This window comes from Chitinophaga parva (genome assembly GCF_003071345.1).
In the GTDB taxonomy this organism is placed as follows: Bacteria; Bacteroidota; Bacteroidia; order Chitinophagales; family Chitinophagaceae; genus Chitinophaga; species Chitinophaga parva.
Genome location: NZ_QCYK01000003.1, coordinates 576,716 through 634,386 on the forward strand (window position 1 = coordinate 576,716; position 57,671 = coordinate 634,386).

Consider the following 57,671-nt stretch of genomic DNA (forward strand, 5'->3'; position numbering starts at 1 on the left):
CCGACTGGAAAGAGCACTGGGCTAACGAAGTGGAATTTGGTGTAGAAAAATAACCTAGAAACATGGCCAGATATTTTGCATTGCTTTTAGCCATTCCCTTCATGATGGGATGTGGCGCAACAGACAGTAGTGAGCATGGGCACGTGGAGGTGCTGGGTTTTGTAAACCCCTTCATTGGCACAGGCGGCCATGGGCATACGTTCCCGGGCGCCGCTTATCCATCGGGCATGGTGCAGGTAAGCCCGGACACCGGCCTGGATGGGTGGGACTGGTGCGCCGGTTATCATTACTCCGATAGCTCCATCATCGGTTTCTCCCACACCCACTTGTCGGGTACCGGCCGCTCGGACCTGCTGGATGTGATGATCATGCCCACGGTAGGTAAGATCAAACTGGATGAAGGCACCAAAACAAGGCCTGCAGAGGGTTACCGCTCCCGGTTCTCCCACGATGAAGAGGTGGCTTCACCCGGTTATTACAAGGTGAAGTTGCAGGACTATGATATTATGGCGGAGCTCACGGCATCGCCCCGTTGCGGCTTTCACCGTTATACTTTTCCTGCCAGCAGGGAGTCACATATTGTGCTGGATCTTTCGCACCACTACGCAACAGACTCCGTGTTGCTTACGTCCCTGAAGGTGGCAGACAGTTGCACCATCACCGGTGAGCGCCACACCAGGGGCTGGGGGGAGCCAGGTGAAAAGTACTGGGTAGACCAGCATGTGTTTTATGCTATTAAAGTCTCAAAGCCTTTCAGCGCTTCGGTTTCCGTGGATGATCACGCAGTGGGGGAGCAGCAGGCCAGCGGCAGGAATGTGAAAGCCGTACTGAATTTTGCCACCGCAAAAAGTGAAATGGTGCTGGTAAAGGTGGGCATCTCACCGGTGAGCGTGGAGAATGCATTGGAAAACCTTTCTACTGAAATACCAGCCTGGGATTTCAATGAAACCCTTACGCAGGCCCAGTTGAAATGGGAACACGAGTTGAAGAAGATCAACATCACCGCGCCTGATAAAACAAAGACCATCTTTTACACCGCGCTTTATCACAGCCTCATTACACCGTATCTATTCAACGACGTGAATAAGCAATACCCCGGATTTGACGGGCACATCCACAAGGCGGAAGGGTTCAGCAACTACACCGCCCTTTCACTGTGGGATACTTTCCGCGCCATGAACCCGCTGCTTACCATCCTGGAGCCCGGGAAGGTGAATGACATCATCCAGTCCATGCTGGCCCAGTACGATCAAACCGGCCTGCTACCCGTATGGCCGCTGTGGTCCAGTGAAACCAATTGCATGATCGGCTATCATTCCGTGCCGGTCATCGTGGATGCGTACTTTAAGGGCATCCGGAATTATGACGTGAACAAGGCTTATGAAGCCATGAAACATTCCGCCATGCAGGATGGATCTGGCGTGAAAGAGCTGAAGCAGTTTGGTTATATTCCTTTTGACCGGTATAACAAATCCGTATCCACCGCGCTGGAATACTGCTATGACGACTGGTGCATTGCCCGGATGGCAAAGGATTTGGGGAGGAATGATGATTACGATTATTTCATGAAAAGGGCCATGTCTTACAAAACCTATTTTGACAGGGACTATAAATTAATGAACGGGTTTTCCAGCACCGGTAAGTTCCGCCGCCCTTTTGATCCCTTGTTTGCTTCCTATGGGCAAAGTGATTGGGTGGAAGGTAATGCATGGCAGTATTCATTCTTTGTACCGCATGATATACCCGGATTGATTAATTTACACGGCGGAAATCAAAACTTTGAACAGGCGCTGGATACCTTGTTTGGAATGGTTGCAAAGCCGCAGGGAAATGATATGCCGGTAGATATCAGCGGGTTGATAGGCCAGTATGCACATGGCAATGAACCCAGTCATCACATTGCTTACCTGTATAACTACATTGGTAAACCCTGGAAAACGCAGGAGAAGCTGCACCAGATCATGAGTACCCTTTACACCGACCAGCCGGACGGCCTTTCCGGTAATGATGATTGCGGCCAGATGTCCGCCTGGTATGTGTTTAGCGCCATGGGTATTTACCCGGTAAACCCTGCATCCGGCGTCTATGTTTTTGGAGAGCCTATGGTGACGGAAGCCGCCATCAAAATAAAAGACAAAGTATTTACGATGAAGGCCACGGGCTTAAGTGATAAGAATATTTATATCCAGTCGGTGAAGCTGAATGGGAACGACTATCATAAATTGTACATTACCCACCAGGAGGTGCTGGATGGCGCCAGCCTGGAATTTACGATGGGACCGAAGCCTGGCAATTTTGACGGTGCGGCGTTGCCCCCTTCCATGCAAAAAGAATAACAGCGATATGAACTTATTGAAAACCGCTGCGTTGCTTGTGATAGCTACAGGCGCCAGTTTCACTGCCGGGGCACAAAAGGCCCCGGCTTATAACATTGTATTTATTGGCAACAGCATTACGTATGGTGCTACGTTGCCCACACCGGCATTGCAATGTCCTCCCTTCCATGTGGTGAAGCTCCTGCGGGAGAAGGGCTGCACGATCCGCTATGCCAACTGTGGCCACAGTGGCAGTACCACGGTGGATTTCCTGCCTTCCATGCAAAAGCTTTTCCCAAAAGTATTGCAGGCAGCAGATACGCTTTACAACAAAACCACTGGCCTGGTCTTTTCCATCACGCTGGGCACTAATGATAGCGCCATAGAAGGGCCCACCGGTGCGCCCGTATCGCCAGCACAATACCGGGAAAACCTGCAGCAGATAATAGACAGCTTGCACCGGCGCTATCCCGGCAGCATCTTTGTACTGCACCGGCCTACCTGGTACAGTCCTAATACTTACAACGGGGCCAGGTACCTGGCGGAAGGCCTGCAACGCCTGCAATCCTACACACCGGAACTGGATAGCCTGGTAAGGACCCATTCACGCTATATTTTCAAAGGAGACCGCAACGCGTATGCATTTTTCGAGCAGCATGCTACCCGGTATCTTACACCGGAGCAGGGCCATGCAGGCGTATTTTACCTGCATCCCAATCCGGAGGGCGCGGAAAAATTAGCGAAGTTCTGGGCGGATAATTTGCAGGCCGTTATGGCAGTTTGGTATCGAAATTCTGCTCGTAGATCACCTGGCCGTTTAGCTGATTGACCTTTACATAATCCACCGCGCCGCATCCCTTAAAACGCAGGATGAGCTCATTGGCGGTGCCAATGGGTTTGGTGTAGGCGATCTGGAAGATCTTTTCTCCATCGAGATAAAAGGAGGAATGTTTGTTCTCCACCCGGATGCCCATTACATGCCATTGGGAGGCGTCAAAATTAAACTTGCTCAGGTTGTACTCGTCTCCCTTAATGCTTTTTTCCCCGCTGATAAATTTGATATAGGCATACCCCGCTTCGTTCAATGCAAAACCGTGCATGCCGGTATCAGATAGCATGTACATCATTACATCGGAGCGGGGAATGGCAAAGTCCTGCGGGGCGTTGCGCACCCTGGCTTCAAACATAAAATTATCTCCGTCCACCAGTTTTTCCTTGTAATAGATGTAGCTCACAAACAGGTGCCCCGGTCTTGCCTCCGGCACTACACTGTCCAGCGGGAGGCTGAGATACCCTTCTTTATGAAAAGCCTGGCCAATGGGCACGGTCCTGAAGATGCCTTTCCGTTCATTGCGGGTGTGGATAGACCAGCCCAGGCGACGGTTTTCCACCGTGATGGTCTTGATGGTACGGTCCTTATACCGCAGGTAGCAGAAGCCATCGCCTTCGTAAATGTAGGTGGCATTTACTTTTCCTTCATTGTGGGTGAGCAGCTTTTCAGCCGTGTCGCCATTTGCTTCTTCGTACACCAGCTTCATGTCTTTGAGCAGGGGAGAAGGGATGCTGTAAGAAAAAGTAACCGTGAGCGGGTTAGCACCCTTGGGATCTGAAACGGAAAATTCAATTTTAGATAGCAGGTAGTCCGTATAAAGATCCTTGATCTTCAGGATGTACAAGAGATAGCCGCACACGATAAGCAGCGCGGCGCTGAGCAGGTAAATGTAGGCCCGGCCGGAACGCTGTGTTCTTGCGGGAGCTGCAACAGGTGCCGGTGTGTGTGCAGGCGTAGTATGAACGGGAGGCGGCGCGGAAAGAGCGGATGCCGTTTCATGCACGTCTTCCTCTAAACGCTGCACGGAGGCGGCATTGGCGGCATCTTCTATCCTTGTTTTTTTGCGTACAAAGTCTGTATAACCGGCATAACCCAGGAAACGGCACAGTGCGTCCCGGGTGGCCAGTTGCGGGTTGCCGGTGCGTTGCTGGAAAAATCTTTTGAGTGTGTTGGCATTCACCATGACATTGGTGGATTCCAGGATCATGTTCTCCAAGGTCTTGAACTGGTCCAGGTCCCAAGTCTCCGGCGGGCCCCAGGATATAAAGCGGGTTGCATATTCGCTGGTTATTTCCCTGGTATATCGTCTGTCCTTTATTTCATCCATGGTTGCCTGAAAGTGTTAGCGCGATTGCAAATGGTTGATAAGTGGTCTAAGTGGAATTTTACGGGATATTACAACAATTTCTCCCGTTCCGGAAATTTTAGCGCGTTAAATTTACTGCGTTTTTGGCGGTACTGAATATTGATATTCAGGCCCCGTCCGGTATTTGGGACCGCACCTGGCAATGTTTTGGATAAATGCTATAAATTTCGGGAATGGTGATCGACTATAAAAAAATTGATTTGTTCGGAAAATCATTCATTCAAAAAATCGTATTAAAACCGCCTTTTGAATATGCTTTTCCTGTGGCAGCACAAGCCTGCTTTCTGTACATGCGGGAAGGAGAAATGGAGTACCAGTCTGAGGATACGCGTATGGATATTCCGGTCAACTATTCATTATTCCTGAATTGCATCAACTCCGGTAAACAAATAAACAGTGCAAAGGCGGGCGGTAATGGTGAAATTGTGATCGTTACGTTTTACCCGGATATATTAAAAAAAGTATACGAACGGGAGCTGCCGCAGCTCCTTCAGCAGCCCAGGAACGCGATGCCTGGCGTGTCGGCAGGGAAAATAAACAACGACTTTTTAATACAAAAGTATATTGAAGGCCTCCTGTTTTATTTTGAGAACCCGTCTCTGGTAAATGATGACATCCTGATCTTAAAATTGAAAGAGATCATCCTCCTGCTGTCACAAAACGCGCAATGCGGAAGCCGTGCAGGCAATCCTGTCCCAGCTTTTTTCACCAGTCACCTATACCTTTAAGCAAATAATCGAAGCGCATTTATTTTTACAGGTCAGTATAGAAGAACTGGCACGTAAAACCAATTTGAGTGTGTCCTCTTTTAAAAGGGAGTTTACGAAATTGTACAATGATTCCCCGGCCAACTATATTAAGGCCAAAAGGCTCGAAAAAGCTGCGGAGCTGCTCCAGGCTTCTGATAACCGCATTACAGACATAGCCCTTGATTGCGGGTTTAACGACCTGGCAAATTTTACAAAGAGTTTCCGCGACAAATACAATGTTACTCCCTCCAATTACCGTTTAAAGTCGAGATAACCTTACAACGCCGGTAGCGCCCGGAAAATGGCGGTTGAACCAAATTGCCAAAAAGCTGGGCCAATTTACAAAGTCCCTAACGACCACTCCCAATAATTTTGTGCTGTCAATTGTGACGGGATAATTTAAACTAAAAGTTATGGGACTATCAAATTTGGGGATCTTTCATACAGCTGTTGGTATTGCTGCCGTTATTGCTGCATTGGTAGCATTTGTACGGTATGGTAAAATTAATTTAAGCCAGCTTTACGGCAAGATCTACTTCTACTGCACGCTTGTTACTTCATTCACCGCGCTGGGGATCTCTAAGCACGGCGGTTTTAACCCGGGGCATGTGCTGTCGCTACTTATCATCATTTTAATAACAGCCGCTTATTTTCTTCATTCCCGTAAGCAGGGAAATATCCGGGCCCGTTATTTTGAGAACTTTTTTTTGTCGTTCAGTTTTTTCCTGTCCATGCTGCCCACGGTGAATGAAACATTTACCCGTATTCCGGTTGGGCATCCGCTGGCAAAGGATATCAGTGATCCTGTAATAGGGCGTACGTTGCTTGCTATCCTGGTGCTGTTCGTGATAGGGTCTGTTTATCAGTTCAGGAAACAAAGGGGTGTTAATAGGGGGCTGCCGGGAAATAATGGAGGGTAAATGGCTGTCCCGTGGGTGAGGAGCACTCTTATTTTAAACGGTTGAACGTTAGTTCCAGATCGTTTTCCCACTCCTTGTTGTCCTTGGATAATTCTCCCTTGCTGGTGATCGTGTTCCCGTCATCAGCAATTATCCAGGTGAACCGTTGTGAGAAGGTAGGCGTATTTCTCCACCATTTCAATGTATTGCCGCTGAATGAAACATCAATTTTTCTTGAAACTTTCCGTTCGTCAAAGTAAAGCATAAAATATTCCCCGGTGGCATCGTCACTACCGAAAATTGCGATGCCGCTGGGAATGCCTTCTTCATCAATTTCGGAATGCATTATTACAAAAGCACCTCCCTCCATCCACTGGAATGACGTGCGTCCGTGAAACGTAATCCCAGGAAGATATGGATGTGTGCCCACGGTTGCCCATTCTCCAATTAAGGCCTCAAAAGGCTGGAGTGCCGGATTGGGTATTGCTGCTTCGTGTTTTGAACTTTCCATCCTATTTTTTTGCTTGTATTGTTTTGAATTTTGCCCGTTCCAAAGTTCGCACTATTAATTGATGAAGATTGCCGGTCAATAGGCTGGTTGCCGGAAATAGTCTTTAAGTGTCACTGGCGGTAGCTGGAATGCCGTGCCCGCGGCAGCCTGGTCGGTGATAGGATTTGTTTACAAACACAGTAGAAGCCCAATACGCGCGGGTCTTTATTATTTACTCGCACTACCGCCCTTCCCCCAAAATTAACCGCCACCCGAACATTTTTTTTCAAAAAAAAACGGAAAATGTTTTGTTTGTTAAACGTTTAACATGATCTTTGAAGGCATGGAGAGAAAAGTGTCAATGAAAGACATCGCGGAAAGGGTAGGCGTATCAATCGCCCTGGTGTCCTATGTGCTGAATGAGAAAGAAGGCCGCGTAGGCCCTGAAATGGCGCAGCAGATCCGCAAGGTAGCCCAGGAACTGAACTACCGTCCCAACCTGATTGCCCGCAGCCTGCAAAGTGGCCGCACCAATACGCTGGGCCTCATCGTGGCGGATATTTCAAATCCTTTTTTCTCCAATATTGCCCGCATCATTGAAGACGAGGCTAAACAGTACGGCTATACGGTGCTCTTTGGCAGCAGCGATGAAAGTGTGGAAAAATCACAGGGTCTCATTGATACTTTCCTGAACCGGCAGGCAGACGCCCTGATCCTGGCACCCGCCGCAGGTACGGAGCCCCAGCTGATGGCGCTCAAAAAAAAGAAGATCCCTTTTGTGCTGGTGGACCGGTATTTTCCAAGCGTGCCTGCCAATTCCGTGCGTATTGATAACTACCAGGCAGCCTATAAGGCGGTGACACACCTGCTGAGGACCGGTAAGAAAAGGATCGGCATGCTTACCTACGATGGCGGGATGGAGCACATGCAGGAAAGGGAGCGGGGCTACCGCCAGGCATTGGAAGACCACGGGCTGTACCAGGCTGCTTTGTCGCAGCGCGCGTCTTACCTGCACCTGCAGGAAGGGGTGGCCACAGGGCTTTCCCACTTATTGCAGCCGGACCGTAAAGTGGATGCGGTGTTCTTTGCCACGAACTCCCTCGCGATAGAAGGGCTTAAACAACTGAACGCCCTCCGGTTAAAAGTGCCGGATGATGTAGCAGTGATCAGCTTCGATGAAAGCGACGCGTTCGACCTGTTTTATGCACCGGTTAGTTATGTGCGCCAGTCGCTCCGGGATATGGGTCGCGAGGCCGTAAGACTGGCTATCCAGGGGGTGGAACAAAAGAGCCGCCCGCAGGTGGATGTTATCGTGGGGGCAGACCTGGTCATTCGTAAGAGTTGTGGTTTTAAGGCAGGGTGAAACCTTTTTTTTGCATTAGCTTGTTAAACGATTAACCATAAAAATTCCACATGAGATCTTTTTTTGTTTCCACGTTATTGTTGTTGTCATCCTGCGCTTTTGCCCAGCAAGGGTTTAATGGGATAGAAAGCAATATGCAAAACCTCTTCCGTGTGTCCGATGCCAGGAGCCGTTCCATCAGCCCGGAGAACTTCAATGGGGCGAAAGGCGGTGGCGCCATGGCTACCACAGGCACCGGCGCCAATGCATCCCGGGAACTGGGTAAAGGCTGGAAAGTAAGCCCCAGCGTAGTGATCAAGGCACATACCACCTTCACTGTTGCCGAAATAGACGGCCCCGGTTCTATACAGCATATCTGGATGACACCTACCGGTAACTGGCGCTTTTCTATTTTCCGCTTTTACTGGGATGATGAAACTACGCCCTCTGTAGAAGTGCCGGTAGGCGACTTCTTTGGCATGGGGTGGAATAAATATGCGTCCCTGCAATCTGCGGCAGTGTGCGTAAACCCCGGCAGCGCGTTTAACTGCTACTGGCCAATGCCATTCCGTAAGAAGTGCCGCATTACCATGGAAAATATAGACGATCATGACATGGTGCTGTATTACCAGGTAGACTACCTGCTTACCAAAGTGCCGGATGATGCGGCTTATTTCCACGCACAGTTCCGCCGCGTAAATCCATTGCCCTACAAACAGAACTATGTGCTGGTGGACAGTATACAGGGCAAAGGCCAATACGTAGGCACTTACATGGCTTATGGCTCACATAAGAACGGCTGGTGGGGAGAAGGAGAGATCAAATTCTATATGGATGGCGATACGGAATATCCCACCATTTGCGGTACCGGCACGGAAGATTATTTCTGCGGCTCGTACGATTTTGATACACATACCACCAATGACGCTGGCGTTACAACATCAAATTACACAACTTACTCCAACGCCTATACGGGATTGCCGCAGGTGATCAAGGGCGATGGACATTACAACGTAGCACAGCGTTTTGGTTTGTACCGCTGGCATATCACCGATCCGATACGTTTTGAAAAGAGCCTGAAGGTAACCATCCAGGACCTGGGATGGCGCTCCGAAGGCCGTTACCTGCCCTTGCAGGATGATATTGCCACCACCGTATTCTGGTACCAGCAGGGGCCACACGGGCCGTTTCCAAAGCTGCCTTCCAAAGATGAACTGGAGATCAACTAGCCACGTTTTCAGCATACCGCCCCGGCATTGTACGATAGCAATATAAGTAGCATATAAGACAGGACTTATCAGCAGGTCCGCCGCGTCCACGGGCGGCGGGCACCCGGCAAACAGGATAATGCCATGGGCAACGTATGCCCGGCCTCCACGCAGTACTGTTCAATCCACGCCATAAGCATTCATCATGAAACCAATTGCGCTTGTTTTTTTAATTGCCACTTTTATGGAAACTACTTCCTGCCATGAGCAGCCACATGCCGCACAACAAGCCGGTGCGGCCACCGATACCAGTTATACAAAAGGCACTTTTGGATACGACCTGCTTTTCCTGCAAAAGAAAGATCCCGGCCTGGTGGTCCTGCAACAGGGCGACGCGCAATTGCTCGTATCGCCCAGGTACCAGGCGAAAGTTTTTACCTCTACTGCTGCGGGCAGCCAGGGACAAAGCTTTGGCTGGATCCACTATCAGGCGTTTGATGGACCGGAAGACGCACATATGAATGGCTATGGCGGCGAAAACCGCATCTGGCTTGGGCCGGAAGGCGGCCGCTTTTCCCTGTTCTTTGCCAAAGGCGCCAAAATGGAATTTGACAACTGGCATACACCCAAAGCATTTGATACCGAGGCGTGGCAGTTGGTTGCACAAAAAGCAGACAGTGTGGTGATGGAGAAGAGCATGCAGCTGACCAATTATGCCGGTCATGCATTTTCACTGTCTGTGCGCCGCCTGGTAAAACTGCTGGATAACAGCGGCATTGACAATGCCCTTCACCTGGTACGCGATAGCTCCGTGAAAGCCGTAGGTTATTACACGGAAAACAGCATGACCAACACTGGCACAGAAACCTGGACGGCCACTACCGGCATGCCCTGCATCTGGATGCTGGACATGTTCAATCCTTCACCCGCTACCACCATCGTGATACCTTATAAGGCCGGCAAGCCAAAACCAGCTACTACAGACTATTTCGGGGAAATACCTGCGGACCGTATCCGCTACCACGATGACAAGGTTCTGTTCTTCAAGGCAGACGGTAAGTCGCGGGGTAAGCTGGGCATACATCCCAGCCGCGTACAACCGGTGGCCGGCAGTTATGATGCCTCCCACCAGGTGCTGACCATCATCCTTTTTGATACGGACCCGCTGGGCCGCTACCTGAACCAGGAATGGAGCACCGGTAAGGAGCCTTTCAGCGGTGATGCCATGAATGCCTATAACGATGGCCCGCTGGCCGATGGCAGCCAGATGGGACCCTTTTATGAATTGGAAAGCGTATCGCCCGCGGCCTTCCTGCCGCCCGGCCACACGCATACCCATCGCCACAGCGTATTTCATTTCACCGGTAATGTAGCGGGATTAGACAGGATCAGCCAACAGGTACTGGGCGTAAAACTGGAAACGGTACAACAAGCATTTTAAAAAAAAATCAACTGATTGATATGAGCAATACACAGTATCCCCGGATCGGGATCAGACCGGTTATTGATGGCAGATTGGGCGGCGTCCGCGAATCCCTGGAAGCCGTAACCATGCAGATGGCAAAGAATGTAGCTGCTTTATACACCACACACTTACGCTACCCGGATGGCAGCCCCGTACAATGCGTGATTGGTGATACCTGCATTGGTGGCGTGAAAGAAGCCGCAGACTGTGCACGGCAATTTGAAAACAACGGCGTGGGGGTGTCCCTGTCTGTAACACCCTGCTGGTGTTACGGGATGGAGACAATGGACATGCACCCGTACTGGCCAAAGGCTATCTGGGGCTTCAACGGAACGGAAAGACCGGGTGCTGTATACCTCGCGGCTACGCTGGCCGCGCATGCGCAAATGGGGCTGCCTGCATTTGGCATCTACGGCCGTGATGTACAGGACCTGGGAGATGAGGCGATCCCTGAGGATGTGACGGATAAGCTGCTGCGCTTTGCCCGTGCGGGAATGGCCGTGGCATTGATGCGTGGCAAGTCTTACCTCGCCATCGGCACCGTGTCCATGGGCATTGCCGGCTCCATGGTGAACAGTGATTTCTTCCAGCGCTACCTGGGTATGCGCAATGAATGGGTGGATACTTCCGAGATCTTACGGCGCATTGAAAAAAAGATCTACGATGAAAACGAGTTTGAAAAAGCACTCGCCTGGACGCGCAGTAACTGTAAGGAAGGCAGCGATTTCAATCCTGTTGAAAAACAGTTCAGCCGCGCGGAGAAGGATGATCACTGGGAAACTGTAGTGAAGATGACGCTCATTTTCCGCGACCTGATGACCGGCAATGCGGCCCTGAAAGCCAAAGGCTTCGGGGAAGAAGCGATGGGCCACAATGCCCTGCTGGCGGGATTCCAGGGGCAACGGCAGTGGACGGATTTCCTGCCCAACGGGGACTTTCCGGAAGCGATCCTCAATTCTTCTTTTGACTGGAACGGTATCCGCGCACCTTACATGATGGCCACGGAAAATGATGCGATGAATGGGGTGTCCATGTTGTTCGGCTACCTGCTCACGCATACCGCGCAGATCTTTGCAGACGTGCGCACTTATTGGAGCCCTGATGCCGTGCAGCGGGTTACGGGCTGGCAGCCGGATGGCACGGCCGCGGGCGGCTTCATTCACCTCATTAATTCCGGCTCGGCCACACTGGATGGTACCGGCCGTCTGCAACAGGATGGCCAGCCTGTCATGAAACCGTTCTGGGAAATACAGGAAGCGGAAGTGAAAGACTGCCTGGCGCATACCACCTGGTACCCTGCAAACAATGGTTACTTCCGGGGCGGCGGTTACTCTTCGCAATTCGTGACCCGCGGTGGTATGCCTGTGACCATGTGCCGGCTGAACCTCGTAAAGGGCCTGGGCCCTGTGCTGCAGATTGCGGAAGGCCACACGGTAGACCTGCCGGATCATGTGCACCGCACGCTGGATGAGCGTACGGACCGTACCTGGCCCACCACCTGGTTTGTGCCCCGCCTTACGGGACAGGGCGCTTTCCGTGACGTATACACGGTGATGGCTAACTGGGGCGCTAACCATGGAGCGATCAGCTATGGCCATGTAGGACATGAATTAATTACCCTGGCTGCGCTGCTGCGTATCCCGGTGAACATGCATAACGTGGAAGAACAGCGCATCTTCCGGCCGGCGGCATGGGCCTCTTTTGGTACCACCGCCGCAGAAGGCGCTGACTACAGGGCCTGCGATACATATGGCCCCTTGTACAAATAAACTTCTTCATCCATTTCATTATATCAATCATTCATGCCATGAAAAGATCGATACAACCATCGCTTTTCCGCGGTGAAGACGGCACCAGCTACCTGCGGCCTTTCGCCCTGGTGGCCAGCTTGTTCCTGTTGTGGGGGTTTGCACACGGGCTGCTGGACGTGCTGGACAAACATTTCCAGAATACCCTGCATGTATCCAAAATGCAATCAGGTTTCGTGCAGTTTTCGCTTTACATCGGGTACCTGGTAATGGCTGCCCCGGCGGGCCTGTTCATGAAAAAATATGGATATAAAAAAGGTATCCTTTTAGGGCTGGGACTTTTTGCACTGGGTGCTTTCCTGTTTTATCCCGCCGCTAAACTGGCCGCCTTCCTGCCTTTCCTTACGGCCTTGTTCGTGATCGCCTGCGGGCTTTCTTGCCTGGAAACCGCCGCTAATCCTTATGCCACCGTGCTGGGTGCACCCGGTGGTGCGGCACGGCGCATCAACATTGCGCAGTCGTTCAATGGCCTGGGATGGATACTGGGCCCGCTCATTGGTGGATTGGTCATTTTTGGCGCGGAGCAAAAAGGCGGCGCTAACAAGTTCAGTTCACTCATCCCGCCTTACATGTGTGTGGGCGTTATCGTGATCTGTGTGGCGCTGGTCTTTGTTTTTACAAAGCTGCCGGTGATCCGGGAAGACAATGAAGAAGGCATTGCGGCCAATGCACCTGCGAAGGAATTGCTGAAGCATCCTGCTTTTGTACTGGCGGTGGTAGCCCAGTTCCTGTATGTAGCGGCACAGACAGGCTTCAATTCATTTTTTATCAATTACGTAACGGAAACCATGACCGGCGTGCAGGAAGTGGTAGCCCGCCAGATGGCGCACCTGGGCTATTTCGGGGAGGTGTTCATGCCGCACAATGCAGAGCAGGCAGCCTCCCTCATCCTGGCCCTGGGTGGAATGGGCGCGTTCTGGATAGGCCGCCTTACCGGCGCCTGGATCATGAAGTTCATGGCGCCTGAAAAACTGCTGGGGCTATATGCGCTGATCAATACCGTGCTTACCGGTATGGTGGTAGCAGAACTGGGATGGACCAGCGTAATTGCACTATTCTCCACTTACTTCTTCATGTCGGTGATGTTCCCTACCATTTTTGCACTGGGCATCCGTGGTATGGGGCCACTTACCAAACGTGCGGCATCTTTCCTGGTAATGGCCGTAGCCGGAGGTGCATTCTGCCCGCCGTTGATGGGCGCCCTGGCAGATGCACACGGTATGCGCATCGCTTTCCTGGTGCCGCTTTGCTGCTTTGCCTTCATTTGCTTTTATGCAAAAGTAGGATCGCGCATCCGGTCTAAACACCAACCCATGGCCATCGACAAACTGCCGGTGGTCCTTTAACCCAATAAAAGAACGTGTTATCCATCCCGCATGACCACGAATGAAACATATTTGATAGGACTGGATTTTGGTACTGATTCTGTGCGCGCCCTGCTGGTGCGCGGCAGTGACGGCGCTGAAGCAGCAACAGCGGTATTTGCTTACCCGCGCTGGCGCGATGGGCTGTATTGCCATGCGGCGGCCCAGCAATTCCGGCAACATCCGCTGGACCACCTGGAGGGCCTGGAATACGTGATACGTGCCTGCCTGCAACAGGCCGGGCCCGCCGTGGCGGCACAGGTAAAAGCCATTGGCCTGGGCGCCACCGGCTCATCACCACTGCCGGTAAACCGCGAAGGCACCCCACTGGCCCTGCTGCCAGCCTTTGCGGACAATCCCAATGCCATGGTAGTGTTATGGAAAGACCATACAGCTATCCGGGAAGCTGCAGAGATCAATGCCCATGCTGCACGTACCGGCACGCCTTACCTGCAATATGCGGGTGGCATTTACTCCAGCGAATGGTTCTGGGCCAAATTGCTGCACGTGCTGCGCGATGATGCCGCGGTGCGGGAGCAAACCTGGAGCTGGGTGGAGCATTGCGACTGGCTGCCATTTGTGCTCACTGGTGGCAATGATGTTTCTCAAATGAAAAGGAGTGTATGCGCTGCCGGTCATAAAGCCCTGTGGGCGGCCGATTGGGGCGGTTTGCCACCGGCTGCCTTTTGGGAAAGCCTGGATCCTTTACTGGAAGGATTTTCCAGCCGCCTTTATACGAACACCTGTACAGCCGACCAGCCGGCGGGGACTTTAAGCCCGGCCTGGGCCGCAAAGCTGGGGCTTCCTGAAAGTGTGATCGTGACCACAGGTGCGCTGGATGCGCATGTGGGCGCTGTGGGCGGGCAAATTGAACCTTATTTCCTGAGCAAAGTAATGGGCACTTCCACCTGTGATATGCTGGTGGCGCCTGCCGCTGCATTAGGCCAGAAAAAGATCAGTGGTATTTGCGGCCAGGTACCTGGCTCGGTGATACCTGGCCTTGTTGGGATGGAAGCTGGCCAGTCGGCCTTTGGCGATACCTATGCCTGGCTCCGTAACCTGCTGGCCTGGCCGCTGCAATGGCTTGGGGAAGATGGTGATGCCGCCGGGCAACAATTACGCGCGGAGCTCGCCGCGCGCATTTTACCGGAATTGAACCGGCAGGCGGCATTGCTGCCGGTACACGATGATGCGCCGCTGGCCCTGGACTGGCTGAACGGCCGCCGCACACCGGATGCAGATCCTTTACTGAAGGCCGCCATCACCGGCCTTACATTGGGTACAGATGCGGTAACCGTTTTCCGCACCCTGGCGGAAAGCACCTGCTTTGGTGCACGCAAGATCGTGGAGCGTTTTGCCACAGAAGGCGTGCCGGTAAAGGGTTTGATAGGCGTGGGAGGGATCGTGAAAAAATCGCCCTTTATCATGCAGCTGCTGGCCGATGTGCTGGAGATGCCCATCCGCGCGCATGCCGGGGAGCAGACCTGCGCGGCCGGTGCGGCCATGTTTGCCGCAACCGCCGCAGGACTTTATCCCAATGTAGAAGCGGCCATGCACGCCATGGGACAGGGTTTTGAGCGGACCTACCTACCAAACGGGGAGCGTGCGGCTGTATACCGCCGGCGCTATGCACAATATGAACGCCTTGGCTACCTGGCCACAGCTCTTTATTCACCACGTTAAAAGCTTTGCTGATGCAATCAAAAAAAGACCGTCGTTCCTTTTTAAAACTGACCGCGCTGAGTGGCCTGGGTACGCTCGCAGCACCCTGGGCATTGGGCGCCCAGACCGCGCAGCCTGCCGTGGCACCGGCTGGTGCGACACCGGCATCGCCGGGTATTGCCCCTGCAGCGGCACGTGCTTTTAATGCCGCTTATACCGGCGCTTACCTGGATCGTATAGCCTTTCCCGTAGGAGGCATTGGTGCAGGGATGTTCTGCCTGGAGGGCACGGGCGCTATTTCACATTTGTCTGTGCGCAATAACCCCGAGATATTTAATGAACCGGCCATGTTTGCCGCCATTGCGCTGAAGCAGGCGCCCCACAACGCCCGCGTGCTGGAAGGCCCGGTGCCGAAGTGGAAGAAATTTGGCCAGCGCGATGCCGGCCTGGGAGGCACTGGCGGCGCTACCTGGGGATTGCCGCGTTTTGAACAGGCGGATTTCCTGGCGCGTTTTCCTTTTGCAGAGATCAACCTGTCTGATCCCGCATTGCCATTGGCCGTACAGCTCACCGGCTGGAGCCCTTTTGTACCCACAGATGCCGACAGTTCCAGCCTGCCATTTGGAGCATTGGAATACCGGTTTAAAAACACGGGTGGAAGTACCGCTGAATTTATCTTCTCTTATAACAGCCGCAATTTTATGTGGCAGCCCGAAACGGTGAACAGCATACGTGCCATCAAAAACGGGTTCATCTTATCCGCAGCCGGTACGGATGCTGCGCCGGAAAAGCAGGGCGACTTTGCCATTTTTACCAACGAAGATGCGGTCGTGGACCATTGCTGGTTCCGCGGTGAATGGTTTGATCCGTTGACCATGGCCTGGAACACCATCAGCAATGGGGAAACATCCTCGGGTGGTCCCGTGGAGAAAGATGCACCGGGTGCCTCCCTCTTTGTGCCCTTTACATTGCAGCCTGGCGAAACAAAGACCATCCGCCTCATGATGGCCTGGTATGTACCCGATACCAAACTGACCATGGGCACGGAAAACCCTGCCAATAAAGCATTGGTGGCTGCCAACCCGCTGCTTAAATACCATAAGCCCTGGTACAGCAGCCAGTTCAAAAACGTGGAGGAGGCGGCAGATCATTGGCGCAGCCAGTACGATGCCCTGCGCAAACGATCACGCTTGTTCACCGATACTTTTTACAAAACCACCCTGCCGCCCGAAGTAGTGGAAGCCGTGGCTGCCAATCTTACCATCCTCAAATCCACCACGGTGCTGCGCCAGTACGATGGCCGCTTCTGGTGCTGGGAGGGCAGTGGCGATAGCTGGGGGAGCTGCCATGGTTCCTGCACGCACGTGTGGAACTATGCCCAGGCAGTGTCTCATCTTTTTCCCGCATTGGAAAGAAGCCTGCGCGAAACGGAGTTCAATGAGAACCAGGATGAACGGGGCCACCAGATGTTCCGCGCCAACCTGCCCATCACCCCCGTGCTGCATAATTTCCACGCCGCCTCCGACGGGCAGTTGGGCGGCATCATGAAAGTATACCGGGAGTGGCGGATCAGCGGCGATACCGGCTGGCTGAAAGGCCTGTACCCAAAAGTGCAACGCAGCCTGGACTACTGCATCCAAACGTGGGATCCCGATGGTAAAGGCGTAGTGGCGGAGCCCCACCACAATACGTATGATATAGAATTCTGGGGGCCTACCGGCTTTGCCACCAGTTTCTACCTGGGCGCGCTTCACGCCATCATCGTGATGGGCGATGCATTACAGGAGCCCACGGACCGTTATAAAAAGCTGTATGAAAGCGGCAGGAAAATACTGGAAACAGACCTGTATAACGGTGAATACTTTTTCCAGGAGATCAAATGGACAGGCCTGCACGCCGCGGACCCGGTAAAGGCGCAGTCTTTTGCCACGCACTACACGCCGGAAGCCCTGGCATTGCTGCAAAAGGAAGGACCGAAGTATCAATATGGCAAAGGTTGTTTATCCGATGGCATCATCGGCGCCTGGATGTCGCGCATGTGTGGGCTGGGCGACCCGGTGGATGCCGTGAAAATAAAGAACCACCTGAATGCGGTGCACCGGTATAATTTCCGCCACACATTGCAGGGGCATGCGAACCCCCAGCGGCCTACCTATGCGATTGGCGAAGAAGGAGGCCTGTTGCTGTGCTCCTGGCCGGAGGGCGGCAAACTGTCGCTACCGTTTGTGTACAGCAACGAGGTATGGACCGGCATTGAATACCAGGTGGCCAGCCACCTGATGCTGATGGGAGAGGTGGACAAGGGGCTCGATATTGTGCGGGCCTGTCGCAACCGTTATGACGGAAAAGTGAGGAATCCTTTTAATGAATACGAGTGTGGGCACTGGTATGCGCGGGCGCTATCGAGCTACGGCATGCTGGAAGGCCTCACCGGTGTACGCTATGACGCCGTGGACCGCACGTTGTACGTGGATTCGCGCGTGGGCGATTTTACGGGTTTTCTTTCCACCGCCACCGGCTTTGGCACCGTAAGCCTGCGTGGTGGTAAACCCTCGCTGGACGTGGCATTTGGTACCATTCCCGCCCGCAGGGTCGTTGTAGCCGGTAAAGAAGCCCGGCTTGCATAAGCCGGCATTTTTCCGGCGCCAGGCACAAAACATATTATCAATCATCTCTCAAAAAACGCGTTTATGTAGATCCTGATCGCTACAAGAGTCGTGCTGCCCCGTATTTAGTCCTACCGCTTTACTTCCGCTTCCGTTTCCGGCAGTCAGACCGTGGTCAATTCACTAAGCCACTTATTCCAACGTTATGAAAAATTATACTCACACACCCGCAAGGCGCCGTGATGGCTACTGCCTTGCCCTGATGGCGGCACGCACGCTGCTTTCACTTTCTTTCCTGTTGTGCATCTGCGCCCCGCCATTGCTGGCACGCAGCCCTTTCCAGGCCGTGCAGCCCACGCCGCGTAAGATCACCGGTGTAGTGCGCGATGAAACCGGTACCGCCCTGCCAGGGGTAACGGTAGGCATCAAAGGCTATCCGGGCGTGGCCACTACGGATGTTGCCGGTCATTACCAGCTGGTGGTGCCGGATGGCGCTACGGTGCTGGTGTTTTCCTACGTGGGCCGCGAAACCCGCGAGATCACACTGGGGCGCGTGAACGCGCATGATGTAACACTGAGCAGTACCACCAAGTCTCTGAATGAAGTAGTGGTGTCCACCGGTTACATGAACCAGCGCAAAGCAGATCTTACCGGTGCGGTAACCGTGGTGACGCAAAATGATTTCGTGAAAACACCGGCGGCAAACGTGATGCGCTCCCTGCAGGGAAAAGTGCCCGGTGTGTTTATTACCACGGATGGTAACCCCGCTGAGAATGTGAACATCCAGGTGCGTGGTATTACATCCATCAATTCCTCCCCCGCGCTGATAGTGCTGGATGGGCAGCCGGTGAACCTGAACCTGCGCGACATCAATCCAAATGACATTGAGTCCATGCAGATCCTCAAGGACGCTGCCTCCGCATCTATTTACGGATCGCGCGCGGCGGGTGGTGTGATCCTCATCACCACTAAAAAAGGTAAGAAAGGAGAGACCCGCATCACCTATGATGCATATGTGGGCCTGGCTAAGATCACCGGTGTGCCCAAGATGCTGGATGCAGAAGGTTATGGCCGTGGCTTGTGGCAGGCCACGGTGAATGACGGGGATGATCCCGCTGCGGCGATCCGCATTTACAACTACGATTGGCACGATGACAAAGGCGTGCCGGTGCTTACCGCTGTAAAGCCGGTGGAATGGCTTAACGATGCAAAGACAATGCCTTCTGCCAATACCAACTGGTTCAATGCCGGTACCCGCACCGGTGTGCAACAGAGCCACCAGCTCACTATTTCCGGCGGCGGTGAACGGCTGTCCAGTTTGTTTTCGGTGAACTATTACCAGAACCAGGGTACGCAGATCACTTCTTTCTTCCGCCGCCTGTCTGCCCGTTTCAATAATGATTATGAGCTGATCAAAGGCCGCCTCACCATTGGTGAAAACCTCACCCTGTCCAGCATAAAACTGCGCGATGTGAACAGCACTTACGGATTCCTGGTAATGCCTCCCAATATCCCCGTGCACGACAACAACGGCGGCTGGGGCGGCGTGGCCATGGCCCTGGGGATGGACGATTTCAATAACCCCGTGCGCGACCTGGAGATCAATAAAGACAATACCGGGAATTTCCAGAAGATCCTCGGATCAGCCTATGCCAGCCTGAAGATCCTGGATAACCTTACCCTGCGCAGCCAGTTCGGCATTGACTACAACCAATGGTACGACCGCACGATCCAGCATAAGTGGAAAGAAGCAGGCGGTAAGAGCAACGATATTAATGGTGTTACGCAGAACAATTGGTTCAATATTGGCCGCACATGGACCAATACACTCACCTATAACCTGCAGCTGCGCCGGCACAAGGTAGACGTACTGGGAGGGATAGAAACCTACCAGTATGATTATGAGAACATGAGTGGTTACCGGGATAATATTCTCCTGGAAAACCGCGACTATGCTTTTCTTTCCGCAGCTACCGGCGACAGTAAATCGCTCATTGGCGGCGGGGATGCCAGGACCCTGCTATCCTATTTCGGTAAAGTGAACTACGCCTATTCATCACGGTATTTATTATCTGCTACCGTGCGCCGGGATGGTTCGTCCGTGTTTGGCGCCAATAACCGTTTCAGCACGTTTCCCGCATTTACTGCCGGCTGGCGCATCAGTGAGGAAAAGTTCATGAAAGGTGTTACCGCGATCAATGACCTGAAGCTGCGCGCCAGCTGGGGGCAGAACGGTAACTCCGCACCGCTTACCGCCGGTAGCCTGGTGAATATTTACGTGGGCGATTTTGATGGTACCTCCTATGCGATCGGGGGCAATCAATCCGGCAGCATTCCTTCTGGATACCGCCGCAACAGCCTGGGCAACCCTGACCTGAAATGGGAGACCACCACACAAACCAATATTGGGCTGGACTTTGCACTGCTCGATAACCGCCTGAGCGGCTCTTTTGACTGGTTTAATAAAGTGACCACAGACATGCTGTTCCAGCCACCTTACATCGGCGCGCTGGGAGAAGGCGGCTACCGCTGGGTGAATGCTGCAGATATGAGCAACAAAGGTTTTGAACTGGTGCTGAGCTGGAGCGAGACCAAAGGCGATTTCTTTTACCGCATCACGGGCAACGCATCGGCTTATAAGAACAGGATCAACTCCATTCCCGAGAACGTGAAATACACTTATGGGGGGAATGGCCTGCTGGACAACATTGTAGGCCGCCCGCTCAATTCATTCTATGGCCTGGTGGCAGACGGTATCTTTAAAACACAGAAGGAAGTGGATAATTCTGCGCAGCAGCAGGGAAAAGGATTAGGGCGCATCCGCTACAAAGACCTGGACCACGATGGGGTGATCAATGAAACCTACGACCGTACCTGGATAGGCGTCCGTGATCCCAAGCTCATGACAGGCCTTAACCTGGAAGGGGGTTACAAGGGTTTTGATGTGACCGTGTTTTTCCAGGGCTTGTTTGGTAACAGCGTGTACAATAACTGGAAAGAGCTGAGCGACTTCTGGAACATTGGGGTACAGAACGACCGCAACCACCCGTTGCGTATACTGGATGCATGGTCGCCTTCCAATCCCAACTCAGATATTCCCGCTTTATCGCGCCGCGATGCCAATGGCGAAAAACGGCTTTCCACTTACTTTATTGAAAATGGTTCTTTCGTGAAGCTGCGCACCGTGGACCTAGGCTACACCTTCGCTGCCAAATTGCTGGAAAGGGCCAGTATCAAGCGTTTGCGCATCTACCTGTCTGGCCAGAACCTGCTGACGCTGAAGAAGACCTGGGGAGCAGACAAATTCACCGGCCAGGACCCTGAGAACCCGGGCGAGGCTTATCCCTTCACCAAGACCTTCCTGTTTGGCGTGAATGTCACTTTTTAACCAACCGTAAAAACAAGCACGATGAAAAAGATATATCAAAAGTTGCTTTTGTGCATGGCGCTCCTGCTGCTCTGCCAGTGTAAGAATTTTCTCGACGTGCAGCCCAAAGGCGTGCTGTCTGAAGAACAGGTGGAAGGCCCCGATCAATTAGAAAACTTTGTGACAGCGGCTTACTCCTACATGCCCTCGCTGGGCTTTGGCGATACGCACAACTGGTGGGTGCAGAGCGTACGCTCTGACGATGCTTACAAAGGTGGGGGAGGACTGAGCGACCAGACGCCCTGGTACGAGATGGAGATCTTCAGTGCAGTTACCTCGAATGTAGGTAATAACGATGGCCCATGGTATCGCGGCTATTGCGGTATCAGCCGCGCCAACACGGCTTTGCGGCTGCTCAAGAAAACAGACGAATCTCAGTTCCAGGCCAAAAACCAGCGCATTGCGGAAATGCAGTTCCTGCGGGGCTGGATCTACCTGGGCATGAAACTGCGCTGGAAATATGTGCCCTGGATAGATGATGAAGTGCCCAACGATGCGGTGGTGGTGGAAGGTATTTCCAACCGCCCCAAAGACATGGCCAATGACCTGGTGCTTTGGGACAAGATCATCAAGGATTTTGAGGATGCTGCGGATGTATTGCCGGAAACACAGGCAGAAAAAGGCCGGCCTACAAAGTACGCAGCGCACGCCCTGGCCGCCAAAGCCCTGCTGTTTCGCGCTTATGAGCAAAACGATAAGCACCAGGTAGTGAACATCAACCCCGCAACATTGAACAAGGCCCTGGCCCATATTGATATGATCACGGCCAAAGACGGCAGCATGTTCGACCTGGCGCCGGACTTCGCGGAGAACTTCATGATCGAATACGACAACAATACCAAGGAATCATTGTGGGAAATACAGTACTCGATCGATGACGGCACCACCAATGGCCGTGTGGACTGGGGCGATCAACTGAACGCCCCCTGGTGGGCGCCGTATTTCAGTTGCTGTGACTTCCACAAGGTGTCTGAAAACCTGGTGAATGCCTTTAAAACAGATGTTACCGGCCTCCCGGACTTCGACAATTATAACAACACGGAGATGAATGGGCAGCTTTACAAACAGTACTTCCACACGCATGCTTTTGATCCGCGCCTGGGACATACCGCGGCCATTCCCGGTTATCCATGGAAGTACGACAACGACCTGCTATTTGATGAAAGCGGCTCGCGGGCGCCTTTCCAGTATGGCTACTTCAATTCCATGAAAGAACAGGTAAGGCCTGATTGTAACTGTATGTATAAACCATTTTATGTACAGAACAGTTTAAACAAGAAAGAGATCCGCTACGCCGAAGTATTGTTGTGGAAAGCGGAAATACTGATCCAACTGGGCCGCATAGACGAGGCGCTGCCAATCATCAACCGCATCCGGACGCGGGCTGCCAACAGTACCGGGCGATTGAAAAAAGATGACGGCACACTCTGGATGGATTACAAGATCCAAACCTACCAGCCTGGCCTGAACTGCACCTGGACGCGTGATTTTGCCTGGAAGGCTCTCATGTGGGAAGACCGGCTGGAGCTGGCCTGCGAAGGCCGCCGCTTTTTTGACCTCATGCGCTGGGGACAACTGGAGCCGGTGATGAATGCCTACATCAATAAAGAGAAGACCCGGTTTGATTGGTTTAAACTGGCGCACTTTACCGCCGGCCGCGACGAATTTCTGCCAATTCCACAACCGCAGATGAACTGGTCTAAAGGCACCTACGTGCAGAACCCGGGTTATTGATCACATTTTTAAAACAGAACTTGTATGAAAAAGATATGGATCGTTTTTGCAGTGCTGCTGTGTTGCGGCGCCTGCCGGAAAGCGGATATTGCTGATAAGCCGGGCGTAAGTTTGCCGCCGGTGACCAACCTGGCCCTGACCGCGAAAGATGCCGGGCATGTAACATTGAGCTGGCAGATACCCACCGCTATTCCCACGGAGATCCAGCAACCGCTCAGCGTTTCAGTGGAGGTGACGCAGATTGTGAGTGCGATGAAGACAATATCGTTGTCCACCGAACTATTGCCGGGGGCACCGGTGACGTATGAATATACCCTGCCGGATGCAGCGGCCACTTATCACTTTACGGTGAAGCTGGTGGGGAACACCAAGAAGGTGGACGTGAATTATTCAGGAACGGTTTATTCGCCGGGGGAGACGGTAGCGAATAAATAGCGGTTTTTTGATCTTGTAAATCAATCCGTTTTGTAACGCTCTTTGTGTTAAATTCGTTAGTCTTTCAAGCGGAGGAGCGGCGTTTACGGCGCACCTTGCAGTGTTTGGCACTTATCAGAACACCTGTCTTTCATATTATACTCATGGCAAATTCATTTGCCATGAGTATAATTGCTATACATCAACAGTTTTTACCAAATGCAAAAGAATTTTTTCAGGTACCTGAATTTTGGTCCTGCGGAAGAGCGCTGGGGATTGTTTGCCACCACGATAGGTTATTCGAGGACAGGGCCTCATGACGATTATCCCAATCAGCAGCACCCCCCAAGCCATGAATTAACCTGGAACCGCGGGCGCATATTAAGCGACTATTATATTGTTTTTATACCTAAGGGGAAAGGTGTTTTCGACTCAGCATTATCACCTGCCTGCGAGATCAGTGCGGGGACCGTCTTCTTTTTATACCCCGGTGTTTGGCACCGCTACAGGCCGGAACAAAAGGTGGGCTGGGAAGAATATTGGATAGGGTTTAATGGCTTTTATGCACAGCAATTGATGGACAGCGGTATTTTTAATAAGCAGCAGTCAATTTACCACACCGGGTTGGATAAGGATATCCTGGTGCTGTTCCAGCAGCTGGCAGACACCGTGCAGGCTTCCCTGCCGGGTTACCCGCAGCAGATCGCAGGCCTGACCATGCAGTTGCTGGGGCATATTAATAACATAGCCAGCTATGGTGATGACAATGGAAACAGGATTGGCAAACTGATCTCCAAGGCGCGCTTCATGATACAAGCGTCGCATGAGAGCCGGCTGAATATGGAAAAATTAGCACAGGAGCTACCCATGGGTTACGCTTCTTTCAGGAAGGCGTTCAAACAATTTACAGGTGAATCCCCTAACCAGTATCATCTTAATCTCCGGCTTGAAAGAGCCAGGAGCCTGCTTGCCACAACGGTATTGAACATCAACGAAATTGCCGATCAAACCGGTTTCCAGTCAGTTTTTTATTTTTCAAAGTTATTCAAGAAGAAACACGGGCTGTCGCCGAAACAATTCAGGGACCGGGAAGAATGCCTGTTGTAAAAAGCGGGCAGCATATGCTGACTTTCACGGTTGGTCAGCAGGGTCTTTTTTAACCGTAAAATCCAATTGTCCCGGGTTGGTCCATGAAACCGAAAGACTGCCTTCGTTTGTGGCTTTTACCCGTTTTGACAAATGGCCGGCATGGATTGTATAAAAGCTATCCGGCACCAGGCCTTTTATGTCCATCTTTAGCGGTCCTTTGCTGTGTAGATTGAATAACAGTTGTGCTTCATCCCATCGCTGCACTGACAGGCCGATGGACTGCTTGCCGGTGGTTGTTTTTATATTCAGTGTGCAGCTGTCTTTATTGAGATGGTAATAATGAAGGCCATCTTTCCTGTTTGCTACGCCAAAACCGGTTGTAGCAGCTACTGAAAAGTTATCCCCGCTTAATCGATATGTTCCCAGGCGGAGGCTCACCTGGTAAGCCGTGTCACGCAACATATACCTGAACGAAGTGCCATCCAGCGTACTATCCAGGTGTGGCTCCAGGCCCATCCGGTTCCATTTGGGCCGGATGCCATATATGTCCCGGTATAAGGCCGTTATCGTGGTGGATATCCCGGCCAGTACATCATCGCCCTGTCCTTGTTGTGTTATCCGGCTATACCGTTGTGACGACAAGCCATCCAATTGATATTGGTGAAGGATGTTCCGGATATATTTTAATGCGATGTCTTTGTTATACGGCGCGTATGCACGGACCCCAAGGTATCCCCATGTGGGAAAGATATCTCCATTCTCATACTTCGGGAACGGCCAGTTCCCCGCGGAAACCTCTTCTTCCCTGAACGAATCAAAGCACAAAGGCCAGTGAAAGAGGTGTTCACGCGTCATGCGTTGTTCTATGCTGTCAAGGATAGTTTTGATACGTGCAGGCTGGTCGCACAGACCGAATGCAATGGCAGCAAAATTAACAGGCGTTACCAGATTATTACCATGTATGCTCCCATCATTGTCCCGCCAGTAAACATACTGCCCATCTTTTTCCGACCAGAAACCGCCGTCCTCGATGGGCTTGTTGAATGCAGTCTTTAGCTTTAGTGCTACTGATGCATAATATTCAGACTCAGGCATGTTGCCCAGCACCCGTTCGCAACCAGACCAGTGCTGAAGCGCCCCGTACATCTGGGCGTTCACAAAAGCATTCTCATAGCTGGCCCATACAATGTCCAGCCAGTCACTGGCTGTCTTTTCGGTAATGTTATGATTAACCATTTCAAAGATGCCATTGTGATCGCTGTCTCTTTTAATGAGCCAGTCGAGCGCTTTTTCGCAGCTTTGCTGGTGAGATCTCAACCAGCTGAGCTTTCCGGTAAGATCAAATTGTTCGCACACGTTGATGACATAGCCGGTTTGTGAGTCGACCGTATAGCCCCACATTGCTTCGTAGTAGCCCGTTTCCTTGTTGTAAGTGCCGGGGATCTCATCACCGGGCACATCATGCCAGCGGGAAAGTACCCTGCCATCCGGCTTCATGGCCAGGTCGCGCTCCTGGTCCAGGGTGGCAGACAGGTTACGGTCATAATTTGAATCGTCCAAAGCCAGGCCTATCTGCGCAAAGAATGGTTCATGGAGGCATTTCCAATTGCTCAGCCACCCGTTGCCACCGGTGATGCGGTTGTCCACTACGCCGTAGCGACCGGTGGTGTTCATCAGTTCCCGTACGGCGATGGCGTCTATGCCGGGTAGGTTACCCCTTGTGTATGCCTCAGGGTAGTTCACGTAGGCGATATCATACCTGGCCCTGATCTTACTTTTAAGTACCACGTGGGGCGCAAAGACCAGGGACCTGCCCCGCACAAAGCGGCTCAGGTGATAGCGTTGTTTTAAACCGGCGTCACTGACCACGTGATCAACGACAAATTCGTCCTTATCGCTATGGCTGTACCGGGTAGCCGTTTCGTGACCTGGTACGGGACTGGCGGAGATCCTTAACCCGTTGCCGGACGCCGTGTTCCATAACGTGACGCCACCGGTATGCACACCATAGGTGTCATTAATGCCGGTGAGATACTTGCACCAGACAACACCACCGTTGTCAAGGATACCGCCGGTCCAGGTATTCATGTGCTGAAAAGCCCATTCGGGGAACGCGTCGTTATCGAGTACTGCGCTGTTGCTGTATGTACGCGTAATTTCCCAGCTGATGTTCTCCCGGGTCAAAAGGAAATCCCATGTTTCAATGATGCGCAGGCTGTCATCTCCATAACTGATACCCGATACGGTCAGCCTGTTCCCTGATCGCCGTATACTGGCCGGGTGGCCCGAGGCACTGCTATACGCTTTGCCCGTCGGAAGTAAGATGCCGGTAGTTACACCGGATGCTGACAGCAGGTTAGCGCCGCCTTTGATGCGAAGCGCTTTTATCATAGCACCGTTACTATAGTCGATCAGCAGTGTAACCGGGTTACCGGGGTAGGAGAGCTGCACCTGGTGCGCTCCCGTATCCTGTGCCAATACTGCCGTTTGGGTTGTACAGAAGGCTTGCGTTTGCGCCAGCAGCAGGAAGAGGGAAAGGAGCAGGGCTCTATTTAATGTAACAATTTGCATCAGGCTTTTTTATAGATCAGCAGGTTTTGCCCCGGGTTGTCAAGTAGCTGCCCGATGAACTGGTTGCTGGTATCATACTTGTTTCTGCTCCAAAAGTATTGCGAAACCGTTTGCAGGTGTTAATAGAAAAGCCTGAATTTTTTATACTTTTTGGGAAAACCGGGGTTAGTCGTCTCAGGCCACAAATCCCGTTTGTGGGCAGGTTGCCGGTTCAGGAGATCAAGGATAGCATGAGAAAAAGAGTGTTGTTTGTCAGCTAAGCCATAGCAGCATTGCCAGGTACAGCCATAAGCCCAGCCTGGTCCGCAGTAGTTTCAGTGCACCTTTTATATGACTTCTTACAGACTGCTCACTTAAATTCAGGAGCATCCCAATTTCTTTATAGGGCATGTGTTGCTTGCGGCTTAGTTCAAACACCTGCCGCATGCGTGGCGGGAGCGATTGTATTTCCTGCTCCACTACGCGGGCCAGCTGGTGCTCCCTGGCCAGGTGGTCGGTGACCGCCTCCGTGCCATTACCGGTATACTGCAGGTTCACCAGGAACTTTGCTTCTACCGCCTTATGAGCCAGGAGGTTCAATACGCGGTTGCGGATGGCTTTATAAAGATAGGACGAGAAATGTTCTGTGGTGGACAGGGCGTGCCGCTGGCTCCAGAGATGGGAGAATAATTCCTGCACCAGGTCTTTGGCTTCGGCTTTATCCCGTAGCCGCTGACAGGCATGCAGGTAGAGGGCGTCAAAATAACGCGCATACAGCTCGGCAAAAGCCTGCTGATCGTCGCACCCGGTCAGGGCAATCAATTCCAGATCGTTCATGCTTCCATATCCGGCCATAAAAATCAGTAAATACCAGGTAAAAGGTTTTAGCTAAACTACAAAAATTGAAGTATTTCCAATAAAAATCGCAGCGTGCTATTTGCTGTTCAAAAAAAAATCTTTCACGCTACCCCCATGCCGCTATCCTTCCTTGTCTTAATAACATTCCCTCGCGTATAACCAAGTTATGGAAAGATCACCAATTCCAACGTTACTGGAAAAATATAAAAATGGAACAATTACACCGGAGGAACTGGCTATGCTGGAAGACTGGTACCTGCATTGGCAACCCGAACCTATGGAAGTGCCAGCCGAAGAACTGGCCCAATTGAAGGTGGAAGTGTGGCAGTCCCTGCAACTGGGAGCAGTGCATCAGCGGGTGATCCCGTGGCGCTCCTGGGCTGCTGCAGCGGCTATGCTTGTATTGCTGGCAGGCGCAGGTTTTTATATGATGCACCGGTCGTCTTCCAGACCACCGGTGGCCGTATTGCCACAGCCTGTTGGACTTCCGCAGCCCGGGGGTAACCGCGCCATTCTTACCTTGTCCAACGGACGGCAGATCTTACTGGAGAAGAACGGCAAAGGGGTAGTGGCCCAGGATGCCGATGCAACGATCCGGCAGGCGGGCGACGGACAGATCGCATACGACCGGAATACCAGCGGTAAACAGGTTGCCGGCGCGCCGGGGCTGAACACCCTGTCCACACCGCGGGGAGGACAATACCACCTGTTGCTGGCTGATGGTACAGGCGTATGGCTTAATGCAGGATCATCGATCACTTACCCGGTAAACTTTGATCCCAAAGAACGTAAAGTGATCGTTACCGGCGAAGTGTATTTTGAAGTAGCGCAGCATACCGGCCAGCCTTTCCGCGTACTGGCAGGCAAAGCAGAAATTGACGTACTCGGCACCCGGTTCAATGTGAAGGCTTACCCCGACGATCCCGATATCCGTACCACGCTGCTGAGTGGCAGTGTAAAGATGGCCAACCAGGCCCGGGGCAATGCTGCTGTGCTGCGCCCGGGCCAGCAGGGAGTGCTGGCCAATAACGGCAACGAGATCAGCGTAAGCACCGTGCGCGCAGAAGACGCGATCTCCTGGAAGAACGGCTACTTCTTGTTCGACAGCATGGATCTGCCCAATATTATGAAACTGATAGGACGCTGGTACGATGTGGATGTAGCGTACAGGTCTCAACTCAACCATGAAACCTTTGGGGGAACGTTTTCACGTAATGCGCAGTTGTCCGAGATCCTCGGCAACCTGGAGCGCCTGGGCAAAGTACATTTTGAAGTGCTGCCCGGAAAAGTGGTGGTCACAGACCGTATCCGTTAGCAGCTTACCGGGAGCTTTTTCCTTTTACACAATAATCAAGAACAATAAAAAAAATCCACGTGAAAAGAAACAACCACTAAACCGCCAACGACCTGCCTTTAAAAAAGCCAGGGACGCTTCCGACACGTCCCTGGCTGACACCGAAGTGCTGTGTCAGGAGCATTAACTAACGATTGCTGATACATTAATTAAAAACCTAACAGCCAAATGTATAAAAAAATTACTGAATTCCGGTTCAGACGGTATTTGCATGTCCATACCAACTACTACCTCAAGATGAAGCTCCTCGTTATGCTATTATTATCGGCCATCGTACAGCTAAAGGCCGAAACGTTCGCGCAACGGGTGACCGTAAAGGCGAAAAACGCTTCCCTTATCGAGATCATCGCACAGCTTAAAAAGCAAACAGACTACGACTTCCTGTACAACAACGAAGCCGTCCGGAATATAGGCGCTATTACGGTTGATGTGAAAGACGTAGACCTGCGCAAGGCGCTGGACGATTGTTTGAAGGGCCAGCCGGTACGTTATTCCATTAACAACCGCACCGTGCTGATCATGGGCCGGCAGGAAACACCAGTCCCGGAAAGCAACCGTGTGCAACCTATACAGGTGACCGGTGTAGTAAGGGATTCTACCAATGGGGAGGCGCTTATTGGCGCCACCATAGGGGTGGAGGGCACTTCCAACGGGGCGCGCACGAATGAAAAGGGCGCCTTTTCGATCGCCGTGCCAGGGCCTGATGCCGTGCTGGTGGTATCGTATGTAGGGTACCAGACCAAAAGGGTGACAGTAGGCGCCGAAACGGCGCTGAACATTTTCCTACGCCGTTCCGATGCCAAGCTGGATGAGGTGGTGGTAGTGGGGTATGGCACCCGCGTAAAGGGCGCCGTTACCGGTGCAATTTCCACGGTGAAGTCCGACGTATTTGAAAGCCGCCCGCTCAATAACAGCTACGATGCGCTGCAAGGCACGATACCCGGCTTAACGATCACCCGCGCCAGTGGACAGCCAGGCAGCACTAATTATGGCTTCCAGGTGAGGGGGTATTCTTCGGCAAACGGGAATGATCCCCTGGTGCTGGTAGATGGTATTCCCGGCGATATCAATACCATCAATACCAACGACATTGCTGAAGTAACAGTGCTTAAAGACGCAGCCGCTTCTATCTATGGTGCCCGTGCAGCCAGCGGCGTGATCCTGGTGACCACCAAACGGGGAAAGAAAGGCCCGCCCACGGTGTCTTACACAGGGAACGTGGGTTACAAGCAGCCTACTTACCTGCGCAAAATGCAGAATACAACGCAGTTTGCCCACTTCATGGACGAAGGCCTGCGGAATGTAGGCATAGATGGTTTCTCGCCGGAAGTGTTCCAGAAGATCGCGGAAAATGCCCCGCCTGATCCACAGGGCTGGAATTACGGGGTGACCAATTATCCCGGGTTCTACGGTTATACCGACTGGAATAAGGTGATCTATAAGAACACCACGCAGCAGATCCATAATATCAACGTCTCCGGTGGCAGTGATAACAATGATTATCTCCTGTCCGTAGGCTACAACCGCGATAACGGGATCGTGCGTTATGGTGATAACCGGTCGGATGGTTACAATATGCGCCTGAACTATGATTTCCGCCTGGGTAAAAAAGTAACGGTAGAAACCCGTTCCTACTTTGATAACCGGAGCGTGGTAACACCCACCCAACTTGGCAGCGCGTTAACCAACGTGACCCGCCAGTTCCCATACCAGCCGGTGTACAATCCCCTGGGAGAGTTCTATGGCTACCAGGGCTATGAAGGCCCGGCACAGTACCTGGCTGAAGGCGGCAACAGCCTGAGCAACCTTTCTCGGTTTGGCGCCAATATCAAAGTGGATTACAACATTATCCCTGATCTGAAACTGACCGGCCAGGCGGCCGCAAAACTGGACTACCAGAACGGTAGTACCATTACCCGTACCATCACCCGCTACAACTGGGCGGGTGGTATACAGGATGTCCGGAACACGCCCAATTCCGCGAATTACAGCAATGATAAAACGCTCAATAAATTATACCAGGCCTACCTGGATTATAATAAGCATTTTGGAATGCTGCATACGATTAACTTCACCGGTGGTGCATCACTGGAACAGAACCGTGCAGAAGGACAGTCCACTTACGGGTATAACTTCCTGGGCAACGATATCTTCACCCTTAACCTGGCGGACCGTACGAAAGCGGCCTATGCCAACTTTACCGGTTATCTTAATAACCAGGCGCTGGCCTCTTATTTTGGCCGGTTGAGTTACACGTACAATGACCGCCTGGTGGTAGATTTCACCGCCCGCGCGGACGGAAGTTCCAAATTTGCACCGGAAAAGCGCTGGAGCGCTGTGTTCCCTGCAGTAGCCGCAGCTTATAATTTTTCAGAAGAAAGATTTGTAAAGAACTGGGACGTATTCGACCTGCTGAAACTACGGGCTTCCTGGGGCAAAATGGGTAACCAGAACCTGGGTATCCTGGGCCTCTATGATTACATTCCGCTTATCTCCATTGCAGGTAACTACCCGATCGGGTCGCCCAACGCAGGGCTTACCGGGGCCAATGCCAACCCGGCTTCTCCTGACCGTACATGGGAAACCATTGAGACCCGTAACATAGGCATAGACATGTCTGTATTCCGTTCCCGCTTATCATTCTCGTTCGATTATTACAACAAGATCAATAACGATATGCTGGTGAACGTGGCAGTGCCGGCGGTATACGGCGCCACCCCGCCTTCCACCAACCAGGGTAAGTTGAACACAAAAGGGTTTGAGACCTCGCTTACCTGGAAAGACCAGATCAGGGATTTTCATTACAGCGTATCGCTCCAGCTGAGTGATAGCCGCAATAAGCTGGTGGAACTGAAAAATACCGACAACTACACGGAAGGGTTGAACCAGTTCCGGCAGGGATACCCGATCTATTCCTACTTCGGTTATGTGTATGAAGGCATCATCAAGACCCAGAAACAATTGGATGATTATAAGCAGTTACAGGGCATTCCTAACCGCATTGCCATTGGCGATGTGATGTACAAAGATGTGGACGGTGATGGTAAGCTGACCGCCTTTGGCGATAAGAGCAAAGGGCTGGCGGGTGATATGGTATACCTCGGCAACCTCATTCCCCGTTACACATATTCTTCCAATATTTCCGTTGGCTATAAGCAACTGGACCTGCAGCTCTTCCTGCAGGGCGTTGGAAAACGGGATGTTGTCTATGAAGGCAACATCAGCCGGCCCAATACTTTCTTCTGGCCCTCGCTGTCATACTTCTATGGTAAAACCTGGTCGCAGGACCGGCCCAATGCGCCCTATCCGCGTTACCTGCCAGGCAACCTGGGGTATGATGACGTAGCAAACTACGACTATCATACATCGTCTATGGTCTTGCAGAACGTGGCTTACCTGCGCTTTAAACTGATCACTATCGGGTACACATTGCCCGCATCCGTGCTCAAAGCCGTTAAAGTACAATACGCCCGCGTTTACTTCAGCGGCCAGGACCTGCTTACTTTCTCCAAGGGTACGCTGGGGGGCAATTTCGATCCGGAAGACGGATACCGTAACGAAGGCACATATCCTTTCGACAAAGTTTACTCCCTGGGTTTAAGTGTAAAATTCTAATCAACGCGTCATGAAAATTAAATTCCCTGTTTATTATATAACAATACTTTCCCGTACACTCCGCACAGGTGCCAAGGTAGCAGGCCTGCTGCTGGGCATCATGCTTTGGAGCAGCTGTCAGCGGGACCTCAACCTGGTATCCCAGGACAGCATTACAGACGCCACTTTCTGGAAGACCGGCGACGATTTTAAACTTGCTGCGAATAATCTTTACAATGGCCTGGACCGTTTTGGCGAAGAAGATGTAGAGTCAGATATCGCGTTCAACGTGCCAAACGTGGTCAGCAACGGTAGCTTGCAGCCACCGGAAACCTCCGGCCAGTGGAACGACAGTTATAGCTATATCCGGTCTGCCAACAATATCATTGAAAAAGGGGCTGCCTTTACGGATCCCAATATCCTGCGCTATGTGGCGGAAGCGAAATTTTTCCGGGCCTGGTACTACTGGAAGCTGCTGCGCCTGTATGGTGGCGTGCCGCTGATCACCAAAGTACTGAACACCGGCGATACCGCCTTATTTACGCCCCGCGCTACCCGCACGGCCACGGCAGACTTCATCCTGAAAGACCTGAGCGAGGCGCAGACAGACCTGCCCCTGCAATCAGATCTTTCCACCCAGGACATCGGCCGCATCAGCAAAGGCGCCGCGTTAGCACTCGCTGCCAGGGTGGCTCTTTTTGAAGGCACCTGGGAAAAGTTCAGGGGCGGGACCTACGCTGCCTACCTGGATCAGGCGGTGACGGCTGCAGGGCAGGTGATCAACGGTAGCATATACAACCTGTACACCGGCAGCGGTGCCCAGAGCTATCGTTACCTCTTTATTGAAGCCGGCGACGACTCCCGGGAATGCATCCTGGACCGGCGTTATGCGCGGAATATCCTTGGCCAGGACGCTCCATACATGTACGACCAGGATGGTTACAATCCCACCCGTAAACTGGCAGACCTGTACCTCGATAAGAACGGCCTGCCCATCACTGCGCCCGGCACGGTATTCCAGGGTTATAGCACCTTCGTATCCGAGTACCAGGACCGTGATCCCCGGATGACCATGACGATGATCATTCCCGGCACCAAGACCAATCGTGTATTCCATCCCACCGAGAAGGTGGCCAACTGGCCGGATAACCCGCAGCGTAATTTCAATACCGGTTATATCCTGTACAAGTATATGTCGGAAGACCCGGTGGCCAATAATTCCGGTCGCCTGGGCGATGCCAGCCTGTTTGATTTTGACCGCCACCTGATCCGTTATGCGGAGGTACTGCTGGTCTACGCGGAAGCGGTGTTTGAAAAGACCGGCTCCATCAGTGATGCAGACCTGGACCTGACGATCAACAAACTGAGGGACCGGGTGAATATGCCCCATCTCACCAATGCATTTGTGGCCGCACACAACCTGGACATGCGCACGGAGTTGCGGCGGGAGCGTACCGTGGAACTGGCCCTGGAAGGATTCCGTTCCGATGACCTGCACCGCTGGAAAACGGCAGAAACGGAATTGCCCCAGGACGTGAAGGGCATTAAGATCACCGGCACCCAATGGGCTACCCGTGCGCCTTACAGTGATGCCAGCTACTTGTCTAAAGTAGATGCGAACGGGTTCCTGATCGCGGAGACCGGGCGCAAATTCAACCCGGCCAAAGACTATCTGCAGCCTCTGCCTACCAAAGAAGTGGCCTTCTATGCCAATAATGGTAAGGTGCTGCAACAAAATCCCGAGTGGTAAACCCTTTTCGTCAACGGGCCGGTCACCGGCCCGTTGACGAATCATTGTTCTGTATTGCGATACGGACCATGGCTTATTGCAGGAAATTATACAGGGCACCAACCCTGGTGGCTAACTTTTAATTAGCAGGACACATGTTCTGACGAAGCAACCATTCAAATTTTTATCAGCTGGATATGTACAAAAAAATATTCGATATAATACTTCCCTTGTTGATACTGTCCGCCATTGCATGGGCACAAACACCTGGAAAAGCAGGCAGCAATGCGTTAATGGGGCACCGCTTTCTTACTTTTAATACGGTCATCCGCGTAAACCAGATCGAAGTATCAAGAGACCGGAACGTGGGGGAAGATGAACGTGCGCTACACACGCCGGAAAAGGTTAAGGCTTTCCGGAATGCCGTTGCAGAAGGATTTCCGGGCGGGAAAATGACATGGGCCTTCAGTTGGCTTGCCCTGAATGACACCAGCAAAAATTACAGGGAAATACGGGCACTCGTGATCGGTTATCACCACACGTATGGAGATGAAATAACATTTATCCCGGGCGCCTATTTTGCCAATGCATACAACACCACGGAACAGGTTAACAAGGATATACACGATGCGTTGAATATCATTTCCAGGATGGTGGGAAATGGTTACAGGCCCACAAGCATTGTAGCGGGGTTTCTGTCCTCGGAGAACCAGCAATACCTGGCTGAAACGGAAAATATCCATGTGTGCCAGGGCAATATCTGGAGCCAGTTCAGCATTGATAACCAGGATGGGGATGGATCAGTTGCTTATCCTTTTTATCCATCCAAAGAGCATTTTTGCAAACCAGCCCAGGATAGATCCGACTTTATAGATTGTGTAAACCTGGATGGATGGTCTGTTGATTTCCTGGCAGGAAGAAGGGCCGGATTTGCACACGGGTTTAATAGCAGGATGGGAGTGGGCCCTATTGAAACGATCGGCAGATACGGACCGGATACCGGCTTGAAGGAAATGATGCACACCACTGCTATTCACTTCGATGAAGGCTTTAAGCTGAATGGATTTGGCTGGGTAACGAACTGCTGGGAATTATCCCTTCCATATAACCCGGCCTATTTAAAAAGGTGGCTAAGCCAGGTAAGAGAACGGTGGCCCGATACAAGATTGATCACACAGGGTGAATTTGGCCTGATCTGGAGAAAATATTACAGGCGGAACACTTTTAATTACCGTTTCGTTGAACGGGGGTCCGGCATTGGCGGCTCTGACGCTGATAAGGAGATCAGGTGGTTCATGAACAAGGATTTCCGTTTGGCCCTCCTGCGAAATAATGACGATGCTTCGTCTGAAAAAGTAATTGACTTTACGGATTATGACCTGCCGGCACATGAACCGGCGGAAATGACACGCAAATGGAGCCTCCTGGGAGATATCAACCAAAAGCAAACGCGTGCCCAGGACAAACCTGTGCCACTCGATTCTTTATCAAAGCATGCGCAATCATTAATTTTACGTCATTACCCTTACCTGTTTAACAGCTCAAAATAGTGACCGGCGCTTGAAAGGAACAGCAATTGCATTTGGGGCACCGGCCGGTGCAGGAGGGGAGCGGCACAAACCTATGGGGCCGTCTCTTATGTTGCGCAAGCATAGGAGACGGCCCCTTGGCAAGTGTGCAGACGATAGATCCCGCCGCCCCCCGTTCAGCGGTAGAAACGGGGGACAATGAAATTGGAATACACGCCTATCAATTATGGGATCGTCTTTGCTGTTAACTGGCCCCAGTAGGTTGAGGATAAGATTCCCTATGCTCGGGACTTAATGGGTCTCACTTTGGATGTTATAAAAATGGCGATGTGACCTCAAGAGAGAAATAGTTGGTTTCGACCAATGAATTTTGTTATTCCCGTGCCGGACAGGGTAATGCGATGGTTTTTAAAATGGTAAGTTATATTTTCCGCTTAGGGATTTGTTTTCGATACTTTTCGCAAAAAGCGGTGTCTCTTCATGATTGTGCGCATCAGAAGCCTCTTGCCTGGCTTTGGCCGCATCCGCTAAAGTGATGCCGTGTTCTTTAATAAATTCCAAAAATTCCGGAGTGGCGGTGGCATGGATACTATTGATGTACCTGGTGGTGCCTTCATCGATCTTCTCTGCTTTGAGTTCCCACAAAACCTGAACTTTAGAACGGCCGTTTGCGGTGATGGTATCTGAAACAGATAGCATACGGCAGTAATCTGGCCGGTACTCTGTGGCTACATAATGTTGGATCACAAGTGCAGTTCCTACGTATTCCACATTGATAGACATAGGCTTGCCCTCGAAATTGGTGGTGTTCCCGGCAGCAATGTGATTAACAGAACAACGCTGATATTCGGCGTCCGGCAAATTCAATAACCAGTCTGCAATGTCTATTTTTTCAATTGGCGCATTGATAATAGCGGAAACAATAGATGCTGACAATGCATTTTCAGGAGTCTGTAAGATTTCCATGTTTTTTTTGTTTTAATGAATGGATCAAAGATGAACATTATTTATAAATCGAAAAAACGGAAAATTTAGATTAAATCAATCGAAATATTCGATATACAACCTATCTTTGCTGAAAGCAAAAGCAATGGAACTTCGCCAATTAAAGTATTTTGTATGTGCCGCAGAACTATCAAATTTCACCCAGGCCGCTGAGGAGTTATATATCACTCAAAGTACACTTTCACATCAGATAAAAGAGTTGGAAAACTCACTCGACACACTGCTGTTTGACAGAATTGGTAAAAGGGTAAAACTGACTGAGGCCGGTGAGATCATGCTTCATTATGCCCGCAAAACTATCCTCCAGGCGGAAGAAGGAAAACAGGTGCTATTGGATTTGAATAATAAGAAAACAGGGAAACTTATTATCGGAGCAACCTATGGATTAACCGAATTACTGATGCAGTCGCTCACGCAGTTTAGTGAGCAATACCCCGATATAGAGATTCAAATCATTTTTGCGTCAACGGCCGATTTACTGCATAAGATGCATCATTATGAAATTGACTGTATGCTGTCTTTTCTCCCCGTTTCGCATAAAGATCGTCAGTTGGAAATCATAAAACTGTTTAGGGCCACGCTTTCGCTGGTCGTTCATCAATCGCATCCATGGTCTGCGGTAAGAAAAGTTTCGTTGCAAAAAGTCTCAACGTTACCGGTGGTACTTCCTTCCCAGGGTTATAGTATTCGAAATTTTTTGGATGAAGTACTTGATGAAAATAATATCATGCTAAAGATAGCAATGGAAATCAACGACATTCACAGTTTGTTGAAACTTACTAATACCAAACGATGGAACACCATTTTGATGAACAGTTCTTTATTCGGTTTTCCCCAACTGAAAGCGATTCCGTTAGAAGGAAAAAACATGCAACGTGAAGCCACCATTGCTTTTTCAGTAGAAGTGTATCGAAAAAAGGCCCTGACCGCTTTTTATGAAATTATGAAAGGGAGATGTGCGACGTTCCAACAACAGTTTGGTCAATAATTTCAGCTGCTTTCTATACGCTATCCTGAACAAATTGCACCATCCCGTACAGCCAGATATTTTTGGCTATGCGGTAAGGGCCTTCAATTCCGCCCACCTGGAGGCCCTCGTAAATTTCTATCGCCCTGGCAGCACCATGCTCGAACCGGCCAGTCGATGACCTGAAACGATTGGCGCACCAAGCGATTTGAAAACGAGTGTTTTTAGTCGCTTTTTTATTTCCTGGCATCGGCCCCGAAAAGTTGAAAAAATACTGGATGCGGCCGGTCAGGAGTTTTCCTGGGAAAAGTGTAGGAATATTCCGCCTGGTGGCAAAAGATCTAATTTATTCATGCGCTTCACACCCGTCTTTTGAACAAAGCAAATGCGTCTTCTAAACAAAGTTGCCATCTTTGAATGCCCCTAACTTTGTTTTCTCAAATTAAAGAACATGACACAGACAGATCAGGTCCTGGTCACCGGCGGATCAGGCTTTATAGCCAGTAATTGCATCGCCGGGCTCCTGAAAAGAGGTTATCGGGTGAAAACATCCTTACGTTCCTTAAACAGGATAGCGGAAGTAAAACAGCTACTTTCAGTCGCCGGGGTTACCGACTTTGATCGGTTGCATTTTGTTCAGGCAGACCTGTCTGATGAAACGGCATGGAAGTCAGCAGCAGAGGGTTGTCGTTACGTGATACACCCCGCTTCGCCTACTCCGAATTTTATCGCAAAACATGAAGACGAGTATATCGTACCGGCCGTGAACGGTGTGCTTTATGTCTTACGGGCAGCAAAGGCTGCTGGAGTTGAGCGGGTAGTCTTAACGTCCGCTTTTGGTGCCATTTGTTATGGTACGGACAAGCATACGCCTTATACAGAAGAAGACTGGACAGATTTATCAAAAGATATTCCCGCCTACCAGAAGTCTAAGACACTGTCTGAGAAAGCCGCCTGGGAGTACGTGAATAATGAAGGTAAAGGGCTGGAACTCGCGGTGGTAAATCCGGTCGGCGTTTTGGGGCCGGTGCTTGGGGCTGACTATTCGCATTCCATTCAATTTATTTACCAGATGCTCAACGGGCAGATAAAAGGTGTTCCGAAGATCAAGTCCGTTTATGTTGATGTTCGGGACGTAGCCGACTTACACGTTATGGCTATGACTGATCCGAAAGCTAACGGCGAGCGTTTTTTGGCTACTTCCGGCGAAGCCATCTCGTTATTAGATATAGCAAATATGCTGCGAAGCGAATTGGGCGAAAAGGCGGCGAAGGTGCCAAAGAGAGAAATTCCCAGCTGGATCCTGAGGATCATTGGATTATTTAACCCTACAGTAAAATTGATCCTACCACACCTGGGGATGATAAAAGATGCCAGCCATGCAAAAGCTACCCGCCTGCTCGGCTGGCATCCCAGAAGTAATAGAGAAGCTGTTATTGCAACGGCGAAAAGCCTCATCAGTTTGGGACTGGTGAAATAATCGTTTTGTAACATCAGTCGCTTAGGCGATTGCAGACAGATTATATTGACCTGCTATCCGTTCATCAATGGGATTGGAATACGCCCATCGAAGAAACGATGCGCACGCTGGATGATCTGGTGGAAAAGTTCGCTACATTGGTGTGAGTTATGCTCCGGCGTGGAAAGTAGCACAGGCGCAAACAATGGCGGCCTTCAAAGACTGGATGCCTTTTGTTGGCCTGCAAATTGAATATTCCCTGTTGGCACGTACTGTTGAAGATGAACTGGTGCCTATGGCGCAGGAACTTGGTTTAGGGATCGTCCCCTGGGCGCCGTTAAAAGGAGGCCTGCTCTCGGGGAAATATGACCCTTTAGTTGAAAATCAACATCCAGGCGCCCGTATGGGTGGCACGGCACGTAAAGTCGTTTTATCTGAAAAAGAAATAGCTATCTTAGACGAATTGGGTAGAATGGCAGATGTGCATCATACAACAGTTGCCGCCACAGACCTGGCCTGGGTGGTCAGCAGGCCAGGCGTAAGCGCTACGATCATTGGCGTTCGCAAACCGGAACAACTGGATTTACGCCGCCGGTTTTACCCCTTACTAAAAATATGATACCGGGTAAATATTGAATTTTATTTTTACATCATGGAAAATCCAGGTGCCAATATTAAAGGCAGGATATTTGTATCCTGCAAAAAGGAAAAACATTACAGCAGGGAAATGATACTTAACCAGCACGCGCTTGTTTATGTGTTGGAAGGAACGTTGGAATTGTCTTACGGCACTCAATTCTACACGTTCAAGCCCGGAATGACCCTATTGATTCCGAGGAATCAGCTGGGTAGGATGACCAAACTGCCCCACCAGGATGCACCATTCCGTTCCATATCTGTTTTGTTCCCTGAGCAACTCCTGCGTAAACACTATGAGACGCGGCAGGGCAATTCCACAGAAGAGAAACCCAAAGGTCATCTTGCCCTGGACAGACATCCTTTGCTTGAAAGCCTGTTTAATTCGTTGATCCCTTATTTTGAAATGCACGACGAATTACCACCGGATCTGGTAGAAATAAAGATTTCGGAATGTTTAACAGTACTGGATGCCTGCAATCCAAAGGTACAGGGCCTTCTCAGTTCATTTAGCGAACCCGGTAAAGTTGATCTGGCCGCCTTTATGGAACAAAACTTTATGTACAACCTCTCGCTTGAAAAATTTGGGTATCTCACTGGCCGCAGCTTGACTACATTCAAAAAGGATTTTAAGAAGGAATTCAATACTACACCGGGTCGTTGGCTTACGCAAAAACGACTGGAGTTTGCGCATGACCAGATTGTCGTTAAGAAACGTAAGCCTATAGAGATCTTTTTTGACGCAGGCTTTGAAAACCTGTCACATTTTTCTTTTGCTTTTAAAAAGCAGTTCGGCTATAGCCCAACGGCTGCAACCAGCCTATCCTGAATGCGGCAGGATTTTGACCGGCAGCGCCTCCAAAGGCCGGAACCAGTATTATTCCTATTATCACTGCTTTGATGGGTAGCTGCCGGTCCGGCACCGAGAGGTGGATGATAAGATTGCCAACATTGGCACCACGATTTGAGGACAAACAACTGGCATTTGGACTTCTTAAGACAATAACTTTGGACCTTACACGAAAGCTGGCTAAAAATTTTATGATCAACTTTGCATCATAAAAATTTTAGGCAATGGAAGACAAAAAAGCATATATCATCACAGGGCCAACTTCTGGTATCGGTTATGAAACAGCATTAGCACTTGCAAAATACGGCACGGTTATACTTATTGGACGAAATCGTGAAAAATTAGAACAGGTACAAAAGACCATCAAAGATAATGGACAAAACGCGTTGTCCCTAGTCTGCGATATTTCAGACATTTTAAGCGTGAAAAGAGCTGCACGGCAAATCGTGGAACTTAATCTTAGAATAGGCGGATTGCTGAATAATGCAGGGGTTATGCTGCAAAAAGCGACAAAAAGTGCTCAAGGTTGGGATATGACGTTTGCTACAAATTATCTCGGTGCATTCGCATTGACGGAATGTCTTGTGCCTGATCTTCCCGATGGAGCAAATGTTGTGTTTATTGGTTCTGCGATTGAAGACGCTGAACGAAAACCTGCAAAAGTTATGGGAATGAAAGGAGGCCGTTATATCTCTGCAGAAGCAAGCGCCCATGGTGAATGGAAGGCAGGCGGTGCTAAAATGCCGGGCATAGATGCTTATGCTACTTCAAAGCAATGTATTCTTGCTGCGGCAATGGCTTTTGCACGGGAAAACCCGAGATTACATTTCAACGTTGTAGAGCCTGGAATAACAAGGGGGACAAATCTTGGTGGTGAAAGTACTAATGCTTTCGTGCGTTTCTTGTTTGGTTATCTGATGTCCATAATTCCTCCTTTCTCTACTTACAGCAGTACACCCAAAAAATCGGCAAAGGTAATTACAAAAGTACTGACCGATGAGTCGGGCAAAACAGGTGTTTATTTTGACGAAAAAGGGCAGCCCATGCTTGGCTCAGAGTTGGCGCGAGACCAAAAATTTCAGGAAAATGTTGTTGCGGAAACTCGTGCCTTGTTATCTAAAGTAAAAGAATAATTAAATTGGGGATTGTAAGATGAGCGCAGCAAATTATCATATCGGCGTAATTTCACCGGAACAGTTTATTGCTGAACACACCTTTGTATATATCATAAAAGGTGTAATGCACATATATGATGGCAGTAAAAACTACATGCTGAAATCCGGGGAATGTGGTATTGCCCGAAAAAACCATTTTGCAAGATATAAGAAGGAAAAGGAAAATGGGGAACTTGAAAAGGTATTTGTCTTTTTCGATGAAAAGTTTCTTAGGATGTTTCAGGAAAAACATAAAACAACAGCATTGAAATTTAAATCGAATGAAACGATTTTACGCATCAGTAAAAACAATTTAATGCCGAATTTTATTCAGTCGCTGTTGCCCTACTACGATCACGGAAAAATAAACGAAGCCTTTGCCGATTTGAAGCGGGAAGAACTACTTATTATTTTATTACAGACTCAGCCCGGACTAGCAGGCTTATTTTTTGACTATGGCATACCTGAAAAGGTAAACATTGAAGAATTTATGAATCGAAATTTCAAATTCAATGTAAGCATTGAACGTTATGCATTTATGACTGGTCGAAGTTTATCGGCATTTAAACGGGATTTTAAAATAACTTTCAAGGACACGCCAAATCATTGGTTGGTAAAAAAGCGATTGCAGGAAGCCCATTTTTTGATAGAAGAGAAAAACAAAAGGCCATCTGAAATTTATTTGGAATTGGGCTTTGAAACCTTGCCGCACTTTTCATTTGCTTTTAAGAAACAATTCGGGTTGACACCAACCGAACTGGCATGCCGGAAGAAGAAGACTTGTACCTGATGTTGGCGTTATAGGGGCGAACAACGGCTCAAGTTTGGGTTTTCAGTTCAGCTGGAGGCCTAACAAACCGAGCCTCGCCCATGGTTCCCGCGGTCTGGCCTTTATATTGCTGCGCTCACCCAAGCTAGCTTGCGCCGAAATACAAAAGCCCCTGGCTACTGCCAGAGGCTTTATTGTTAGTCGGGATCTATAAACCGCTTGGTTAGCTGCTCTTTTAACGCTATATTCCATTTCAGCCAATATTCAGCATCATATAGCTTTAACGTGTCCGCATTTGAAGACAGGTGAAAAAACATAAATATTAAACTGCAAATAATTAACTTTAGTTTAAATATACATTTATATAGTACCTAAATAAAACTTATGAATAACGTCTTTAGATAGGTCACTATTCCTGATAATTTAAAATATGTTTGAGGTTTTTGAAAAATACATACAAGCCCAATCGCAAATCAGCCGCGAGCAAATTAAACTGATATATTCTTTTTCTAAAGAAAGGACGATTAACAAAAATGAATTTGTATTGCGTGAAGGAGAAGTATCGCCCACTCATTTCGTGGCGAAGGGGCTTTTGCGTCTTTGCCAAATAGATACCGGGGGCAATGAACATATATTAAAATTCGCGCATGAAAACAGGTGGATAAGCGACCGCGAAAGCTACTTAAATAACTCACCCTCGACTTTAAATATCCGGGCTATTGAGGACAGCTATATACTGGTATGGAAAAAATCCGATTTTGACCATCTGTTAAACGAACTGCCGTTGTTCAGGCAATTGATGAGATACCTATCGGCAAAAAATCAGATTGCCAATCAAAACCGGCTTTATAAATCAATCAGCCTAAGCGCCGAAGAAAAATACATTGATATTATAACTAATCAGCCTATTCCATATGAACGGGTGCCATTACACATGATCGCATCTTATTTAGGCTTGAGCAGGGAAACATTAAGTCGTGTGCGCAAGAACTTAGCACAGCCCAAACAACCATCTCTGTAATTATGTGACAAATGTCCTTGTCGTTTACCTATTGCTTTATTTAGATTTGCACTTATGAAAACAGCAATTAATTTCAATATCAGAGACTTAAGTCCTCAACTGCGAGTATCAAATATTGCTAAATCTCTTTATTTTTATCATCAATTAGGATTCAAAACCGCTTTTCTTTGCGAGGATTTTTATGCGGGGGGTAGCAAGGATGGTTTTGCTATTCATCTCAAATTGGGAAACCATGACCAAACAGAAGTCGAAGAAAAAATAAAAATCAGGATTTAAATATTTTGTTTGCAGTTAATAATATTCATTGATGTGTACGATGCCGTTAGCAATATAAATGTCGCTATTCTACAGCCACTGAGAGAAACGGACGATGGCTGCGAGTTCTATATAGCAGACCCTGACGGTAATACAATCACCTTTATTGAAGAAAAATGAAATTTAATTTAAACACCATTATACTCTTTGTCCACGATGTGGATAAGCAGGCAGCATTTTATATTGGCGCCTTTCAATTTGAGGTGGTTGAAGAAATAAAATCCGAGTGGGTCTTGCTAAAATCAGGTTCCTGTAAAATTGGCCTTCATAAAATTGGCCCTTCATATCAAAGAAAGCAAACGGAAACGGTACAGTCAGAAAGCAATACTAAAATTGTTTTTGAAGTTGACGAAGAAATTACCAAAGCAAGGGACTGGCTAATCAGTAAGGGAGCGCTAATGAAAGAACCGAGAAGTTTTGTCAATGACGGTCAATTATTTTGTGACGGTGAAGACCCGGAAGGTAATATCTTTCAATTGATGCAAAGATGAGGGACTATTTCAGTAAGTGTGTAAGTTTAAAAGTCGAGGTGAACAGGTTGGGTTAGATTTTCACCCGTCCTTCGGAAATAGTTAAAAATTGATTCAGGATCATGCCCCAGTTTCTAATGGGCATGGTCCTTTTTTTTGATGCTTCCCGTAAAGCCAAATACACCTGAGTCAATTCCCTGGGTTTTCAGCTTGACCCGTTTTGGGGCTTATTTGCGTTTCATCTTTTGAAAATGGAGGTATAGGGGCCTTAAAACGAAAAAAAGCCTTACAATCCTTTGTTACAAGTGTTGTAAGGCTTACATTAAGTCGGGATGACTGGATTCGAACCAGCGGCCTCTTCGTCCCGAACGAAGCGCGCTACCGGGCTGCGCTACATCCCGAATGGACTAAAATTATCCCTTTTGTCAAGGGATTGCAAAAGTAACAATCTTTTATAAAAAACCAAATTTTATCTGCGCCATTTCTCATAACGCCACCAGCTGTAGCAACTCCGCCTTGCTCATCGCCTGTAGCAGTTCCCCGTCCGCCTTCACCAGGCTCCCCGCCAGCTCCTTTTTATGCTCCTGGAGCTTCAGCAATTTCTCCTCAATAGTACCCGGGCAGATCAGCCGCACCGCCACCACGTTCTTCGTTTGTCCAATGCGGTACACGCGGTCTATCGCCTGGTTTTCCACTGCGGGGTTCCACCATGGGTCCAGCAGGTACACATAATCCGCAGCCGTAAGGTTCAGCCCTACGCCACCAGCCTTGAGGCTCACCAGGAATACGCGCACCATTTCCTCATCCTGGAACGACTGCACCACCCGCTCCCGGTTACGCGTGCTGCCGGTCAGCATCGTGTAGGGAATGTTCCTGTTCTTCAGCGCCTGCTCCACCAGTTCCAGCATGCCCACAAACTGGGAAAACACCAGGATCTTATGGCGGGTGGATTTGCTTTCGATCTGCTTCAGCAGCATTTCTATTTTGGCGGCACCCTCGCCGTAGAGTTTTTCTTCTTTTAGCAGCAGCGGTGAATCGCAGATCTGGCGCAGCTTTGTAAGGCTGCTCAGGATATGCATGGCATGCTTCGCCAGGTCTTCATTGTTAATGCCTTCCAGGAAGTCGCGGAACTCTTTTTCATACTGCTGGTACACCTGCCATTGCTCATCGCCCATGGGGCAGAACTGCACCATCTCCGTTTTCTGCGGCAGTTCCGCGGCCACCTGCTCCTTGGTGCGGCGCAGGATGAAGGGCGCCACCTTCCGTTGCAGGATGGCCACATGCTCATTGTCCTTGAACTTGTCTATCGGGAACGCATATACGTCTTTAAAAAATTGCTTGCTGCCCAGCAAACCCGGGCAGGCAAAGGAAAGCTGCCCGTAGAGGTCAAAGGTGTTGTTTTCCACTGGTGTGCCGGTGATCACGATGCGGTTGCGGGCCTGCAGCAGGCGCACGGCCTTGTAGCGTTGGGAGTTGGGGTTTTTGATCAGTTGTGATTCGTCGAGGAATGCGTAATTGAAAGTATACTTGCGCAGGTAGTTGATGTCGGCCATCAGCGTGCCATAAGTGGTGATCACCAGCTCATACCGGCTGTAGTCCTGCGTCTTGCGGTCGCGTTGGGGCCCGTAGTGGGTGAGCACTTTAATGGAGGGTGCAAATTTATATAGCTCTGCTTCCCAGTTAAACACCAGCGATGTGGGCACCACCAGCAGGTTGGTGTTTTGTGTTACCTTGGTGCGTTGTAGCAAAATGAAAGCAATGATCTGCAGGGATTTTCCCAGGCCCATGTCATCTGCCAGGCATCCGCCAAAATTCAGGTCATCCAGAAAATTAAGCCAGTTGAGGCCTTGCTGCTGGTAGGCGCGCAGCTGGCCCTGGAGGCCTTCCGGCACGGGTACCGCTGCAATGCGGGTGGTATCGTTCAGGAAGCGATGGTATTTGTCCAGCTCCTGTTGTACATTCTCGTCCAGGTTGGCCGCATCATAAAGGTCTGCAATGGCGGAGAAGTTCACTTTGGAGGTGAGGATGTTTTCATCCACCACGGTACCGGCATCAAAATAACGCGCAAAGCGGCTGATCCATTCTTCCGGCAAAATGCCCTGTGTACCGTCGTCCAGTTGCACAAACCGGCTTTTGTTGCGCACGGCTTTGTGCAGTTGTGGCAGGCTGGCCTTACGCCGGTCAAAGGTTACATTCACGGCGGTGTTGAACCAGTTAATGCCACTGGTCACCTTGATCTCTATCTTCGGTTTGTGGGGATTGACCGTGATGTTCTTCAACTGGCTGAACCCCATTACCGTAATACCATGGGCCCGCCAGTTTTCAAAAGCATCGAGGAACCAGTCCTGCTCCAGGAATTCCAGGCGGGGTAGGTAAAAGTAGGGGAGGCTGTTTTCCAGTTGCTCCGGGAAGTCAAAGTGCTGGCGGGTGAGCAGCGCGATGAATGCTGTTTCTGATGCGGCATCCCGGTGCAGGGTCATGGCTTGCCCGTTCTCGCCGGGTGTGTAAAGCACGCGCTTGGTGCGCACCGGTATTTCCACCGTGCCATAGCGGATCACCGGTGTAAGCAGGATGTAATTATCCAGGTCGGAGAGATACAACAACCACTCCCGCGATGGGGGCGGTGCATCCTGCACAGGCGCCATTGCAGGTGGGTACTGGATGCTGATGAAGTCTTCCAGTTTGCTCAGCACCTCCTGCTGGAACAGCGCAAACTTAGACCCATGCACGCTGATCTCATAGTGATGGCGGCGGAAGAAGTCCATTACCTTCAGGAAAGGGTAGTGACTTACCAGGTGCAGTGCATGATCGATCTGCACAAAATAATCGAACCGCATCTTCACATCGCGCAGCGCGTAAGGCATGCCGTCTATCACTATGGATGCATGAATGCGGTAAAAAGGCGCCTGCCATTCCACCTGTATACGCAGGTCCTGTGCCAGGCTGCCCAGGGTTATGGCCTCCAGTGCATTGGCCACCACGTTGTCTGAACTGCGGTTGTTGTGCGCGTAGAACCGTAGCCCCAGCGGGTTACGGGCTATTGCCTTCAGGCCTTCCAGGTCTGTGGCGCTGGTGTGGGCGGCAATGTTGTTCTGGAACTTAGCCAGGGCCGTGTAGAATTTCAACTCATCAGCGCGGTCGCTTTCCCAGGCCAGGGGCAGGGGCGCCAGTGCCTGTAAAGGATTTTTTAATTTGCCGGCAGCGGTGGTGTCGGCGGTATAAAGTTCGGTGCAAACCTGTTTGTAATATTTATGCTGGCGCAATACCACGAAGAGCTGGCGGCCTGCCGGCTGGTGCAGTTTTATGGGCAGCAGTGTCTGCGGGTCGGGCAGCAGCAAGGCTTTCAGGTCATGCGTGATTTCCGGTGTTACGGCAAAAAGGCCTGCCTGCCGGGGTTTCACCTGCAGCTGTTGTTTTTCATAACTTACCTCAAACCAGTTATCCAGCGTGGCTTCATCCTGCAGTCCATACGGTGCGGCATAGGGGCGCAGCATGCGCTGGCGTGTGGCCGGGTCGAAGAACAGGCGCAGTTCATCTTTGTAAGCAATGGTATAAAGGGCCCTGGCCTGGTGGGCGCAAAGCGCGTAAGGCAGCGTGGTATCGCAGGTGCAGGTGAGGGCCAGTTTATCCGCATGCAGCTGTACACTTACCTCCGGGTAGTTAAATGCGGTGGAAGATGCCGTAAGCACTGCCTGCCCCATTTGCAGTTCTCGCGCCACCAGCGTGGCGCCGGCCCACGCGTCCTCCCCAATGCCTTCGTGCACATGGCGGGCTATAAAACCGGCATCCAGTTGCGCCGGACCAAATGGTGCCAGTACGCAGGCGCCCGGGTCATTGAATAAATCGTTCATGCTGCACCAAAATTACCACTTATACACCCCGGTGTCAAAGATTTTTACGTATTTATAAAAAATAATATATATTTGATCCCGGCTTGTTGATCCGTAAGAAACAGCGTCCCGTTTTTTGTTTGCTGTACCGTTGTTCCTGGTTTTAAAAATCAATATAAATCCTGACTAAAAACCCAATCAATCCCTCATGAAACGCAATGCCCTTATCCTGTGCCTGGCTGCAGCATTTTCCAGCACCATGATCGCCTGTAAAAAAGATACTTCCGGCGGTGGCGCCTCCACTACGGTAGATGGTACCTGGAACTTTGTTTCGCTGGAAGCAGATACCCGTGTAACGGTTTCCGCGCAAGGTGAAACCCAGATCTCTACTTCCCACTATGCGTCTACCAAAGCCAGTGGCTCCGTGACCATGCTGAATGGAAAGTACAGCTCCGATGGAATGCCCTATACTGCCAGCGGTACGGTGTCTAGCGACGATCCGCTGGACCCGGAAAATTCCATCAGCCTCCCGCTGGATTTTGACATGCCCGGCATTAAAAGCTCCGGTACTTATAAAGTGATCGGTGATTCTCTCTATACTTCCGGCGCGTTTGCCACACCGAATGACGCTACTAATTCCAATGCGCCCACTACTACGGGTGGTAAGTTCAGGATCTCCAACGATACGCTCATTCTCACCAGTACGGTGGATATTACGCAAACAGTGGTGCAGAACGGCATTTCCGGTAAGGTGAATGACTGGGGTGTAATGGTAACCAAACTGGTGAAGAAAAAATAAGCCGTAAGGCAGGACTGGCGGGGTTTTGGATGAGGAATCACTGCAAGCAATTCCTTTTTCTGCGAATGCCTTCCACCGTTATTGCCCATATCGCTTATTTGCCGGAGGTCTCCACGCTGCGCATCACCTTCACTTCACAAAAGGTGTATGATTACCTGGAGGTGCCTCCTGCCGTGTATGAAGCCATGAAGGCGTCCCGCATCAAAGGCATTTATTTTAACCAGTATATTAAGAACAGGTATGCCTGCCGGTTAGTGAGCACGCCCGGGCAAGACCTGTTCAGTCATGCAAACGAGTTGTAAAAAGCCCGGCCACTACGGCCGGGCTTTTGCTTTGCCGGGCAATTTTTTTTAAGCCATGGTGCGACAAATTTCCGCACATTGTTTACAGGCGGCCGCACATTCCTGGCAGTGCTGCATATCCTTGTGCCGGCTGCATTCTGCGCCGCAGCGTTCACAGATCTCCGCACATAATTTACAAATGGCCCGGGCCTGCCCGCTGCCCAGGCTCATGAGCTGGGCAGCAGCATAGCAAAGAGCGGCGCATTCCATGTCCAGTTGTATGCACGTACTCATGGATTTTACATCCGCTTCCTGCAGGCAGCTGCTGGCGCAGTGGTTACAAAGTGCCGCACAGCGCAGGCAGGCGTCTATACATTGTTGGTATTGGTGGTATCCCATAACGGTGCGTTTTGGTGAACAATACCTTCCGAAATATGATGCCGTTTTACATGCCAAAGCGGTGGCTGCCGGGCAGTCCACCGCTGGGTGCAGGATGTGTTATGTTATGGTTTTACCGTGGCGGTAAAGCCGGCTGCCTGTAATGCTGCTACAATGGCGGAGGGAGCGGCATCACTGGTTACGGTCAGTATTTTTTCAGGATTGGCGGTGTCTACTTTCCATTGGTGTGCACCGGCCACCTGGTCCAGTGCGGGTGTGGCCTTGGCCACACAGCCGCTACAGTTGATATTGGTCTTGAATTGTATGTTGTTCATATGATGTTGTTTTAAACAAATGTACGCAGGTGGGTGGCACTGCTGTTTACTGTATTCCGGGAATGATTTGCATAATTTTTACCGCCATTTCAGCCGCAGGCTGTTGGCTACTACGCTTACAGAACTCAGTGCCATCGCGGCGCCGGCTATCATGGGGTTGAGCAGGAATCCATTCACCGGGTACAGGATGCCAGCCGCCAGCGGAATGCCAATGAGATTATAAATAAAGGCCCAGAAGAGATTTTGACGTATAGCTGATACCGTTAGTGATGAAATATGTATGGCCTGCGGAATGCGTGCCAGGTCGGAGGATACGATGGTCATGCGGGCCACGTCCATGGCTATGTCACTGCCCCGGCCCATAGCAATGCTTACATCTGCCTGTGCCAGTGCTTCTGCATCGTTAATGCCGTCTCCGGCCATGGCTACCACATGCCCCTCGCGTTGCAGCGCTGTTACAAAAGCGGCTTTATCACCAGGCAGTACGCCTGCCTTGTAATGGGTGATGCCTGCTTTTTCCGCGATCACTTTTGCCGTAGCGGCGTGATCGCCGGTAAGCATATATACCTGGATACCCGCGTCCTGCAAGGCTTTCACGGCGCCCGGGGAACTGGGTTTCAACGCGTCTTCTATTGCCAGCACAGCCAATGCTTCTGTGTTGTTTGCAAAATAGATCACTGTTTTAGCGGCTGCCCGCCATTGTGCTACGGTAGCTGCCAGTGCAGGCGATACCGTGATGTCATGCGCTGTGAGCAGGCGGAGATTGCCTGCATAATAGGTAACGTTATCGTGAATAGCGGTGACACCGGCGCCGGGTAGGTTGGTCACCTGGGTAAGGGTAACAGGTTCCTGTGCCGGTAAATAGGCCACCACAGCACCTGCCAGCGGGTGGGTAGATTGCTGTTCCAATGCTGCCAGTACCTGGGGCAACGGTGGTGTGCCTGCTTTCCATTCCAGGGCGGTGACCGCCGGTTTACCTGCTGTGAGGGTGCCGGTCTTGTCCAGTACAATGGCGTTTACGCGGCGCGCCAGTTCCAGGCTTTCCGCATCTTTAATAAGGATGCCTTGTGCCGCGGCCTTGCCCACACCCACCATGATGGCAGTGGGCGTGGCCAGTCCCAGGGCGCAGGGGCAGGCAATGATCAATACTGTGATCATGCCCAGCAGGCCATGGGAAAGGCTTTGCGGCCCCCCGGCCAATAACCATATACCAAACGTTAGTACTGCAATGCCAATGACCACCGGTACAAAAATGCCGGCTATCTTATCTACCCGCCGCTGCACCGGGGCCTTGCTGCCCTGTGCGTTTTGCACCATCTGGATAATGTGTGCCAGCACGGTATCGGCCCCGGTTTGCAGTGCGGTGACCTGCAGGCTGCCCTGCTGGTTCATGGTACCTGCATACACTTTGCTGCCGCTTGTCTTTTCTACCGGCAGGGGCTCCCCGCTGATCATACTTTCATCAGCGAAGGAATGGCCCTGTGCTACCTGCCCGTCCACCGCAATCCGGTCGCCACCCCTTACCAGCAGCAGGTCTCCGGGCTGCACACTGGCAGTGGGCACTTCCTGTTGTGTGCCATCGGGGAGCAGGCGTATCACGGTATTGGGCTGTAGTCCCATCAGCTTTTTAATGGCGCTGGCCGTGCCACCTTTGGCCTTTTCTTCCAGCCATTTGCCTAATAAAATAAAGGCTATCACCACTGCGGCGGCTTCAAAATAAACGGGTGCATGCAGTCCCTGGGCATGCCAATAGCCGGGCCAGAGCGTATTGCACACGCTGAAAACGTAGGCCACGCCGGTGCTCAGGGCTACCAGGGTATCCATGTTAGCCTTGCGGTGACGGGCCTGTTTCCAGGCATTCACGTAAAAAGGGGTGCCAAAATAAAAGATAAAGGGAGTGGCCAATGCCCACATGATATAGTTAGCATACGGCATATCCATGAAGAACATCCCGATCACCGCCAGCGGTGCCGCCAGGATCAAAGCAGCTATGGTTTTGCGTTGCAGCGTTTTCGCTTGTTGCTGCTGCTGGTCTTCAAAAGTTTGGGCGGCATTGTCTTCAATCAGCAGGTCGTAGCCCAGGGCCTGCAGGGCTGTCTTCATGGCGGTGGGAGCTACCTTTGTGGGATCGTAAGTGACCTGTGCCGTGGCATTGGCAAAGTTCACGCTGGCCTGGCTTACGCCGGGCAGGTATTGCAAGGTGCTTTCTGTGCTCACTGCGCAGGCTGCGCAGCTAAGGTGCAGTACCGGGAAATTTTTGGTGATCGTCGGGTTCATAACATTCCAAGGTTGTTCGGTTACAAATGTCCAACCCCCGGGATGCCCCGCCGTTACAGGATTACAGGTATGCTTTGCATAATTTCAGCAGCGCGCTGCGGTTTTGCAGGATTCCTTTTTTGTTTTGCATAATTCCCATACCCGGCTATACTTTGTCCAATGGCTTTCTGTGCCCATGCTGTCCTTTGAATGCGCTGGGCGTCATGCCGGTCACTTCCTTGAACTGCCTGCTCAGGTGTGCTACGCTGCTGTACCCTGCCTGGAAAGCGATCTCTGAAATGCTCAGCTCATCATACACCAGCAGTTCCTTTACACGTTCCACCTTTTGCCGGATGTAATATTTCTCCACCGTTACACCCTCCACCTGGGAAAACAGGGTGCTGAGCGTATTGTAATCATGGTGCAGGGTTTGGGCCAGGTAGGTGGAGAGGTTGATGGTGCGCTCGTCTGCTTCCTGGTGCACCAGCTTGCGGATGGCGTTCTTTACCTGTTCTATGAGGCGGCTTTTGCGATCGTCTATCAGCTCAAAGCCCAGTTGCTCCAGGTCATGGGAGAGGGGCTCCAGTTCAGCTTTTGAGAGGGTTTCTTCAATTTCCGCTTCTCCCAGTTGGAGGGAGAGCAGGTGCAACTGGCGGGCGGTTATTGTTTGTCTTACCGCGGCTATGCAACGGTCGCAGACCATGTTTTTTATGTAGAGCTTCATGTTATGGGATTGTTCGTATGTAATTACTTTAGGTTATGACGTATTACCATTCACAATGTAGGATTGCCGCGGCAATGTATCACCTTTGTGTGGTCAATAAAACGAAAGTATATGAACACAGACACTGGCATTACCCGGAAAAGAACCTGGCTTGATAAAAGCATTACCACCCGGGAGGTGATCTTCACCGGCGCTTTGGTACTTTGCATGCTGCCCTTTGTATCGCCGCCATGGGCGCTGCTCCTGGGCATTTTTACGGCACAGGTCATTGGCCATCCTTTCCTGCATCTGAATCATAAAGCTACGCATATTTTATTGCAGGTATCAGTGGTGGGCCTCGGCTTTGGTATGAATGTGCAGGGCGCACTGAAGGCAGGGCAGCAGGGGTTTGTTTTCACCATCGCCTCCATCAGCGCCACCCTGTTGCTGGGCTGGGGGCTGGGCCGCTGGTTGGGAACAGACCGGAAAACCAGCTACCTGGTGGCCTGTGGCACGGCTATTTGCGGGGGCAGCGCTATTGCAGCTATTTCCCCGGTGATCCGTGCAGAAGACAAGCAAGTGTCTGTAGCACTGGGCACGGTGTTCATACTGAATTCCGTTGCCCTCTTTTTATTCCCGGTGATAGGCCATGCCCTGCACCTGAGCCAGGCCCAGTTTGGTTTGTGGAGCGCTATCGCTATTCACGATACCAGCGCAGTGGTAGGCGCGGCCAATAAATATGGTCCCGAAGCCCTGCAGGTGGCCACCACGGTAAAGCTGGCCCGTGCCCTCTGGATCATGCCGGTAGCCCTGCTTACGGCGGTGTTTTCCCGGCAGGGCGCCCGCAAAGTAAAAATACCCTGGTTCATCCTGTTGTTTGTGCTGGCCCTGCTGCTGCATACCTGGTTTCCTATGCCGGTAGTGAGCGGTGCGATGGTGCAGGTGGCCAGGACAGGGCTTACGCTCACGTTGTTCCTCATTGGTGCCGGCCTTTCCAGGGACGTGCTGAAAGGCGTGGGCGCCAGGCCGTTAGTACAGGGTGTGGGGCTGTGGGTGGCTATTTCCGGGGCGGCATTGTATGCAGTGCTGCATTGGGCGGCGTAAGCAGCGCCGCCTTTTACAGCGCGCACTTGCAGCCGGACAACAGCCTGCCCCGGGAAAAAAGATTTGGTCATTCCCGGATAACTATCGTAATATTGCGATATGGGATTAACGAAATCAGATTTATTCACCAAACAGCAGAATGATATCGCCAATATGGCGAAGGCTATTGCGCATCCTGCGCGCATTGCCATCCTGCAATACCTGGTAAAGAAAAACGCCTGCGTAACGGGTGATCTGGTGGAAGAACTGGGCCTTGCCCAGGCTACTACGTCCCAGCATTTAAAAGAATTAAAGAACGCTGGCATCATTCAGGGTACCGTGGAAGGCGCCAGCGTTTGCTACTGCATTGATCCCAAGGTTTGGAACCGCTACAAGCAGGTTTTCAACGTCTTCTTTGTGGAAGTAAAAAATGATAGCAGCTGCTGTTGATTTTTTTTGCCTCCAATTATCGCAATATTGCAATGATACGATAAAAACAAATTGCTATGCAAACAGATGAACAACTCAAAGAACTGGTAAAACAAAAATATAGTGAGATCGCGCTACAGGACAAGGATACCAACCAGGCGTCCTGTTGCGGTTCGGGTTGTTGCTCCACCGAAGTATATAACATCATGAGCGATGATTACAGCCACCTGGAGGGCTATAACCCGGATGCTGATTTGGGCCTGGGTTGCGGGCTGCCCACGCAATTTGCCAGGATCCAGCCAGGTAATACCGTTATTGACCTGGGCTCCGGTGCAGGCAATGATTGTTTTATTGCCCGCAAAGAAGTGGGGGAAAGCGGCAAAGTGATCGGCGTAGATTTTACCCCGGCAATGATTGAACTGGCCCGCACCAATGCAGATAAGCTGGGGTATAACAATGTGGAATTCCGCCAGGGTGACATTGAGAAAATGCCCGTTGGTGCCGGCGTTGCTGACGTTGTAGTGAGCAACTGTGTGTTAAATCTGGTGCCCAATAAGGACGGCGTGATAAAGGAGATCTTCCGTGTACTCAAGGCCGGCGGCCACTTTAGTATATCTGACATTGTATTGGAAGGCAACCTGCCGGAAAAACTGCGTCAGGCTGCTGAAATGTATGCGGGTTGCGTGTCCGGAGCCATCCAAAAAGAGGCTTACCTGGGACTGATTACTGCTAATGGCTTTAAGAATATGACCATCCAGCGGGAAAAGACAATTCATATTCCAGACGATATTTTGAGCACCTACCTGTCTGCCGCAGAAATAGCCGCATTCCGCGCAGGTGACGCCGGCATTTACAGTGTTACGGTGTATGCGGAAAAACCCCGGGCGGAAGCCTGCTGCGCACCCGGATGTTGCCAGTAAACAAGTGCTATACCCTCAACAAATCAATATGCAAAACTGTAATCCCGCCCAGCGCAAGCGCCTGAGCTTCCTGGACCGTTACCTGACCCTTTGGATTTTTTTGGCAATGGCTGCAGGCGTGGCTATTGGATACTTTGTTCCCTCCGCGCCTGCGTTTATCAATTCCTTTTCTACAGGCACTACCAATGTGCCGCTGGCAATAGGGCTGATCCTGATGATGTACCCACCGCTGGCAAAAGTGCGATACGAACAAATGGGACAGGTATTCCGCAACACGAAGATCTTATCCGTTTCATTATTATTAAACTGGATCATCGGGCCGTTGCTGATGTTTGTGTTGGCGGTAGTGTTCCTGCGCGACCAACCAGCCTACATGACTGGTCTTATCCTGATCGGCCTGGCCCGTTGTATCGCTATGGTCATCGTATGGAATGAGCTGGCGGAAGGCAACCGGGAGTATGCGGCGGGCCTGGTAGCATTGAATAGCATCTTCCAGGTATTGTTATATAGTGTATATGCATACATCTTCCTGACCTGGCTACCTGGCTTGCTTGGCATGAAAGGCGCTACAGTGGCGGTATCCATTGGAGAGATCGCCCGTAGTGTTGGCATTTACCTGGGTATTCCGTTTGCCGCCGGCGTGATCAGCCGCTATACGCTTATCCGCTTGAAAGGTGAAAGCTGGTACCAGGAAAAATTTATTCCGGTTATTTCACCCATCACCCTGATCGCATTACTCTTTACCATTGTGGTGATGTTCAGCCTCAAGGGGCAGATGATCGTACAAATACCGCTGGACGTGGTGCGCATCGCCATTCCGCTGGCAGTGTACTTTGTTATTATGTTCCTGGTTAGCTTTCTGTTGGGGCGTGCCATGGGGGCCGATTACAGTAAAAATGCCTCCATAGCCTTTACGGCGGCGGGCAACAACTTTGAATTGGCCATTGCGGTGGCAATCGGGGTGTTTGGCATTAATTCCGGGCAGGCATTTGTGGGGGTGATCGGCCCGCTGGTAGAAGTTCCGGCATTAATTGCGCTGGTGAATGTAGCTTTCTGGTTGCGTAAACGCTGGTACAGCCGCGAGGCGGATACTGCCAACCTCACAAAAACGCAGGCATAATATTATCCCAGACACTATAACAAATACAGGGTATATGAAAATCGCTTTATTTAGTGACATCCATGCTAACCTTCCCGCGTTGGAAGCCTTTTTTGAGGATGTGGAAACGCGTAAACCGGACGCCATTTACTGCCTGGGTGACCTGGTGGGTTATAATATCTGGCCCAATGAAGTAATCCGGGAGATCCGCCAGCGGGGTATTCCTGCCATAGCGGGTAATTATGATTTTGGTATTGGCCGCACCAGCGATGATTGCGGCTGCGCTTACAAAACGGATGATGAAAAGGCGAATGGAGCAATATCCATCAGTTATACCAATGCTGTTGTAAAGGAGGATGAACGCCGCTATCTGCGCACACTTCCGGCGCATATCAAGGTTGAATTTCAATTGAACCACGATAAACTGAACCTGTTACTGGTACATGGCAGCCCACGTAAGATCAACGAATATCTATTTGAAGACCGGGAGGAGAAAAGCATGTTGCGCATAATGGCGGACGCCGATGC

General features: G+C 50.8%; 46 protein-coding genes, 1 tRNA gene and 1 pseudogene (2 of these 48 running past the window's edge). 37 read left to right on the forward strand and 11 right to left on the reverse strand.

Features of this window, described 5'->3' with window-relative positions; all coding sequences use genetic code 11:
• The 3 genes in view from DCC81_RS21555 to DCC81_RS21565 are tightly spaced (at most 9 nt apart) and all read left to right on the forward strand, a layout consistent with a single transcriptional unit that may run on beyond the window.
• Window positions 1-53, forward strand: the final stretch of a protein-coding gene (locus tag DCC81_RS21555; protein WP_205686399.1) for a DOMON domain-containing protein. The gene continues 3,586 nt to the left of window position 1, outside the view; the window shows 53 of its 3,639 coding nt (coding positions 3,587-3,639); the start codon falls outside the window, past its left edge; it ends in the stop codon at window positions 51-53.
• Window positions 54-62: 9 nt separating this feature from the next.
• On the forward strand, window positions 63-2,336 hold the full coding sequence (locus DCC81_RS21560; protein WP_108688743.1) for a GH92 family glycosyl hydrolase: 2,274 nt from the start codon (window positions 63-65) through the stop codon (window positions 2,334-2,336).
• Between the two features lie 7 nt (window positions 2,337-2,343).
• Window positions 2,344-3,144, forward strand: coding sequence for a GDSL-type esterase/lipase family protein (locus tag DCC81_RS21565; protein ID WP_108688744.1), 801 nt, complete (start codon window positions 2,344-2,346; stop codon window positions 3,142-3,144).
• Here DCC81_RS21565 and DCC81_RS21570 read toward each other — a convergent pair.
• Entirely contained in the window at window positions 3,086-4,474 is a 1,389-nt protein-coding gene (locus DCC81_RS21570; protein ID WP_108688745.1) for a hypothetical protein, read from the reverse strand. The two genes, DCC81_RS21565 and DCC81_RS21570, sit on opposite strands and share 59 nt — an antisense overlap.
• Before the next feature lie 212 nt (window positions 4,475-4,686).
• Here DCC81_RS21570 and DCC81_RS21575 point away from each other — a divergent pair, with 212 nt between their 5' ends.
• The 3 genes from DCC81_RS21575 to DCC81_RS21580 all read left to right on the forward strand — a co-directional run bounded on the left by DCC81_RS21575 (window position 4,687) and on the right by DCC81_RS21580 (window position 6,182).
• On the forward strand, window positions 4,687-5,241 hold the full coding sequence (locus DCC81_RS21575) for a hypothetical protein (RefSeq protein ID WP_240613042.1): 555 nt from the start codon (window positions 4,687-4,689) through the stop codon (window positions 5,239-5,241).
• A 70-nt stretch (window positions 5,242-5,311) separates the two neighbouring features.
• Window positions 5,312-5,536 carry a helix-turn-helix domain-containing protein gene (locus DCC81_RS25885; RefSeq protein WP_240613043.1) on the forward strand — a complete coding sequence of 75 codons (225 nt, stop codon included), beginning with the start codon at window positions 5,312-5,314 and terminating at the stop codon, window positions 5,534-5,536.
• 139 nt (window positions 5,537-5,675) lie between these two features.
• Window positions 5,676-6,182, forward strand: a complete 507-nt coding sequence (locus tag DCC81_RS21580) for a hypothetical protein (protein ID WP_108688746.1) — start codon at window positions 5,676-5,678, stop codon at window positions 6,180-6,182.
• Window positions 6,183-6,210: 28 nt separating this feature from the next.
• On the opposite strand, the gene DCC81_RS21585 is transcribed toward DCC81_RS21580, so the two are convergent.
• Complete coding sequence (locus tag DCC81_RS21585) at window positions 6,211-6,672, reverse strand: DUF1579 family protein (protein WP_108688747.1); 462 nt, start codon at window positions 6,670-6,672, stop codon at window positions 6,211-6,213.
• Between the two features lie 307 nt (window positions 6,673-6,979).
• Here DCC81_RS21585 and DCC81_RS21590 point away from each other — a divergent pair, with 307 nt between their 5' ends.
• The 11 genes from DCC81_RS21590 (at window position 6,980) to DCC81_RS21640 (ending at window position 24,788) form a co-directional block, all read left to right on the forward strand.
• Window positions 6,980-8,014, forward strand: a complete 1,035-nt coding sequence (locus tag DCC81_RS21590; protein WP_240613044.1) for a LacI family DNA-binding transcriptional regulator — start codon at window positions 6,980-6,982, stop codon at window positions 8,012-8,014.
• A 50-nt stretch (window positions 8,015-8,064) separates the two neighbouring features.
• Window positions 8,065-9,222 carry a glycoside hydrolase family 172 protein gene (locus DCC81_RS21595; RefSeq protein ID WP_108688748.1) on the forward strand — a complete coding sequence of 386 codons (1,158 nt, stop codon included), beginning with the start codon at window positions 8,065-8,067 and terminating at the stop codon, window positions 9,220-9,222.
• Window positions 9,223-9,445: 223 nt separating this feature from the next.
• The gene (locus DCC81_RS21600; RefSeq protein WP_205686400.1) at window positions 9,446-10,642 is read left to right on the forward strand and encodes a DUF6786 family protein; all 1,197 of its coding nucleotides are present in this window, start codon (window positions 9,446-9,448) and stop codon (window positions 10,640-10,642) included.
• A gap of 20 nt (window positions 10,643-10,662) precedes the next feature.
• Window positions 10,663-12,435: an L-fucose isomerase gene (locus DCC81_RS21605; protein ID WP_108688750.1), complete on the forward strand. Its 1,773-nt coding sequence runs from the start codon at window positions 10,663-10,665 to the stop codon at window positions 12,433-12,435.
• Between the two features lie 38 nt (window positions 12,436-12,473).
• Window positions 12,474-13,820 (forward strand): L-fucose:H+ symporter permease, encoded by a 1,347-nt coding sequence (gene fucP, locus DCC81_RS21610; RefSeq protein WP_108688751.1) that lies wholly within the window; start codon window positions 12,474-12,476, stop codon window positions 13,818-13,820.
• Window positions 13,821-13,850: 30 nt separating this feature from the next.
• Window positions 13,851-15,521: a ribulokinase gene (locus DCC81_RS21615; RefSeq protein WP_108688752.1), complete on the forward strand. Its 1,671-nt coding sequence runs from the start codon at window positions 13,851-13,853 to the stop codon at window positions 15,519-15,521.
• A gap of 11 nt (window positions 15,522-15,532) precedes the next feature.
• Window positions 15,533-18,127, forward strand: coding sequence for a GH116 family glycosyl hydrolase (locus DCC81_RS21620; protein WP_108688753.1), 2,595 nt, complete (start codon window positions 15,533-15,535; stop codon window positions 18,125-18,127).
• Window positions 18,128-18,311: 184 nt separating this feature from the next.
• Window positions 18,312-21,494 carry a SusC/RagA family TonB-linked outer membrane protein gene (locus DCC81_RS21625; RefSeq protein ID WP_205686401.1) on the forward strand — a complete coding sequence of 1,061 codons (3,183 nt, stop codon included), beginning with the start codon at window positions 18,312-18,314 and terminating at the stop codon, window positions 21,492-21,494.
• Between the two features lie 21 nt (window positions 21,495-21,515).
• A complete protein-coding gene (locus DCC81_RS21630) occupies window positions 21,516-23,267 on the forward strand; it encodes a RagB/SusD family nutrient uptake outer membrane protein (protein WP_108688754.1) in 1,752 nt (583 codons plus the stop codon).
• 24 nt (window positions 23,268-23,291) lie between these two features.
• Entirely contained in the window at window positions 23,292-23,702 is a 411-nt protein-coding gene (locus DCC81_RS21635) for a DUF4945 domain-containing protein (RefSeq protein WP_108688755.1), read from the forward strand.
• 198 nt (window positions 23,703-23,900) lie between these two features.
• A complete protein-coding gene (locus DCC81_RS21640) occupies window positions 23,901-24,788 on the forward strand; it encodes a helix-turn-helix transcriptional regulator (RefSeq protein ID WP_108688756.1) in 888 nt (295 codons plus the stop codon).
• A 24-nt stretch (window positions 24,789-24,812) separates the two neighbouring features.
• On the opposite strand, the gene DCC81_RS21645 is transcribed toward DCC81_RS21640, so the two are convergent.
• Window positions 24,813-27,341, reverse strand: coding sequence for an alpha-L-rhamnosidase-related protein (locus DCC81_RS21645; RefSeq protein ID WP_108688757.1), 2,529 nt, complete (start codon window positions 27,339-27,341; stop codon window positions 24,813-24,815).
• Between the two features lie 252 nt (window positions 27,342-27,593).
• Entirely contained in the window at window positions 27,594-28,175 is a 582-nt protein-coding gene (locus DCC81_RS21650; protein ID WP_108688758.1) for an RNA polymerase sigma-70 factor, read from the reverse strand.
• 169 nt (window positions 28,176-28,344) lie between these two features.
• On the opposite strand from DCC81_RS21650, the gene DCC81_RS21655 reads away from it, so the two are divergent.
• The 4 genes from DCC81_RS21655 (at window position 28,345) to DCC81_RS21670 (ending at window position 36,405) form a co-directional block, all read left to right on the forward strand.
• Window positions 28,345-29,493: a FecR family protein gene (locus DCC81_RS21655; protein ID WP_108688759.1), complete on the forward strand. Its 1,149-nt coding sequence runs from the start codon at window positions 28,345-28,347 to the stop codon at window positions 29,491-29,493.
• A gap of 276 nt (window positions 29,494-29,769) precedes the next feature.
• Window positions 29,770-33,147: a TonB-dependent receptor gene (locus DCC81_RS21660; RefSeq protein ID WP_165806689.1), complete on the forward strand. Its 3,378-nt coding sequence runs from the start codon at window positions 29,770-29,772 to the stop codon at window positions 33,145-33,147.
• A gap of 10 nt (window positions 33,148-33,157) precedes the next feature.
• Window positions 33,158-34,876, forward strand: a complete 1,719-nt coding sequence (locus DCC81_RS21665) for a RagB/SusD family nutrient uptake outer membrane protein (RefSeq protein WP_108688761.1) — start codon at window positions 33,158-33,160, stop codon at window positions 34,874-34,876.
• Between the two features lie 209 nt (window positions 34,877-35,085).
• Window positions 35,086-36,405: a DUF3863 domain-containing protein gene (locus tag DCC81_RS21670; RefSeq protein WP_165806690.1), complete on the forward strand. Its 1,320-nt coding sequence runs from the start codon at window positions 35,086-35,088 to the stop codon at window positions 36,403-36,405.
• A 387-nt stretch (window positions 36,406-36,792) separates the two neighbouring features.
• Here DCC81_RS21670 and DCC81_RS21675 read toward each other — a convergent pair whose 3' ends face one another.
• Window positions 36,793-37,350 (reverse strand): hypothetical protein, encoded by a 558-nt coding sequence (locus tag DCC81_RS21675; protein ID WP_108688763.1) that lies wholly within the window; start codon window positions 37,348-37,350, stop codon window positions 36,793-36,795.
• A 106-nt stretch (window positions 37,351-37,456) separates the two neighbouring features.
• On the opposite strand from DCC81_RS21675, the gene DCC81_RS21680 reads away from it, so the two are divergent.
• From DCC81_RS21680 to DCC81_RS21725, 9 genes and pseudogenes are all read left to right on the forward strand, one after another.
• Window positions 37,457-38,377, forward strand: coding sequence for a LysR substrate-binding domain-containing protein (locus DCC81_RS21680; protein ID WP_133177761.1), 921 nt, complete (start codon window positions 37,457-37,459; stop codon window positions 38,375-38,377).
• Window positions 38,378-38,807: 430 nt separating this feature from the next.
• A complete protein-coding gene (locus tag DCC81_RS21690; protein WP_108688766.1) occupies window positions 38,808-39,836 on the forward strand; it encodes an SDR family oxidoreductase in 1,029 nt (342 codons plus the stop codon).
• 29 nt (window positions 39,837-39,865) lie between these two features.
• Window positions 39,866-40,434 (forward strand): annotated as a pseudogene (locus DCC81_RS21695) (aldo/keto reductase).
• A gap of 33 nt (window positions 40,435-40,467) precedes the next feature.
• Window positions 40,468-41,280 carry a helix-turn-helix domain-containing protein gene (locus tag DCC81_RS21700; RefSeq protein ID WP_165806691.1) on the forward strand — a complete coding sequence of 271 codons (813 nt, stop codon included), beginning with the start codon at window positions 40,468-40,470 and terminating at the stop codon, window positions 41,278-41,280.
• Between the two features lie 245 nt (window positions 41,281-41,525).
• Complete coding sequence (locus DCC81_RS21705; protein ID WP_108688768.1) at window positions 41,526-42,434, forward strand: SDR family NAD(P)-dependent oxidoreductase; 909 nt, start codon at window positions 41,526-41,528, stop codon at window positions 42,432-42,434.
• A 19-nt stretch (window positions 42,435-42,453) separates the two neighbouring features.
• Complete coding sequence (locus DCC81_RS21710; protein ID WP_108688769.1) at window positions 42,454-43,245, forward strand: helix-turn-helix domain-containing protein; 792 nt, start codon at window positions 42,454-42,456, stop codon at window positions 43,243-43,245.
• Between the two features lie 409 nt (window positions 43,246-43,654).
• Entirely contained in the window at window positions 43,655-44,245 is a 591-nt protein-coding gene (locus DCC81_RS21715; RefSeq protein ID WP_108688770.1) for a Crp/Fnr family transcriptional regulator, read from the forward strand.
• Between the two features lie 54 nt (window positions 44,246-44,299).
• Window positions 44,300-44,521, forward strand: coding sequence for a VOC family protein (locus tag DCC81_RS21720; protein WP_108688771.1), 222 nt, complete (start codon window positions 44,300-44,302; stop codon window positions 44,519-44,521).
• A gap of 155 nt (window positions 44,522-44,676) precedes the next feature.
• Complete coding sequence (locus DCC81_RS21725; RefSeq protein WP_108688772.1) at window positions 44,677-45,051, forward strand: VOC family protein; 375 nt, start codon at window positions 44,677-44,679, stop codon at window positions 45,049-45,051.
• 306 nt (window positions 45,052-45,357) lie between these two features.
• Here DCC81_RS21725 and DCC81_RS21730 read toward each other — a convergent pair.
• Together DCC81_RS21730 and DCC81_RS21735 are read right to left on the reverse strand one after the other, a co-directional pair.
• Window positions 45,358-45,431: transfer RNA gene (locus tag DCC81_RS21730), tRNA-Pro, on the reverse strand.
• Window positions 45,432-45,515: 84 nt separating this feature from the next.
• Complete coding sequence (locus DCC81_RS21735) at window positions 45,516-48,881, reverse strand: DEAD/DEAH box helicase (protein ID WP_108688773.1); 3,366 nt, start codon at window positions 48,879-48,881, stop codon at window positions 45,516-45,518.
• Between the two features lie 187 nt (window positions 48,882-49,068).
• Here DCC81_RS21735 and DCC81_RS21740 point away from each other — a divergent pair, with 187 nt between their 5' ends.
• A complete protein-coding gene (locus DCC81_RS21740) occupies window positions 49,069-49,659 on the forward strand; it encodes a hypothetical protein (protein WP_108688774.1) in 591 nt (196 codons plus the stop codon).
• A gap of 65 nt (window positions 49,660-49,724) precedes the next feature.
• Window positions 49,725-49,961 carry a KTSC domain-containing protein gene (locus tag DCC81_RS21745; RefSeq protein ID WP_108688775.1) on the forward strand — a complete coding sequence of 79 codons (237 nt, stop codon included), beginning with the start codon at window positions 49,725-49,727 and terminating at the stop codon, window positions 49,959-49,961.
• 48 nt (window positions 49,962-50,009) lie between these two features.
• Here DCC81_RS21745 and DCC81_RS21750 read toward each other — a convergent pair whose 3' ends face one another.
• The 4 genes from DCC81_RS21750 to DCC81_RS21765 all read right to left on the reverse strand — a co-directional run bounded on the left by DCC81_RS21750 (window position 50,010) and on the right by DCC81_RS21765 (window position 53,633).
• On the reverse strand, window positions 50,010-50,339 hold the full coding sequence (locus DCC81_RS21750) for a four-helix bundle copper-binding protein (RefSeq protein ID WP_108688776.1): 330 nt from the start codon (window positions 50,337-50,339) through the stop codon (window positions 50,010-50,012).
• Window positions 50,340-50,443: 104 nt separating this feature from the next.
• On the reverse strand, window positions 50,444-50,653 hold the full coding sequence (locus DCC81_RS21755; RefSeq protein ID WP_108688777.1) for a heavy-metal-associated domain-containing protein: 210 nt from the start codon (window positions 50,651-50,653) through the stop codon (window positions 50,444-50,446).
• 78 nt (window positions 50,654-50,731) lie between these two features.
• The gene (locus DCC81_RS21760; RefSeq protein ID WP_108688778.1) at window positions 50,732-52,930 is read right to left on the reverse strand and encodes a heavy metal translocating P-type ATPase; all 2,199 of its coding nucleotides are present in this window, start codon (window positions 52,928-52,930) and stop codon (window positions 50,732-50,734) included.
• Window positions 52,931-53,075: 145 nt separating this feature from the next.
• Window positions 53,076-53,633, reverse strand: coding sequence for a helix-turn-helix domain-containing protein (locus DCC81_RS21765; RefSeq protein ID WP_108688779.1), 558 nt, complete (start codon window positions 53,631-53,633; stop codon window positions 53,076-53,078).
• A 111-nt stretch (window positions 53,634-53,744) separates the two neighbouring features.
• Here DCC81_RS21765 and DCC81_RS21770 point away from each other — a divergent pair, with 111 nt between their 5' ends.
• The 5 genes from DCC81_RS21770 to DCC81_RS21790 form a co-directional block, all read left to right on the forward strand.
• Window positions 53,745-54,716, forward strand: coding sequence for a YeiH family protein (locus DCC81_RS21770; RefSeq protein WP_108688780.1), 972 nt, complete (start codon window positions 53,745-53,747; stop codon window positions 54,714-54,716).
• Window positions 54,717-54,815: 99 nt separating this feature from the next.
• Window positions 54,816-55,145, forward strand: coding sequence for an ArsR/SmtB family transcription factor (locus tag DCC81_RS21775; protein WP_108688781.1), 330 nt, complete (start codon window positions 54,816-54,818; stop codon window positions 55,143-55,145).
• Window positions 55,146-55,201: 56 nt separating this feature from the next.
• Complete coding sequence (locus DCC81_RS21780; RefSeq protein WP_108688782.1) at window positions 55,202-56,044, forward strand: arsenite methyltransferase; 843 nt, start codon at window positions 55,202-55,204, stop codon at window positions 56,042-56,044.
• Between the two features lie 28 nt (window positions 56,045-56,072).
• Window positions 56,073-57,164, forward strand: coding sequence for an ACR3 family arsenite efflux transporter (arsB, locus tag DCC81_RS21785; RefSeq protein ID WP_165806692.1), 1,092 nt, complete (start codon window positions 56,073-56,075; stop codon window positions 57,162-57,164).
• A gap of 34 nt (window positions 57,165-57,198) precedes the next feature.
• On the forward strand, window positions 57,199-57,671 hold the 5' portion of the coding sequence (locus tag DCC81_RS21790) for a metallophosphoesterase family protein (RefSeq protein ID WP_108688783.1). It continues 304 nt past the right edge of the window; 473 of the gene's 777 nt are visible here — the first part of the coding sequence; its start codon is at window positions 57,199-57,201; the stop codon falls past the right edge of the window.

What these genes read in the sequence shown, in the direction of transcription:
- DCC81_RS21560 (WP_108688743.1), top strand. Translation starts at nt 63, where the DNA reads ATGGCCAGATATTTTGCATTGCTTTTAGCCATTCCCTTCATGATGGGA.
- DCC81_RS21565 (WP_108688744.1), top strand. Translation starts at nt 2,344, where the DNA reads ATGAACTTATTGAAAACCGCTGCGTTGCTTGTGATAGCTACAGGCGCC.
- DCC81_RS21570 (WP_108688745.1), bottom strand. Translation starts at nt 4,474, where the DNA reads ATGGATGAAATAAAGGACAGACGATATACCAGGGAAATAACCAGCGAA.
- DCC81_RS21575 (WP_240613042.1), top strand. Translation starts at nt 4,687, where the DNA reads ATGGTGATCGACTATAAAAAAATTGATTTGTTCGGAAAATCATTCATT.
- DCC81_RS21580 (WP_108688746.1), top strand. Translation starts at nt 5,676, where the DNA reads ATGGGACTATCAAATTTGGGGATCTTTCATACAGCTGTTGGTATTGCT.
- DCC81_RS21585 (WP_108688747.1), bottom strand. Translation starts at nt 6,672, where the DNA reads ATGGAAAGTTCAAAACACGAAGCAGCAATACCCAATCCGGCACTCCAG.
- DCC81_RS21590 (WP_240613044.1), top strand. Translation starts at nt 6,980, where the DNA reads ATGATCTTTGAAGGCATGGAGAGAAAAGTGTCAATGAAAGACATCGCG.
- DCC81_RS21595 (WP_108688748.1), top strand. Translation starts at nt 8,065, where the DNA reads ATGAGATCTTTTTTTGTTTCCACGTTATTGTTGTTGTCATCCTGCGCT.
- DCC81_RS21600 (WP_205686400.1), top strand. Translation starts at nt 9,446, where the DNA reads ATGGAAACTACTTCCTGCCATGAGCAGCCACATGCCGCACAACAAGCC.
- DCC81_RS21605 (WP_108688750.1), top strand. Translation starts at nt 10,663, where the DNA reads ATGAGCAATACACAGTATCCCCGGATCGGGATCAGACCGGTTATTGAT.
- fucP (WP_108688751.1), top strand. Translation starts at nt 12,474, where the DNA reads ATGAAAAGATCGATACAACCATCGCTTTTCCGCGGTGAAGACGGCACC.
- DCC81_RS21615 (WP_108688752.1), top strand. Translation starts at nt 13,851, where the DNA reads ATGACCACGAATGAAACATATTTGATAGGACTGGATTTTGGTACTGAT.
- DCC81_RS21620 (WP_108688753.1), top strand. Translation starts at nt 15,533, where the DNA reads ATGCAATCAAAAAAAGACCGTCGTTCCTTTTTAAAACTGACCGCGCTG.
- DCC81_RS21625 (WP_205686401.1), top strand. Translation starts at nt 18,312, where the DNA reads ATGAAAAATTATACTCACACACCCGCAAGGCGCCGTGATGGCTACTGC.
- DCC81_RS21630 (WP_108688754.1), top strand. Translation starts at nt 21,516, where the DNA reads ATGAAAAAGATATATCAAAAGTTGCTTTTGTGCATGGCGCTCCTGCTG.
- DCC81_RS21635 (WP_108688755.1), top strand. Translation starts at nt 23,292, where the DNA reads ATGAAAAAGATATGGATCGTTTTTGCAGTGCTGCTGTGTTGCGGCGCC.
- DCC81_RS21640 (WP_108688756.1), top strand. Translation starts at nt 23,901, where the DNA reads ATGCAAAAGAATTTTTTCAGGTACCTGAATTTTGGTCCTGCGGAAGAG.
- DCC81_RS21645 (WP_108688757.1), bottom strand. Translation starts at nt 27,341, where the DNA reads ATGCAAATTGTTACATTAAATAGAGCCCTGCTCCTTTCCCTCTTCCTG.
- DCC81_RS21650 (WP_108688758.1), bottom strand. Translation starts at nt 28,175, where the DNA reads ATGGCCGGATATGGAAGCATGAACGATCTGGAATTGATTGCCCTGACC.
- DCC81_RS21655 (WP_108688759.1), top strand. Translation starts at nt 28,345, where the DNA reads ATGGAAAGATCACCAATTCCAACGTTACTGGAAAAATATAAAAATGGA.
- DCC81_RS21660 (WP_165806689.1), top strand. Translation starts at nt 29,770, where the DNA reads ATGAAGCTCCTCGTTATGCTATTATTATCGGCCATCGTACAGCTAAAG.
- DCC81_RS21665 (WP_108688761.1), top strand. Translation starts at nt 33,158, where the DNA reads ATGAAAATTAAATTCCCTGTTTATTATATAACAATACTTTCCCGTACA.
- DCC81_RS21675 (WP_108688763.1), bottom strand. Translation starts at nt 37,350, where the DNA reads ATGGAAATCTTACAGACTCCTGAAAATGCATTGTCAGCATCTATTGTT.
- DCC81_RS21690 (WP_108688766.1), top strand. Translation starts at nt 38,808, where the DNA reads ATGACACAGACAGATCAGGTCCTGGTCACCGGCGGATCAGGCTTTATA.
- DCC81_RS21700 (WP_165806691.1), top strand. Translation starts at nt 40,468, where the DNA reads ATGGAAAATCCAGGTGCCAATATTAAAGGCAGGATATTTGTATCCTGC.
- DCC81_RS21705 (WP_108688768.1), top strand. Translation starts at nt 41,526, where the DNA reads ATGGAAGACAAAAAAGCATATATCATCACAGGGCCAACTTCTGGTATC.
- DCC81_RS21710 (WP_108688769.1), top strand. Translation starts at nt 42,454, where the DNA reads ATGAGCGCAGCAAATTATCATATCGGCGTAATTTCACCGGAACAGTTT.
- DCC81_RS21715 (WP_108688770.1), top strand. Translation starts at nt 43,655, where the DNA reads ATGTTTGAGGTTTTTGAAAAATACATACAAGCCCAATCGCAAATCAGC.
- DCC81_RS21720 (WP_108688771.1), top strand. Translation starts at nt 44,300, where the DNA reads ATGAAAACAGCAATTAATTTCAATATCAGAGACTTAAGTCCTCAACTG.
- DCC81_RS21725 (WP_108688772.1), top strand. Translation starts at nt 44,677, where the DNA reads ATGAAATTTAATTTAAACACCATTATACTCTTTGTCCACGATGTGGAT.
- DCC81_RS21735 (WP_108688773.1), bottom strand. Translation starts at nt 48,881, where the DNA reads ATGAACGATTTATTCAATGACCCGGGCGCCTGCGTACTGGCACCATTT.
- DCC81_RS21740 (WP_108688774.1), top strand. Translation starts at nt 49,069, where the DNA reads ATGAAACGCAATGCCCTTATCCTGTGCCTGGCTGCAGCATTTTCCAGC.
- DCC81_RS21745 (WP_108688775.1), top strand. Translation starts at nt 49,725, where the DNA reads ATGCCTTCCACCGTTATTGCCCATATCGCTTATTTGCCGGAGGTCTCC.
- DCC81_RS21750 (WP_108688776.1), bottom strand. Translation starts at nt 50,339, where the DNA reads ATGGGATACCACCAATACCAACAATGTATAGACGCCTGCCTGCGCTGT.
- DCC81_RS21755 (WP_108688777.1), bottom strand. Translation starts at nt 50,653, where the DNA reads ATGAACAACATACAATTCAAGACCAATATCAACTGTAGCGGCTGTGTG.
- DCC81_RS21760 (WP_108688778.1), bottom strand. Translation starts at nt 52,930, where the DNA reads ATGAACCCGACGATCACCAAAAATTTCCCGGTACTGCACCTTAGCTGC.
- DCC81_RS21765 (WP_108688779.1), bottom strand. Translation starts at nt 53,633, where the DNA reads ATGAAGCTCTACATAAAAAACATGGTCTGCGACCGTTGCATAGCCGCG.
- DCC81_RS21770 (WP_108688780.1), top strand. Translation starts at nt 53,745, where the DNA reads ATGAACACAGACACTGGCATTACCCGGAAAAGAACCTGGCTTGATAAA.
- DCC81_RS21775 (WP_108688781.1), top strand. Translation starts at nt 54,816, where the DNA reads ATGGGATTAACGAAATCAGATTTATTCACCAAACAGCAGAATGATATC.
- DCC81_RS21780 (WP_108688782.1), top strand. Translation starts at nt 55,202, where the DNA reads ATGCAAACAGATGAACAACTCAAAGAACTGGTAAAACAAAAATATAGT.
- arsB (WP_165806692.1), top strand. Translation starts at nt 56,073, where the DNA reads ATGCAAAACTGTAATCCCGCCCAGCGCAAGCGCCTGAGCTTCCTGGAC.